General features: G+C 71.1%; 59 protein-coding genes and 2 pseudogenes (2 of these 61 running past the window's edge). 36 read left to right on the forward strand and 25 right to left on the reverse strand.

The window, feature by feature from the left end; translation table 11 throughout:
* Positions 1–106, reverse strand: partial view of a hypothetical protein gene (locus ACWG52_RS35365; protein ID WP_389806831.1) — the 5' portion only. Its footprint begins 251 nt before the window's first position; the window shows 106 of its 357 coding nt (coding positions 1–106); it begins with the start codon at positions 104–106; its stop codon lies beyond the left edge, outside the window.
* 367 nt (positions 107–473) lie between these two features.
* Here ACWG52_RS35365 and ACWG52_RS35370 point away from each other — a divergent pair, with 367 nt between their 5' ends.
* The 4 genes from ACWG52_RS35370 (at position 474) to ACWG52_RS35385 (ending at position 2,670) form a co-directional block, all read left to right on the forward strand.
* Positions 474–788 carry a hypothetical protein gene (locus ACWG52_RS35370; protein ID WP_453127007.1) on the forward strand — a complete coding sequence of 105 codons (315 nt, stop codon included), beginning with the start codon at positions 474–476 and terminating at the stop codon, positions 786–788.
* A 161-nt stretch (positions 789–949) separates the two neighbouring features.
* Entirely contained in the window at positions 950–1,411 is a 462-nt protein-coding gene (locus tag ACWG52_RS35375; protein WP_389806830.1) for a DUF5709 domain-containing protein, read from the forward strand.
* A gap of 262 nt (positions 1,412–1,673) precedes the next feature.
* Complete coding sequence (locus ACWG52_RS35380) at positions 1,674–1,871, forward strand: CsbD family protein (protein ID WP_389806829.1); 198 nt, start codon at positions 1,674–1,676, stop codon at positions 1,869–1,871.
* Positions 1,872–2,178: 307 nt separating this feature from the next.
* Positions 2,179–2,670 carry a hypothetical protein gene (locus ACWG52_RS35385; RefSeq protein ID WP_390168122.1) on the forward strand — a complete coding sequence of 164 codons (492 nt, stop codon included), beginning with the start codon at positions 2,179–2,181 and terminating at the stop codon, positions 2,668–2,670.
* 73 nt (positions 2,671–2,743) lie between these two features.
* Here the strand turns inward: ACWG52_RS35385 and ACWG52_RS35390 are convergent, their stop codons facing one another.
* Positions 2,744–3,214: a VOC family protein gene (locus tag ACWG52_RS35390; protein WP_389806827.1), complete on the reverse strand. Its 471-nt coding sequence runs from the start codon at positions 3,212–3,214 to the stop codon at positions 2,744–2,746.
* A gap of 283 nt (positions 3,215–3,497) precedes the next feature.
* Complete coding sequence (locus ACWG52_RS35395; protein ID WP_390137261.1) at positions 3,498–4,178, reverse strand: hypothetical protein; 681 nt, start codon at positions 4,176–4,178, stop codon at positions 3,498–3,500.
* A gap of 188 nt (positions 4,179–4,366) precedes the next feature.
* Between ACWG52_RS35395 and ACWG52_RS35400 the strand changes: the two genes are divergently transcribed.
* Positions 4,367–4,909, forward strand: coding sequence for an SMI1/KNR4 family protein (locus tag ACWG52_RS35400; RefSeq protein WP_453127010.1), 543 nt, complete (start codon positions 4,367–4,369; stop codon positions 4,907–4,909).
* Between the two features lie 82 nt (positions 4,910–4,991).
* Here ACWG52_RS35400 and ACWG52_RS35405 read toward each other — a convergent pair.
* Together ACWG52_RS35405 and ACWG52_RS35410 are read right to left on the reverse strand one after the other, a co-directional pair.
* Positions 4,992–5,288: pseudogene (locus tag ACWG52_RS35405) on the reverse strand (transposase family protein); the annotation flags it as partial.
* Positions 5,289–5,695: 407 nt separating this feature from the next.
* Entirely contained in the window at positions 5,696–6,067 is a 372-nt protein-coding gene (locus tag ACWG52_RS35410) for a VOC family protein (protein ID WP_389806824.1), read from the reverse strand.
* A gap of 98 nt (positions 6,068–6,165) precedes the next feature.
* On the opposite strand from ACWG52_RS35410, the gene ACWG52_RS35415 reads away from it, so the two are divergent.
* The 4 genes from ACWG52_RS35415 to ACWG52_RS35430 all read left to right on the forward strand — a co-directional run bounded on the left by ACWG52_RS35415 (position 6,166) and on the right by ACWG52_RS35430 (position 9,503).
* The gene (locus ACWG52_RS35415) at positions 6,166–6,408 is read left to right on the forward strand and encodes a hypothetical protein (protein ID WP_389806823.1); all 243 of its coding nucleotides are present in this window, start codon (positions 6,166–6,168) and stop codon (positions 6,406–6,408) included.
* Between the two features lie 343 nt (positions 6,409–6,751).
* Complete coding sequence (locus tag ACWG52_RS35420; RefSeq protein ID WP_033221208.1) at positions 6,752–6,991, forward strand: chaplin; 240 nt, start codon at positions 6,752–6,754, stop codon at positions 6,989–6,991.
* A 145-nt stretch (positions 6,992–7,136) separates the two neighbouring features.
* Positions 7,137–8,738, forward strand: coding sequence for a molybdopterin-dependent oxidoreductase (locus ACWG52_RS35425; RefSeq protein WP_389806822.1), 1,602 nt, complete (start codon positions 7,137–7,139; stop codon positions 8,736–8,738).
* Positions 8,739–8,852: 114 nt separating this feature from the next.
* On the forward strand, positions 8,853–9,503 hold the full coding sequence (locus ACWG52_RS35430; protein WP_389806821.1) for a fasciclin domain-containing protein: 651 nt from the start codon (positions 8,853–8,855) through the stop codon (positions 9,501–9,503).
* 383 nt (positions 9,504–9,886) lie between these two features.
* Here the strand turns inward: ACWG52_RS35430 and ACWG52_RS35435 are convergent, their stop codons facing one another.
* The gene (locus tag ACWG52_RS35435) at positions 9,887–12,292 is read right to left on the reverse strand and encodes a bifunctional serine/threonine-protein kinase/ABC transporter substrate-binding protein (RefSeq protein ID WP_389806820.1); all 2,406 of its coding nucleotides are present in this window, start codon (positions 12,290–12,292) and stop codon (positions 9,887–9,889) included.
* A gap of 121 nt (positions 12,293–12,413) precedes the next feature.
* The gene (locus ACWG52_RS35440) at positions 12,414–12,914 is read right to left on the reverse strand and encodes a MarR family winged helix-turn-helix transcriptional regulator (RefSeq protein WP_389806819.1); all 501 of its coding nucleotides are present in this window, start codon (positions 12,912–12,914) and stop codon (positions 12,414–12,416) included.
* Positions 12,915–13,015: 101 nt separating this feature from the next.
* Here ACWG52_RS35440 and ACWG52_RS35445 point away from each other — a divergent pair, with 101 nt between their 5' ends.
* From ACWG52_RS35445 to ACWG52_RS35475, 7 genes are all read left to right on the forward strand, one after another.
* On the forward strand, positions 13,016–14,185 hold the full coding sequence (locus ACWG52_RS35445; RefSeq protein ID WP_389806818.1) for a PP2C family protein-serine/threonine phosphatase: 1,170 nt from the start codon (positions 13,016–13,018) through the stop codon (positions 14,183–14,185).
* Positions 14,186–14,230: 45 nt separating this feature from the next.
* A complete protein-coding gene (locus tag ACWG52_RS35450) occupies positions 14,231–14,788 on the forward strand; it encodes a MarR family winged helix-turn-helix transcriptional regulator (RefSeq protein ID WP_389806817.1) in 558 nt (185 codons plus the stop codon).
* A 193-nt stretch (positions 14,789–14,981) separates the two neighbouring features.
* Positions 14,982–16,274 carry a PP2C family protein-serine/threonine phosphatase gene (locus tag ACWG52_RS35455; protein ID WP_389806816.1) on the forward strand — a complete coding sequence of 431 codons (1,293 nt, stop codon included), beginning with the start codon at positions 14,982–14,984 and terminating at the stop codon, positions 16,272–16,274.
* Entirely contained in the window at positions 16,256–17,953 is a 1,698-nt protein-coding gene (locus tag ACWG52_RS35460; protein ID WP_390168127.1) for a sensor histidine kinase, read from the forward strand. Before ACWG52_RS35455 ends, ACWG52_RS35460 begins: the two co-directional genes overlap by 19 nt.
* Positions 17,954–17,955: 2 nt before the next feature.
* Positions 17,956–18,408, forward strand: a complete 453-nt coding sequence (locus ACWG52_RS35465) for a response regulator (RefSeq protein ID WP_389806909.1) — start codon at positions 17,956–17,958, stop codon at positions 18,406–18,408.
* 58 nt (positions 18,409–18,466) lie between these two features.
* Positions 18,467–18,835 carry an STAS domain-containing protein gene (locus tag ACWG52_RS35470; RefSeq protein ID WP_453127014.1) on the forward strand — a complete coding sequence of 123 codons (369 nt, stop codon included), beginning with the start codon at positions 18,467–18,469 and terminating at the stop codon, positions 18,833–18,835.
* Between the two features lie 153 nt (positions 18,836–18,988).
* Positions 18,989–20,257, forward strand: coding sequence for a phospholipase D-like domain-containing protein (locus tag ACWG52_RS35475; protein WP_389806813.1), 1,269 nt, complete (start codon positions 18,989–18,991; stop codon positions 20,255–20,257).
* A gap of 15 nt (positions 20,258–20,272) precedes the next feature.
* On the opposite strand, the gene ACWG52_RS35480 is transcribed toward ACWG52_RS35475, so the two are convergent.
* A complete protein-coding gene (locus tag ACWG52_RS35480; RefSeq protein WP_389806812.1) occupies positions 20,273–20,683 on the reverse strand; it encodes an ATP-binding protein in 411 nt (136 codons plus the stop codon).
* Positions 20,680–21,027 (reverse strand): STAS domain-containing protein, encoded by a 348-nt coding sequence (locus ACWG52_RS35485; RefSeq protein WP_389806811.1) that lies wholly within the window; start codon positions 21,025–21,027, stop codon positions 20,680–20,682. The genes ACWG52_RS35480 and ACWG52_RS35485 overlap by 4 nt, the downstream gene beginning before the upstream one ends.
* A gap of 246 nt (positions 21,028–21,273) precedes the next feature.
* Here ACWG52_RS35485 and ACWG52_RS35490 point away from each other — a divergent pair, with 246 nt between their 5' ends.
* The 3 genes from ACWG52_RS35490 to ACWG52_RS35500 are packed head-to-tail and all read left to right on the forward strand — an operon-like array spanning position 21,274 to position 24,427.
* Complete coding sequence (locus tag ACWG52_RS35490; RefSeq protein WP_390137271.1) at positions 21,274–22,932, forward strand: PP2C family protein-serine/threonine phosphatase; 1,659 nt, start codon at positions 21,274–21,276, stop codon at positions 22,930–22,932.
* Positions 22,929–24,020, forward strand: coding sequence for a cobalamin B12-binding domain-containing protein (locus ACWG52_RS35495; protein ID WP_389806809.1), 1,092 nt, complete (start codon positions 22,929–22,931; stop codon positions 24,018–24,020). Before ACWG52_RS35490 ends, ACWG52_RS35495 begins: the two co-directional genes overlap by 4 nt.
* Complete coding sequence (locus ACWG52_RS35500; RefSeq protein ID WP_389806808.1) at positions 24,017–24,427, forward strand: STAS domain-containing protein; 411 nt, start codon at positions 24,017–24,019, stop codon at positions 24,425–24,427. Before ACWG52_RS35495 ends, ACWG52_RS35500 begins: the two co-directional genes overlap by 4 nt.
* Positions 24,428–24,488: 61 nt before the next feature.
* On the opposite strand, the gene ACWG52_RS35505 is transcribed toward ACWG52_RS35500, so the two are convergent.
* Complete coding sequence (locus tag ACWG52_RS35505; RefSeq protein ID WP_390137273.1) at positions 24,489–26,843, reverse strand: phosphoketolase family protein; 2,355 nt, start codon at positions 26,841–26,843, stop codon at positions 24,489–24,491.
* Between the two features lie 240 nt (positions 26,844–27,083).
* Between ACWG52_RS35505 and ACWG52_RS35510 the strand changes: the two genes are divergently transcribed.
* On the forward strand, positions 27,084–27,959 hold the full coding sequence (locus ACWG52_RS35510) for a universal stress protein (RefSeq protein WP_390137276.1): 876 nt from the start codon (positions 27,084–27,086) through the stop codon (positions 27,957–27,959).
* A 35-nt stretch (positions 27,960–27,994) separates the two neighbouring features.
* On the opposite strand, the gene ACWG52_RS35515 is transcribed toward ACWG52_RS35510, so the two are convergent.
* Both ACWG52_RS35515 and ACWG52_RS35520 read right to left on the reverse strand, forming a co-directional pair.
* Entirely contained in the window at positions 27,995–28,510 is a 516-nt protein-coding gene (locus ACWG52_RS35515; protein ID WP_389806805.1) for a GNAT family N-acetyltransferase, read from the reverse strand.
* A 75-nt stretch (positions 28,511–28,585) separates the two neighbouring features.
* Positions 28,586–29,131 carry a response regulator transcription factor gene (locus ACWG52_RS35520; protein ID WP_453127019.1) on the reverse strand — a complete coding sequence of 182 codons (546 nt, stop codon included), beginning with the start codon at positions 29,129–29,131 and terminating at the stop codon, positions 28,586–28,588.
* 266 nt (positions 29,132–29,397) lie between these two features.
* On the opposite strand from ACWG52_RS35520, the gene ACWG52_RS35525 reads away from it, so the two are divergent.
* Entirely contained in the window at positions 29,398–29,724 is a 327-nt protein-coding gene (locus tag ACWG52_RS35525) for an STAS domain-containing protein (protein ID WP_390137282.1), read from the forward strand.
* Positions 29,725–29,848: 124 nt separating this feature from the next.
* Positions 29,849–30,373: a pyridoxamine 5'-phosphate oxidase family protein gene (locus ACWG52_RS35530; protein ID WP_389806802.1), complete on the forward strand. Its 525-nt coding sequence runs from the start codon at positions 29,849–29,851 to the stop codon at positions 30,371–30,373.
* A 4-nt stretch (positions 30,374–30,377) separates the two neighbouring features.
* On the opposite strand, the gene ACWG52_RS35535 is transcribed toward ACWG52_RS35530, so the two are convergent.
* Positions 30,378–30,674, reverse strand: coding sequence for a sensor histidine kinase (locus ACWG52_RS35535; RefSeq protein WP_390137284.1), 297 nt, complete (start codon positions 30,672–30,674; stop codon positions 30,378–30,380).
* A gap of 514 nt (positions 30,675–31,188) precedes the next feature.
* On the opposite strand from ACWG52_RS35535, the gene ACWG52_RS35540 reads away from it, so the two are divergent.
* Positions 31,189–31,578 carry a peptidase inhibitor family I36 protein gene (locus tag ACWG52_RS35540; protein WP_389806800.1) on the forward strand — a complete coding sequence of 130 codons (390 nt, stop codon included), beginning with the start codon at positions 31,189–31,191 and terminating at the stop codon, positions 31,576–31,578.
* 467 nt (positions 31,579–32,045) lie between these two features.
* Positions 32,046–32,309, forward strand: coding sequence for a hypothetical protein (locus tag ACWG52_RS35545; protein WP_389806799.1), 264 nt, complete (start codon positions 32,046–32,048; stop codon positions 32,307–32,309).
* Between the two features lie 373 nt (positions 32,310–32,682).
* Here the strand turns inward: ACWG52_RS35545 and ACWG52_RS35550 are convergent, their stop codons facing one another.
* On the reverse strand, positions 32,683–33,192 hold the full coding sequence (locus tag ACWG52_RS35550; RefSeq protein ID WP_389806798.1) for an allene oxide cyclase barrel-like domain-containing protein: 510 nt from the start codon (positions 33,190–33,192) through the stop codon (positions 32,683–32,685).
* Positions 33,193–34,287: 1,095 nt separating this feature from the next.
* Between ACWG52_RS35550 and ACWG52_RS35555 the strand changes: the two genes are divergently transcribed.
* Positions 34,288–34,740 carry a hypothetical protein gene (locus ACWG52_RS35555; RefSeq protein WP_390137286.1) on the forward strand — a complete coding sequence of 151 codons (453 nt, stop codon included), beginning with the start codon at positions 34,288–34,290 and terminating at the stop codon, positions 34,738–34,740.
* 160 nt (positions 34,741–34,900) lie between these two features.
* Here ACWG52_RS35555 and ACWG52_RS35560 read toward each other — a convergent pair whose 3' ends face one another.
* Positions 34,901–37,675, reverse strand: coding sequence for an ATP-binding protein (locus tag ACWG52_RS35560; RefSeq protein ID WP_453127023.1), 2,775 nt, complete (start codon positions 37,673–37,675; stop codon positions 34,901–34,903).
* 170 nt (positions 37,676–37,845) lie between these two features.
* Here ACWG52_RS35560 and ACWG52_RS35565 point away from each other — a divergent pair, with 170 nt between their 5' ends.
* Together ACWG52_RS35565 and ACWG52_RS35570 are read left to right on the forward strand one after the other, a co-directional pair.
* Positions 37,846–37,980, forward strand: coding sequence for a hypothetical protein (locus ACWG52_RS35565; RefSeq protein WP_389806795.1), 135 nt, complete (start codon positions 37,846–37,848; stop codon positions 37,978–37,980).
* A gap of 342 nt (positions 37,981–38,322) precedes the next feature.
* Complete coding sequence (locus ACWG52_RS35570; protein WP_453127025.1) at positions 38,323–39,399, forward strand: hypothetical protein; 1,077 nt, start codon at positions 38,323–38,325, stop codon at positions 39,397–39,399.
* 59 nt (positions 39,400–39,458) lie between these two features.
* Here the strand turns inward: ACWG52_RS35570 and ACWG52_RS35575 are convergent, their stop codons facing one another.
* Positions 39,459–39,800 carry a hypothetical protein gene (locus ACWG52_RS35575; RefSeq protein ID WP_389806793.1) on the reverse strand — a complete coding sequence of 114 codons (342 nt, stop codon included), beginning with the start codon at positions 39,798–39,800 and terminating at the stop codon, positions 39,459–39,461.
* A 205-nt stretch (positions 39,801–40,005) separates the two neighbouring features.
* On the reverse strand, positions 40,006–40,389 hold the full coding sequence (locus ACWG52_RS35580; RefSeq protein ID WP_389806792.1) for a hypothetical protein: 384 nt from the start codon (positions 40,387–40,389) through the stop codon (positions 40,006–40,008).
* Between the two features lie 421 nt (positions 40,390–40,810).
* Between ACWG52_RS35580 and ACWG52_RS35585 the strand changes: the two genes are divergently transcribed.
* Positions 40,811–42,454 (forward strand): HEAT repeat domain-containing protein, encoded by a 1,644-nt coding sequence (locus tag ACWG52_RS35585; RefSeq protein WP_389806791.1) that lies wholly within the window; start codon positions 40,811–40,813, stop codon positions 42,452–42,454.
* Between the two features lie 110 nt (positions 42,455–42,564).
* Entirely contained in the window at positions 42,565–42,792 is a 228-nt protein-coding gene (locus ACWG52_RS35590; RefSeq protein WP_453127028.1) for a hypothetical protein, read from the forward strand.
* A gap of 226 nt (positions 42,793–43,018) precedes the next feature.
* Here ACWG52_RS35590 and ACWG52_RS35595 read toward each other — a convergent pair whose 3' ends face one another.
* A complete protein-coding gene (locus ACWG52_RS35595) occupies positions 43,019–43,984 on the reverse strand; it encodes an alpha/beta hydrolase (RefSeq protein ID WP_389806789.1) in 966 nt (321 codons plus the stop codon).
* Between the two features lie 218 nt (positions 43,985–44,202).
* On the opposite strand from ACWG52_RS35595, the gene ACWG52_RS35600 reads away from it, so the two are divergent.
* Positions 44,203–44,673, forward strand: a complete 471-nt coding sequence (locus tag ACWG52_RS35600; protein ID WP_390168139.1) for a MarR family winged helix-turn-helix transcriptional regulator — start codon at positions 44,203–44,205, stop codon at positions 44,671–44,673.
* Between the two features lie 185 nt (positions 44,674–44,858).
* Here ACWG52_RS35600 and ACWG52_RS35605 read toward each other — a convergent pair whose 3' ends face one another.
* The 4 genes from ACWG52_RS35605 to ACWG52_RS35620 all read right to left on the reverse strand — a co-directional run bounded on the left by ACWG52_RS35605 (position 44,859) and on the right by ACWG52_RS35620 (position 48,019).
* On the reverse strand, positions 44,859–45,329 hold the full coding sequence (locus ACWG52_RS35605; RefSeq protein ID WP_389806908.1) for an aldo/keto reductase: 471 nt from the start codon (positions 45,327–45,329) through the stop codon (positions 44,859–44,861).
* A 102-nt stretch (positions 45,330–45,431) separates the two neighbouring features.
* Positions 45,432–46,124 (reverse strand): DsbA family oxidoreductase, encoded by a 693-nt coding sequence (locus ACWG52_RS35610; RefSeq protein WP_453127030.1) that lies wholly within the window; start codon positions 46,122–46,124, stop codon positions 45,432–45,434.
* A gap of 115 nt (positions 46,125–46,239) precedes the next feature.
* Positions 46,240–47,040 carry an oxygen-binding di-iron domain-containing protein gene (locus ACWG52_RS35615; RefSeq protein ID WP_389806786.1) on the reverse strand — a complete coding sequence of 267 codons (801 nt, stop codon included), beginning with the start codon at positions 47,038–47,040 and terminating at the stop codon, positions 46,240–46,242.
* A 40-nt stretch (positions 47,041–47,080) separates the two neighbouring features.
* On the reverse strand, positions 47,081–48,019 hold the full coding sequence (locus ACWG52_RS35620; protein WP_390168142.1) for a DMT family transporter: 939 nt from the start codon (positions 48,017–48,019) through the stop codon (positions 47,081–47,083).
* A gap of 107 nt (positions 48,020–48,126) precedes the next feature.
* Between ACWG52_RS35620 and ACWG52_RS35625 the strand changes: the two genes are divergently transcribed.
* A complete protein-coding gene (locus tag ACWG52_RS35625) occupies positions 48,127–48,774 on the forward strand; it encodes a TetR/AcrR family transcriptional regulator (RefSeq protein WP_453127032.1) in 648 nt (215 codons plus the stop codon).
* A gap of 215 nt (positions 48,775–48,989) precedes the next feature.
* Here the strand turns inward: ACWG52_RS35625 and ACWG52_RS35630 are convergent, their stop codons facing one another.
* Positions 48,990–49,868, reverse strand: coding sequence for an alpha/beta fold hydrolase (locus ACWG52_RS35630; protein WP_453127034.1), 879 nt, complete (start codon positions 49,866–49,868; stop codon positions 48,990–48,992).
* 202 nt (positions 49,869–50,070) lie between these two features.
* Here ACWG52_RS35630 and ACWG52_RS35635 point away from each other — a divergent pair.
* Positions 50,071–50,181: pseudogene (locus ACWG52_RS35635) on the forward strand (BTAD domain-containing putative transcriptional regulator); the annotation flags it as partial.
* Between the two features lie 5 nt (positions 50,182–50,186).
* Here the strand turns inward: ACWG52_RS35635 and ACWG52_RS35640 are convergent.
* Both ACWG52_RS35640 and ACWG52_RS35645 read right to left on the reverse strand, forming a co-directional pair.
* Complete coding sequence (locus ACWG52_RS35640) at positions 50,187–50,573, reverse strand: STAS domain-containing protein (RefSeq protein ID WP_453127035.1); 387 nt, start codon at positions 50,571–50,573, stop codon at positions 50,187–50,189.
* Between the two features lie 108 nt (positions 50,574–50,681).
* Complete coding sequence (locus ACWG52_RS35645; RefSeq protein ID WP_453127037.1) at positions 50,682–51,233, reverse strand: HSP18 transcriptional regulator; 552 nt, start codon at positions 51,231–51,233, stop codon at positions 50,682–50,684.
* Positions 51,234–51,474: 241 nt separating this feature from the next.
* Between ACWG52_RS35645 and ACWG52_RS35650 the strand changes: the two genes are divergently transcribed.
* From ACWG52_RS35650 to ACWG52_RS35665, 4 genes are all read left to right on the forward strand, one after another.
* The gene (locus ACWG52_RS35650) at positions 51,475–51,909 is read left to right on the forward strand and encodes an Hsp20/alpha crystallin family protein (RefSeq protein WP_453127039.1); all 435 of its coding nucleotides are present in this window, start codon (positions 51,475–51,477) and stop codon (positions 51,907–51,909) included.
* Positions 51,910–52,020: 111 nt separating this feature from the next.
* Positions 52,021–52,416 (forward strand): DUF2267 domain-containing protein, encoded by a 396-nt coding sequence (locus tag ACWG52_RS35655; protein WP_389806780.1) that lies wholly within the window; start codon positions 52,021–52,023, stop codon positions 52,414–52,416.
* A 65-nt stretch (positions 52,417–52,481) separates the two neighbouring features.
* Complete coding sequence (locus ACWG52_RS35660; protein WP_389806779.1) at positions 52,482–52,934, forward strand: DUF2267 domain-containing protein; 453 nt, start codon at positions 52,482–52,484, stop codon at positions 52,932–52,934.
* A 181-nt stretch (positions 52,935–53,115) separates the two neighbouring features.
* Positions 53,116–53,727, forward strand: the 5' portion of a protein-coding gene (locus ACWG52_RS35665) for a SigB/SigF/SigG family RNA polymerase sigma factor (RefSeq protein WP_389806778.1). 309 nt of this gene lie beyond the right edge of the window; the window shows 612 of its 921 coding nt (coding positions 1–612); it begins with the start codon at positions 53,116–53,118; its stop codon lies off the right edge, out of view.

A 53,727-nucleotide genomic window follows, 5' to 3' on the forward strand; every position in this document is an offset into this window, starting at 1 on the left:
GGAGGCCGTCGAGCGTCCACGTCGTCGCGGCCCGACGGCCGATGTCGAGGTCGGCCTGCAGCCGGACGATCAGTACTCCGTCGTCGGTCACCTTGATGGGCAGCACGGACACTCCTTCGCTACACGAACCGCAACTGTTTGTGTACCGGCCACGTGCCCTGACCGTGCGGTTGCATGCGCACGAACGGCCGAACGTGCGGAAGACGCCCGCCGGGGCGGTCGGCGGACCGCCTGCTGCCATCGGGTCCGGTCGTCCTCCTCGTCCGCGCACCTCCTGCGCGCCGGCCCAGGGTGGTGTCCTGCGCTTTCCCCGGACGCCTACCCGGCCACGCACGGTCGAGACACGCGCGGAGAGCGCCCTGGCCGGGCCCTGAGCCCTGCCCTGCCAGCCAGGCCAGGCCGGGCCGGGCCTGGTTTTCGGGCTCGCGGTACGCCGGCGGTTCCCGCGGGGAGCTCCGCCGTACGCTCGCGGGATGACCGACAACGAGATCAAGCTGAAGGCCATCGCGGCACTGACCGGTGTGCGGAGCGGGATCGGCGCGGACTACGTCTCCTCCCTGCTCGGCGAGGTGACACCGGCGGAGTTCCTGGTGCCGGCGGAAGCCGATGCGGCGGAGGTCGGGTCCGCCGTGCTGGATCAGCTGTCCGGCCCGCTCAGTGCCCTGATCAGCGGCTTCGTGCTCGCATTCGAGGCGGTCGCGGACGCCTTCGACCAAACGGGGTCGCCGGCGTCGGCACAGGAGATCCTGCAGGACCTCGCCCTGCGCCTCGCGAGCGAATCCGACTGATCCGGCGTGCTCGCCGGGCCGTCGCGGGCAGGAGGACAGCGGGTCCGAGAAGGCCAGGATGCCGCTGATCCGCGTGATCGTCGTACGTTGGGGAGGGGCAGCAGTGCAGGCGGTGCTTCCGACGGCTACCGCGACGAGAGGGACGAGCAGGAGGACGGATCATGAGCGAGACCAGTGCCCGCGGCGACGACGTCTACCAGCCTCAGCCGGAGGACGAGCCCTCCGAACTGCAGCCCGACATGGACGACAGCCTCGGCGAGCCCGGCACGGACGCCGTGCTCGACCAGGGATACTCGCCGCCCGAGCGGCCCTACACGAGGCATGGGGACGACACCACGGGTGAAGCGCAACGCCGGGGGGAGAGCCTCGACGAGCGCCTCGCCAGGGAAGAGCCCGACGGAGAACCCACCGCGGGGGACGGCATCGGGGACCTGGTGGACGGCGAGGGCGAGCCCATGGACGCGCAGGCGGGCGGCCCGCGCGCCGGACGGCTGGCCGCTGCCACCTCCTCGCCCCACGGGAACTCCGTCCTCGCGCGCGACGTGGGGATCGACGCGGGGGCGGCCTCGGCCGAGGAAGCCGCCATGCATCTCATCGAGGAACCCGAGGAAGAGACGGCCTAGAAGGAGGGCGGTGGCGAACTCCCGCGCATGGGACAACGACGACCGGGCAGACGGCCCGTCGGAACCGAGGTCGTTGCCGGCCGGGCCGAACGGCCCGATCCGCGACCCGGGCTCCGCGGTGACCGCGACGCGCCGATGTTCACGCGTGCGGCCCAGAGGCCGAGGCTCGAAGACCTGCGTGACCGCCGATCTCGCCGCGCACGTTTGTCTGTTTCGGCCTAGTTTGGGGCCCGTCAGGATTTCCTACACCAAGGAGTTCACCATGGCGGACAAGGGCAAGATGGATCAGGCCAAGGGCAAGGCCAAGGAGGCCGTCGGCAAGGTCACCGGCAATGACCGGATGAAGACCGAGGGCAAGATGGACCAGGCCAAGGGCAAGACGAAGGAAGCCCTGAGCGAGGCCGAGGAGCGCGCCCGCGGAATCCAGGACTCCCTGCGCGACAAGCGCGACAGGGCCTGACGTCGCCCCGCGAGCACCCACCTGGCTCGCGGGCGAAGCAGGATCGGCCCCCGGCGCCTCGGCGTCGTGGGGCCGCCCCTTGTCGCGGTCGGCGTCGAGCGTCGGCCGATGTTCCCGGGGCCCGCCCCCCTTGTTCCTGGGCGCCGCCGAAGTCGCTCGGCGAGTACGGCGGTTCGATCGATACCCGCCAGTAGCTTTCCAACAAGCTCTGGTTACAGTGGTGTTGACCGACCGTCGGCGATGTTCGAGGCCGGCGGGAGAGCGTGCGCGCGGCGGCGTGCCGTCGCGCGCGGGAACAAAGGAAATCATGGGTTCGATACACAAGCGCATCGGAGCGGTCCTCGGTTCGACCGCCCTTTTCGTCGGCGTGGCCTTCACGGCCGGCGCCGCGACCGCCGGCGCGGATGAGGTGGGCGACCTCTCGGCACACATCGACTTCACCCTGTCCAGGACCGGGGTCTCGGGCGTTGCCGCGAGGTCGGGGGACGGGTCGTTCACGATGAACCTCGTCAGCCCCACGGACGGCCACGACATGGGCTTCGCCCGCTGGAACGCCGATCCGCAGCCCGCGCCCAACATTCCGGGCGACTCCCTGATCGCCAAGGACATCAGCCCCGACGGGTGGGCCGTCGAGGCCGAACTGAGCACCGGGCGCATCGCTTCCACGCGTGGCCACAAGGCGATCTACATGAAGGTCGTCTCCGGCAACCTGCCCGAGGGCCACGCGTACAAGCTGCGCGGGTGCATCGCGAAGGGCAGCGAGCGCAAGTGCACCGAATGGGTTTCGGTCCACGCCTGATCCGTTGAAGGCCGGGTCGCTCGGCGGCCCGGCCGACGCCCGCGCCGATCCACCGAGCGCGCCGGGTGCTCGTTCAGCCCTCGCCGGCGGCAGCGTCGCGCGACGGGGCATCCTTCTTCAGCTCCTGGGCGAGCATCACGAGGATGCCGCTGGGGCCGCGGAGGTACGTCAGCTTGTAGACGTCCTCGTAGGTCGCCACACCGCGCAGTGGATGGCATCCGTGCCGTGCGGCCGTCTCCAAGGCCTGGTCGATGTCGTCGACCGAGAAGGCGACGCGATGCATGCCGATCTCGTGGGGAAGGGTGGGCGGTGTCTCGATCGCTTCGGGGTGGATGTACTCGAAGAGTTCGAGGCGACCGTGACCGTCCGGGGTCTGGAGCATCGCGATCTTGGCGTGATTGCCATCAAGACCGACGGCCGTGTCGGTCCACTCACCACTGACCGTGTCACGGCCCACGACCGTGAGGCCGAGGTCGGTGAAGAAGGAGACCGTTGCTTCGAGGTCGCGAACGGCGATGCCGACGTTCTCAAGTTTGATGGCCATGCGTCGCATGCTAAGGGTCGTCCCGTAAATGATCTCCGCATCGCCCTGGGCAGGGCCGGCCGATCCTTTGCCTGTTCGACGATCTGAGGGAGAACGAGATGGGGCTGACTCTGTTCCCAGGAGACGGAGACACCAGCAGCCCCGACGTCGGCCGGTCCTACGGCGGCTTCGCAGCGTTCCGGCGGCAGCCGGCGCGAGCCGCGCGAACGACGTCGAACTTCTCTTCCTCTGACGTCCACGAAGCCGGGGCGGGCCTGACGCCCCCGCAGTAACGGGACAGCCCTCAGGCCGCCTCCCACTTGAAGCGGCCTTCGAGTCGATCCGGGCTGAGGTAGGCATAGCCGCCACCGTCTGCGAAGTTGAGGAAGTACGGGTCGCCGTCCCCGTGGTCGAGTTTGAAGAAGAAGCGCCAGGGTGCCTCGTACCCCGACCAGTCGGGGTAAGCCGCCCGCCCACCGATGTAGTGGTCGACGGGGAGGACACCGTCCTCTTCCAGCTCTGCTTCCAGTTCGTCTCCCACCGGTCGGAACTCGATGCGGAACTCGACGGGCACCCTCTCCTCCTCCGAATCGAAGGCCCACAGGCAGCGCCCCGTCGTTCCGGGAGGTCCGATGAGGGCGAAGCCGGGGATCCGGCCGCCCGGCTGCACGAGGAGTACAGCTTCTGCGTCGTCCACGTCCATGCCGCCTGTCTCGTAATCTTCGTACGAGAGGAAGAGGTAGGCCATCCGCGGCTGCTCGCCGGGCTCGCCCGGAACGGGGAACTGGCCGATGAAGTCCAGTGGGATTCCTGTCCTGGGGGACACCGGCCAGCTGGGCTCATCCAGCCAGACGGGTTCGCCGCCCAGTTTCGCGACGGGCGCCGATATGGGGGTACTGGCCGGCACGAGCCGCATGTCGAGCCGGGGGAGGTAGGCGGCGTCGTCCGGGCCCTCGGCGCCGGGGACGGGATGCTGGAGATTCATGCCCGGACCCTATGTCCGAGCCCTGACAGTGAGCCTTTTCAGAGTGGCCACTGATCGGGTGACTCGGGTCGAGCCAGGTTGAGGACCGCAACGCACAGGGCTCCCGCGCCGTGAGGGAGGTGTTCGAACTACAGTAGGTGAGCCCGTCGAGTGGCATAGCGAATCCGTGCAGAGAGGGGCAGCGGGGAATGAGTGTGCTGGAGAGCTGGTCCCGCGTAATGAATCTCCTCCGGGAGCATGCTCCTGCCGATCACGCGGAACTGCCCGGCCCGGCCCCGGAGCGGATGCTCGCGGCCGCCGAGGAGCGCATGGGTGTCTCATGGCCTCAGGAACTGCGGGCGTGGCTGCTGCGGAACAACCTGGATCTTCCCGAGGCCGATGTGGACGACGACGTGGCCTGCTGCGGTTACGCCGGGTTCCCGGACGAGGGGAGCTTCTTTCTGGGCATCCGGGCGATGGAGAGGCTCTACACGAATCACCCCTTGTCCGGTGGGGACGAATGGCGCGAGGAGTGGATCCCGTTCCAGTCGGACCGGGACGGCTGGATGGGACAGTTCATCGACGCGAGGGACGGCCGTATCGGCAGATGGTTCGTGGGTACGCCCACGGTCACCGGCGAGTACGCGTCATTGGCTGACTACTTCGACTCCGTGGCGGAGATGCTGACGAGGATCGGTGCGGGGGACTATCCGGTCTGTTCCGTTGCCGAAGGGCGACTTGTCTGGTCGTGAGGCCCCGAGGCCGTGAACGGAAGTGCCCCCGGAACCGAAGAACGACCGGGGGCACTGCTCATTGTCCGGTTACGGAGCGGGGCGGTGAGGCCACGACCTGCACGTTCACTCCGTGACGGCGCTGCTTCCGGGAGAGGCCGGCCCGGCTGTCGCCGACACCGTCGCACTCGGCGAGCGTCCCGTCGAGCAGGACGCAGTCCGGATCGGCCTCGCGCAGGACCCGCAGGAGGTTGGGGGCCCGGCCGGACAGGTGCTGGACGACAGCCGTGACGTGGGCGTGGGCGGTGCCGACGGACATGCCGAAGCCGGCGGAGATCTGCGCGAGCGTGTCGTGCCGGCGGCGGTGGACCAGGCCCACGAGGGCACGCCGATGGGGCGGCCGCGCGGCGCCGACCACGGCACCTCGCCGTGTTGTCGGGATCCCCCGAGTACGCCCACGACGAATGCCAACCGCTGTGCGACGCATCGCATCTGACACCGCGCCGGCCCGCTGCGGACGAACGGCTGTGGGTGATCACCGCGGAGTGGGACGCACGCCCCGAGCCGGGCGCGGACCGATGCCCGCATCGCGGTCACCCTCGCCCCGCCCGACCGGCGCCGGGTCTTCCGGCCCTCTCCCGGAGGCGTGGACGTATGGGCCCCCAGCACCGCCGAGCGTCACTCCTTGAAGGTGGCTCACCCCGACCGGCTCTCGGCCCATCCCGGTGGCCCAGAGGTAGTGGATCACGAACCGGCCGTCAGCGACCCGGTTCGAGTCGATGTCGACGCCGGACCTCGAAGGGCGGGTCAGGCTCCCTCGGGGGTGATCAGGCAGAAGGGGTGGCCGACGGGGTCCTCGTAGACGCGGTATCCGATCGGCTTGTCCGAACCGTCCAGCAGCTTCGCGCCGAGGGCGAGCACCTGGGCCTCGGCCGTATCGAGGTTCGCGACCATCACGTCGAGGTGGATCTGCTGAGGACGCTCGGGATCCGTCCACCGCGGCGCGCGATAGTCCTCCACCCGCTGGAAGAGGACCACCGGGGTGCCCGCCGCGTTCTGGAGCACGACGAAGTCGCCGGTGTCGTCCTGCCGTGTGAGCGACAGCAGCTTCTCGTAGAAACCGGCGAGTTCATCAGGGTCGGGGCAGTCGATGACAACGGTGTACAGGTGTCCGATCATCCGGCTCACTCTGCCACTGGCCCGCGAGCGGGCCGAACAGCAGGGGCCCGGACCACGGTTGACGTACGAGCCGAGCGGCCGTGTGGGACCATTCCCACATGCGTCTGATCGCCGATGGGACCACCGCCGCCTCGCGCGCGGTGCTCATGAACGAACTCCAAACCGACGACGGATACGCCTTCGAACTGGAACGCCCCCGCTTCTTGGCGGTCGGCGACCGGATCGGCTTCGAGGACGGCAACCTGGTCGTCGCGCGCGCGAGCGGTGAACGCCTTCGGCCCGCCGGCTCCTGGGCGACGCGCTGCCGACGCGGATACCGACCCCCCACCGCCACAGCGTGAGTTCGCCGGCCTCCAGGGGGCGGGAAGCTGTGGCAGCCCCTCGAACTCCTCCGGGGGCGAGGGCCGGTGCCTCGCCGGTGGCGGCGACCGCCGGGCGGCGAGGGGCGGGGCGTACAGCCTGGACGACCACGGGCGGAAGCGCCCTTCCTGACCGCTCACCCGGACCGGGGAGGCTCGGGTGTTCGATCCGAGTGGCCCATGGATCATCCCTTCGGGGGAACACCGCTCGCGAGACCGAGCCGGAACCCGCGTGACGACGAATGGGGCGTGCGGGCCGGTCACCGGGCCGCGCGGCAACTCCGTACCGGGGATGCCGTCGAGTACCGATCGAGGAGATCTCTTCATGTCGCGTGTTCTGAAGAACGCCGCTCTCGTCCTGGCCGCCGGGGCCGTCGTGGTCGGGGGTGCGTCGATGGCCTCGGCGGACGCCGGGGCCCAGGGGGCTGCCATCGGGTCGCCGGGGGTGCTGTCGGGCAACCTGATCCAGGTCCCGATCCACATCCCGGTCAACGCGTGCGGGAACTCCGTCAGCGTCATCGGGCTGCTCAACCCGGCCTTCGGCAACACCTGCGTCAACGCCTGACCTGCGCCACCCCGAAGGCCGGTCCTCGCTTGTCGGCGGAGGACCGGCCTTCGGGCCGCCCGGGCCCGGCCACCCACGCGTCAGCAAGAAACCGATCTTCACTTGATCGGGTGAGGTGACCCATCCGGGGTGCGGAGGGTGCCGAATGCCCAGCGTGAGGATCGATCGAAGGACCATCGAACGCGGCGCACTCGCCGCGACGAGCGGACTGCTCGCCGGATTCACGGCCCTGGCCGTGGGCGAGCTGGTCGCCTCCCTCGTGCGGCCTCAGGCCGGGCCGGTCACCGTGGTCGGTGGAGCCGCCATCGACCGGACACCGGCCTGGCTGAAGGACTACGCGATCCGGACCTTCGGCGAGAGCGACAAGTTGGTCCTCCGGTGGGGGATCCTGGCCACCATCGGGGTGTTGGCGGCGCTGCTGGGCCTGTTCGCCCTGCGGCACCGGCGTACGGGAGCGGCCGGCGTGCTCGCGGTCGGCGCGGTCGGCGCGGTCGCGGCGCTCACCCGGCCCGACTCGGGGGGTGTGGGCGACGTACTGCCCTCGCTGCTCGGAGCCGTGGCGGGCGCCTCCGCTCTCTACCTGCTCGTCGGATTCCTGACCGCTGCACCCGTGGCGCCGGGGGACGGCGCCGCAGAGCCCGCCGGGGAGACCTCCGGATGGAATCGGCGGGGCTTCCTGATCGGCGCCGGTGTCACGGCGGTCGCCGCCACCGGAGCCGGGGTGCTCGGCCGGACCCTGACCGGACGCTCCGGCCAGGGCGCCGCCGCCTCACGAGCGGCCGTCACCCTCCCCGCTCCCGCGTCCCCGGCCGCTGACATCCCGTCCCGCGCCGCGCTCCGCATTCCCGGTCTCAGCGCCTTCACCACCCCGAACAAGGACTTCTACCGGGTGGACACCGCACTCGTGGTGCCCAAGGTGGACACGGGCACCTGGCGGTTGCGGATCCACGGCAAGGGTGTCACCCGCCCGCGCACCTACACCTACCAGGAGTTGCTCGGACGGCCGTTGATCGAACGCGACATCACCCTGACCTGCGTGTCCAACGAAGTGGGAGGCCCGTACGTCGGCAGCGCCCGATGGCTGGGGGTCCGCCTCGCGGACCTTCTCGCAGAGGCGGGCGTCACACCCCCGTCCCGGGGTGGCCGGGCGGACCAGTTGGTGGCCCGTTCCGTCGACGGCATGACGCTGGGCTCACCCGTGGAGGACGTCATGGACGGCCGGGACGCGCTGCTCGCCCTGGGCATGAACGGCGAACCGCTGCCGTTCGACCACGGCTTTCCCGTACGGATGGTCGTACCGGGACTGTACGGGTACGTCTCGGCCTGCAAGTGGATCCAGGACATCGAGTTGACCACCTTCGACTCCTACGACCCTTACTGGGTCAAGCGCGGGTGGGCCCGCAGGGCCCCCATCAAGACCCAGGCCCGCATCGACACCCCCAAACCGTTCGCCCGGACCACCGCCGGCACGGTGACGGTCGCCGGTGTCGCCTGGGCCCAACACCGTGGCATCCAGCGGGTCGAGGTCCGAGTGGACGACGGCCCCTGGCAGGAGGCCGAGCTCGCCGAGCAGGCCACCACCGACACGTGGCGCCAGTGGTCCTTCCCCTGGAAGACGACACCCGGAGGCCACAACCTCACCGTGCGCGCGACCGACGGCACCGGCCAGGTGCAGACCGAGCAGCGCGCCCGGACCATCCCCGACGGGGCCAGCGGACGGCACAGCGTCTTCGTCACCGCCACCTGACCCAGCCGGACCACCTCACCCACCCGGACCATCCGACCCATCTGCACGGCCCGAAAAGTCCCTTTCCTCCATTTTTCTTCCCTCGACACACCTCGATTCGCCATGGAGAAAACCATGAACGCCCTTCGTTTCCGTCGTACCGCCCTCGCCGTCGCCACCGCAGCCGTGCTGCCCTTCGCACTGACCGCCTGCTCCGAGGACGGCAAGTCCTCGGACGCCGCGCCCGCCGCCTCGGCGAGCGCGGACGGATCCGACCCGGCCGCGGGCTCGTCCGAGCCCGCGACCGCGATGGACAAGCCCTTCGGCACCGCCTGCGCGGGTGTGCCCAAGGAGGGGGCAGGTTCCTTCGACGGCATGGCCAAGGACCCGGTGGCCACGGCCGCCTCGAACAACCCGGCCCTGTCGACCCTCGTCGCGGCCGTCAAGCAGGCCGGCCTCGTCGACACCCTCAACAACGCCAAGGACATCACCGTCTTCGCCCCCACCAACGACGCCTTCGCGAAGATCCCGAAGGCCGACCTCGACAAGGTCCTCGCCGACAAGGAGCAGCTGACCAAGATCCTGACCTACCACGTCGTCGGCCAGAAGCTCACCCCGAAGCAGCTGGAGAACGGCTCCTTCGAGACCCTGGAGAAGGGCAGGATCACCACGGCCGGCTCCGGAGAGTCCTACAAGGTCAACGACGCCTCCACCGTGGTCTGCGGCAATGTCCCCACGGCCAACGCCACGGTCTACATCGTCGACACCGTGCTGATGCCCAAGTAGCCCTGATGCCCGAGTAGCCGCACGGCCGCGGCACTCCCACCACCGAACACCGGATGCCCCGGCCACCGCACGCGGTGACCGGGGCGAGGCCCGTAGCGCGGCGCTCCCGGCCCGCTACGTCCCAGGCGCCGGGGCCGACGACGACACCGCCGTCCTGGCCGTGAGGTCACCACGGCAGGTTGTCGACAGGACGCGGACGGTCGGACACAGCCGGCTACGACCGAGACCGTGCACGGTATCCGGTGGTGCGATCAAGGCGGAACGGGGGTGCGATGGAACGGTCCCCGCAGGCCGTCGCGCGGCCTGCCGCCTGCCGGGAGCGGCGGTGGTCCCCGTGTCCCTCCACGCCTTGGCCGCCGTCGTGGTCGCCGGTGCGGCTTGCGTCAGCGGGCGGCGGTCCCGCTCGTCACCATGGCCCACCTGCCGTCCTTCACCGAGTACACGGTGAGCCGGCGGTCGAGCGTGTCGCCGTTCCCGTCGAAGGCGACGCGGCCCGTGACACCGTCGAAGGCGACCCCTGTCACGGCCTGCGGAACCTTCGCCCGGGTGTCGGGGGCGGGGGGAAGGGTGCCGCCGTTGGCCGTCACGACCGCCTTCACGGCCTCGATCAGGGTCCAGGTCGCGTCGTAGGCGTAGGGACCGTACCAACCGGCGGCCTCCGGATAGTCCGCCTTCCGGTACCGGGTGAGGAAGTCCTGGCCGGCCGCCGATTCCTCCGCGGCGACACCGATGTTGGTCGCGAGGTCGCCCTCGGCCTTCGGGTTCGTCGTGAGGTACTGCACGTCGTAGATGCCGTCGCCGCCCATCAGCGGGACGCCGACCCCGGCCTGCTTCAACTGCTGGGAGAGGACGGCCGCGGTGTCGTAGTAACCGCCGAAGTAGACGGCGTCGGCTCCCGAGGACCGCACCCTCGTGGCGAGGCCCGCGAAGGCGCGTTCCGCTGGATCGACCTGCTCGGTACCGACGACCGCCCCGCCGAGCTTCGCGAACTCGGGCGTGAAGCCGGAGGTGAGGGCGGTGCCGTGGGCGCTCGCGTCGTCCACCACGTAGACCTTGGTCTTCTTCGCGGTGCCGTGCAGGTACCGGGCGGCGAACGGCCCCTGGACGACATCCGTGCCGATGGTGCGGAAGTAGGTGGAGTAGGGGCGGGAGGCGGTACCCGCGGCCCAGTCCGGGCCCAGCGTCAGCACGGGGTCGGTGTTGCTCGGGGACACCACGGCCATGTTCGCCCGGGCGAGCGGTGCCACCAGCGTCTTGGCGACACCGGAGTTGACGGGGCCGACGACGCCCAGCACCTTCTCGTCGGACACGAATCGGGCGGCGTTGGCCTCACCCTTGGCGGGATCGGCGCCGTCGTCCAGGGCCTTGATCTCGAAGCGCACGCCGGGGACGTGCCCGGTTTCGTTGGCGGTCCTCGCCGCCAGGTCGGCGGAGTTCTTGACACCGAGGCCCATCGCGGACAACCCGCCGCTGAGCGGCGCGTCCACGCCGATCACCACGGTGACGGCGGACCCCGACGCGCCGTTGCCGGCCGTCCCGCCGCCGCGGGGCGCGTCATCGTCACGGCTCAGGCTCCAGGTCAGGACGGAGCCCGTGGCCAGTACGGCCAGTGCCGCGCCCAGGACCACGGCTCGCCTGGGCAGGGCGCGCGGACGGGTCGACGTTCCCTCGTCGTGCTCGGCCGTGGCCGGCGTTGCGAGCGTGCCGGGGTCCCCGGCCGGGGGTACGGCTACGGGTGCGGGGACGGGCGGGACCGTCGGCCGGTCCGGTACGGGGCGCCGCGGGCTGTCGGCGGCGGATCCGGAGTCGGTGTCGGAGGCGGTGTCGGAGTCCAGGACCGTGGGGGTGTGGGGCGTCGGCTCCGCCGCCGCTTCCGGAGCCGGGGTCACCCGCGGATCCGGTGGGGGAGTCGGCGCGGTCTCGTGTCCCGCTCCCGGCCCGGTGGACGCGTCGGCCGGGGGCGTCGAGGGGCGCAGCACCGAAGCCAGCATCCGCGCCGCCTCCGCGGCGTCCACGCGCTGCGCCGGATCCTTCGTGAGGAGGGCGTCCAGCACGGGCGCCAGCGGTCCCGCGTGGACCGGCGGCAGATGCGGGCGGGTGAAGACGGCCACGGCGAGGGCGTGGAGGCCCTCCACGTCGAACGGCGGGTGTCCCTCGACGGCGTGGTAGAGGGTGGCGCCGAGCGCCCACAGATCGTTGGCGGGAGTCGGGCGCTTGCCTTCGAGCTGCTCCGGCGGCATGTACTGAGGCGTGCCGATGACGATCCCGCTGTGGCTCAGCTTGGTCGTGGCGTCCGCGAGGTGCGCGATGCCGAAGTCGGTGAGGACGACGCGGTCCTTGGTCAGGAGCACGTTGTCCGGCTTGATGTCCCGATGGATGATCCGCGCCGCGTGAGCCTCGGCCAGCGCGTCGAGCATCGCCGCGCCGATCTCGGCCACCCGCTGCACGGGCAGCCGGCCCCGGCTGCGGATCGCGGCCGCCAGGGACTCCCCGCGGACCAACTCCATGACGATGACGGGGGCCCCGTGATGCTCCACGACATCGTGGATGGTGATGATTCCCGGGTGGCTGAGAGTGACCGCCGCGCGGGCCTCGCCGGTGAACCGCCGCAACAGCGCGGCGCGGTCGCCGTCCTCTATGCCCGGCGGGAAGAGAATCTCCTTGACGGCGACCTCGCGCCCGAAGAGTTGCTGGTCAAGGCCGCGCCAGACCCGGCCCATGCCGCCCTGTCCGATGCGTTCGACCAGTTGGTATCGGCCGGCGATGAGTTCGGGATTCTGCTCGGTCACGCGCACACTCTAGATCCTGATGAGCCGGTCGGGTGACGGAAACCATGGCTTGATCACGCTTGTGGGGACGAGGTCCCGGCCCTCGCGGCGCGGCTCCCCGCCCGCCCGCCCCCGCCCGGCGTCAGGCGCTCCGGTGAGTGAGGGCTTCCTGGGCCGGCAGTCTCAGGGGGGTGCCGACCGCCGTGCAGAAGTCGGCCAGCCCGACCGCCAGCGCGGCACGGGAGGCCGGCTGCATCGCGGCCATCGCCGTGGCCAGTGCCTCCTGCCTCCGCGCGCGCAGGCGTTCGAGGTACGTCCGGCCGGCGGCCGTCAACTGGAGGAGCACCTCGCGCCGGTCGTCGGATCCGGGGTGCCGTTCGAGGAATCCGACGGCCTGCAGGCGGTCGCAGAGCCGGGTGACCGACGGCGGGGCCGCCTCCAAGAGCCTGCCGAGTTCCCTCAGGTTCATTCCCCCGTTCCCGTCGACCAGGAACAGCACCCTGGCCTGGGCGGAGGAGACCGGAGGGGCACTGACCGTGTCGCGGCCCCGCTCCCAGACCACTTCCAACAGCTCGATCAGCTCACTCATTTCCGCCACCGCCGACCGTACGGGTCGCCTGGAGCCGCTCTCCCGCTTGCTCATGTGACACTCCCTACCGGGCCCACGAACTGCCCTTCGCCGGCGAACCGGCGGCTTCTGGGCCCCCATTTTGACAGTCGACGAAAGAGGCAGGTACCGGACCGGTGACTGAAGGCAACGCAGTGGAGCGCGCGCTGCGGGACGCGGCCCCGCACAGGCTGTTCGAGACGGTCCGCGACGTCCTGTCCCGCGAGCACGGGGCACGGAGCGCCGAGCTGCTGATGGCGGACTACGCCTCGGCCCGGCTCCAACCCGTCACCGCGCACCCCTTCACCGCGGAGTCCGTGTCGGCGTACAACGGTCCCGAGGGCCGGGCCTTCGGTGCGCAGGAGCCGCACGTGGTGACCGAGGAGGACGGAGTCACCGTCCACCTCCCGGTCAGCGTGCGCGGCGACCGCCTGGGAGTTCTGAGCGTGCGCTACGCGGCGGGCGCGTACGGTCCCGGACTCCTCGGCCCGTTGCGGGACGTGGCGGACGCCCTGGCCCACGAGATCCTCGTAGCCGACCGTGACACCGACCTCTTCCTCATGGCCCGACGGGCCAGACGGCTCACTCTGGCCGCCGAGATGCAGTGGCAGCTCCTGCCCGGACGCTCCTGCTCCCGGCCCGAGTACGACCTCGGCGGTCAGCTGGAGCCCGCGTACGGAATCTTCGGTGACTGCTTCGACTGGTCGGCCTCCGCCGACCACCTGACGTTGACCGTCAACAACGGCATGGGCGAGGGCATCGACGCGGCCCTGCTGACCAGCCTCGCCGTCAGCGCCCTGCGCAACGCCCGACGGTCCGGCCTCGACCTCGCCGATCAGGCCTCCCTGGCGGACCAGGCCCTGTACGGCCAGTACCAGGGACGGCTGCACCTGGCGGTGCTGCTGCTCCGCTTCAGCCTGGACACCGGCGAGGTCGAGGTCATCGACGCCGGATCGCCCCGGCTGTGGCGCCTGCGCGGGGGAGTGGTGGAGCAGGTCGTACTCGAAGCCCAGCTGCCGCTCGGCATGTTCGAGGACACCGTCTACACCGTCCAGCGCTTCCGCGTCCTGCCGGGGGACCGGTTGTTCTTCCTGAGCGACGGCGTCTACGACGTCCTGTCCCCGGCCGGTGATCCCTACAGCCTGCACGCGCTGGCCCGGGCCGTGATGAACACCAGACTGCTGCCGTCCTCGCAGGTGCCCCGGGCCTTGCTGGAGGAGCTGGCCGCGCACCGGGGCGGCATCGAAGCCGCGGACGACGCCATGGTCGTCTGTCTCGACTGGCACGGTCGACCCGGCACGGAGTAGGGGTGTCTCGGCGCCGGCCGAACGGGACGGTGGCACAGTGGTGGTATGCCCCGTCCCGGTCGACCCGGTGCGCACGAGGACCCGGCCGCGGCCCTCGGCGCCGCGGCGGAGCTCCTCGCGGTACTGCACGCCCACGGCCAGGACGGCGCGGATCCGGCCGTTTCCCCGTCGCAGCTGCGGGCGCTGATCGCGGTCGAGGGAGCCGAGGGCGTCAATCTGCGGGCCCTGGGTGACGTGCTCGGCTCCCGCCCGCCGTCCGTCACCCGGCTCTGCGACCGGCTGGAGGCCCTGGGGCTGCTGACCCGCTCGCCGCACCCGAGCAGCCGGCGCGAGGTGGAGCTGCGCCTCACGCCCCGGGGGCGGGCCCTGCTGGAGGAGCGGCGGGCGATCCGGGCCCGGGCGTTCTCGGCGGTCCTCGCCCGGATGGCACCGGAAGCGGTGGACGCGCTGGTGTCAGGTCTGGCGGCATTCCGAGAGGCCGCCGACGGCCTGCTGCCGTCCGGTCGCCCCGTGGACGCCTCCGACGATCAGGTCGAGGGCGCCGGCTCACCCGGAGACACCGGTCCGGCACGGACGATCGAGCGGATCGCGGACACGGCCTGAAACAGCGCCTGAAACAGCGCTTGAAACGAGCCGTTCCCGGGGCGGGGTCAGATCCCCGTCCGCCCGTACGGCACAATCATTGAGTTCGTAAAACATTGCCTTACGGCAAATGATCATTCTACGCTTGCCTCACGCAACCAGGCGTCCGTCGGGCGTCCGCCTCCAGCGGTGAAGAAGGGACAGACGCGACGCCATGGCGAGCACTCTCGGGCTGGGGGCCCGACCCCCAGCGCCCCGCACGCCATCTCAGCAGGCGGCGCACCCCCGACAGGCCTCCGCCGCGGAACCGGACGATTCCCTGGCCCTGTGGAACGGCGTACCGCCGTACGTCCTGCTCATCGAGGACGACGAGGGCGACGCCGTGCTCGTCGAGGAGCTCGTGGAGGACAGCGGGATCGATGTCCGCCTCGGCCGCGCCGCCTCCCTCGCCGAGGCCCTGGACATGCTGGCGGCCGAAGCCCCCGAGTGCGTCCTGCTCGACCTGAACCTGCCCGACGCCCAGGGTCTGGACGGCCTGAAGAAGGTCCTCGCCGTGTCCGCCGAGGCCGCCGTGGTCGTTCTGACCGGGCTGTCGGAGGAACGGGCGGGGTTGGGCGCCGTCGCCGCCGGGGCACAGGACTACCTGGTCAAGGGGCGTCTGGAGCCCGACGTCTTCATGCGGGCCATCCGGTACGCGATCCAGCGCAAGCGAACCGAACTCGCGGCGGTCGCCCTGGAAGCCGGCCGGCTCCGGGCCGAGGAGAACGCGCGCCTCGAACGCGGTCTGCTGCCGACGCCGCTGCTGCGGGACGACCCGGCCGACGCCGTCACCGTCTGCGCCCGCTACCACCCCGGACGCGCCCAGACCCTGCTGGGCGGGGACTTCTACGACGTCGTCCAGACCTCCGACGGGTCCACGCACGCCGTCGTGGGAGACGTGTCCGGCCACGGTCCGAGCGAGGCGGCGCTCGGCGTGTGTCTGCGCGTGGCCTGGCGATCCTTCGTGATGGCCGGGGCCCGCGACGCCGAACTGCTCGGGCTGCTGGAGCAGATCCTGCTGGCGGAGCGGTCCGGCCCGGAGATCTTCGCCACCCTGGTCTCCCTCACCCGCGCTCCCGGCAGCCGCGCCGTCTCCGTGCAGCGTGCGGGGCACCCCGGCTTCCTGGTCCGCTCCGCGGCCGGCGTGGAACTGCGGACGGTGCCCGGCGGGCCCGCGCTGGGGATCCTGCCCGGATGGGGCGCGGGCTGGCCCGTCACCGAGGTCCCGGTGGAAGCCGGCGGCGCCGTGATGCTGTTCACCGACGGACTGATCGAAGGGCGCATCGGACCCGGCTCCGACCGCCTCGACGAAGCCGGTCTCCTGGAGATCGCCCGCAAGCACACCGACCTGCCCGCCGAACCCTTCGTCGACTCCCTCATCCACGCGGCGCAGGGCCTCGCCGCGGACTGGGGCGGCCTGGCCGACGACGTCGCCGTACTCCACCTCGAATGGAACACCCCCACGTGACCTCCCCCGCACCACAGGCAGCGAACTCCCGAGTGCGGGCCCCGGACCGCCGCGCCCTCAGTCTGCAGGGCTGGCTGACCACCGTGCTGGCCGTGCTGGCCCTCATGGTCGTCGGCACGGGCGCCGTCGGGGCCGCCCTCCTGTCGCACACGACCACGGCCGGAAACCGCCTCGTCGACGGGATCCTCCCCGCCCAGCGGGACGCGCTCCGCCTGGAGACGGCCCTCCTCGACCAGGAGACGGGCGTCCGCGGCTATCTGCTGGCCGACGAACGCGCCCTGCTGGAGCCGTACGAACGCGGCCTGGTCAACGAGCGCAAGGCCACCGAGCGCCTGGCGACCGTCCTCGACGGCGAGGCCGGGGTACGCGGGGACCTGGCGGCCGTGGAGGAGGCCGCGCGGGTCTGGCGCGACGAGTTCGCGATCCCCGCCATCTCCTCCGTGGACAGCGGCAGCCCCCCACCCTCGCTCCAGGCCGGCAAGGACCGCTTCGACGAGGTCCGTCGGCGGATCGCGGCGCAACAAGCACGCCTGGACCGCGTCCAGTCCGAAGCACGCACCACCTTCGGCGAGGCGCGCACCCAGCGCGACCACATCCTCCTGGCCATCGTCGTGGCCTTCCTGCTGGCCGGCGGCGCTCTCGCGGTGCTGCTCCACGTGGGCGTGCTGAGGCCGTTGGGCCTGGTGCGGACCGCCTCGCAGCGCGTCGCGGACGGAGCCTTCGAGGAGGAGATCCCCTTGCGGGGCCCCGCCGACCTACGGGCCCTGGCGAGCGCTGTGGAAGCCATGCGGCACCGGACCGTCGCCGAGCTGAACGCGTCCCGGCGCACCGCCGAGCGCCTCGACCGGACGGCCGCCGTACTGGACGCGCAGGCGGCGGAGCTGCGCCGCTCCAACGCCGAGCTGGAGCAGTTCGCGTACGTGGCCTCGCACGACCTCCAGGAACCGCTGCGCAAGGTGGCCTCCTTCTGCCAGCTGCTGGAGAAGCGCTACGGGGACCAGCTCGACGCCCGCGGTGCCCAGTACATCAACTTCGCCGTGGACGGCGCCAAGCGCATGCAGGTCCTCATCAACGACCTGCTGGCCTTCTCCCGGGTGGGGCGGGTCCAGGACGCGCGCGAGACGGTCGCGCTCGACGGCGCCCTGGACCGGGCGTTGCGCAACCTGGCCACCGCTGTGGAGGAGAGCGGCGCCGAGGTCACCCGGCCCGAGCGGCTCCCGGACGTGGTGGGCGACCCCACGCTCCTGACGATGCTCTGGCAGAACCTGATCGGCAACGCCGTCAAGTTCCGCTCGCCCGACCGCGTTCCGCGCGTCGAGGTCACGGAGGTCGACGATCCCGCCGCGGAACCGGGCTTCCGGACCTTCGCCGTCACGGACAACGGCATCGGTGTTCCGGCCGAGTTCGCCGAGAAGGTCTTCGTCATCTTCCAACGGCTGCACGCCCGGGAGACGTACGGCGGAACGGGAATCGGCCTCTCGCTCTGCAAGAAGATCGTCGAGCACGCGGGTGGTCACATCCGGATCGACACCGCCCACACCGAGGGCACCCGGATCGTCTTCACCCTGCCCGTCGCCGCGGACACCGTGGACAATGCGGACAACGCGCACGATGTGGAAGCCGCATCCGGCGCGGACGGCGCGCCACTCCCCGTACCCACCGAAGGAAACCACCGATGAGCATGCCCACCGACCGCTCTCAGGTCGCCCCCGCCGAGGTCCTGCTCGTCGAGGACGACGCGGGCGACGAGCTGATGACCCGCGAGGCCTTCGAGGACAACAAGATCGGGAACGTGCTGCACGTGGTGCGCGACGGCCTGGAGGCGCTGGACTTCCTCTACCGCCGGGGCGAGCACGCGAACGCGCCCCGCCCCGACCTGATCCTGCTCGACCTGAACCTGCCCAAGTACGACGGTCGGCAGGTGCTCGAACAGATCAAGAAGGACCCGGAGTTGAGCACCATCCCGGTGGTCGTGCTCACCACTTCGGCCGCCGAGGAGGACATCCTGCGCAGCTACAAGCTGCACGCGAACGCCTACGTGACGAAGCCGGTGGACCTCGACCAGTTCGTCAGGGCGATCCAGCAGATCGACGACTTCTTCATCACCGTCGTCAAGCTGCCCCGTACACGGTGAAACCCGGACACACAGGCGACGAGCCGCGAGCGCACGAAGGAATGTGGGGAAGACTGCCATGAGCTGGGACACGAACGAAGCCGAGGCACGCAGTCACGTCGAGACGCGATCGGAAGGGGATGTGCGCATCGTCGTGATGGCGGGTGAGTTCGACATGGACAACCTGGTCGATCTGCGGCTCGCCATGGACCCCCGGGCATCGGGTGTCGCCCGGTTCGTCCTGGACGTCGCCGAGGTGACCTTCATCGACTCGACCGCGCTCAGCGTCCTGCTGCAACCCGCCTTGGAGCGACCGGTGGTCCTGGCGGGGACCGTACCGCCCCGCATGGCGCGGATCCTGGAGATCACCGGGGCCGACGTGGCGTTCGCCACCGCGCCCGATGTGGCCGAGGCGACGACCATGGTCGTCCCACCCCGCAGCGGCTGACCGACCCCACGGAGCGGAGGCGAAGGGCGACCGCCGGCGTTTGAGAGCGGCGATCCCGGCCAGAAGGGCATCCGACAACCATCGGTTCCGCCACGGGTCCCACCCGAGCGGGCCGCAGCCACGGCGCGCAGCGCCCGGCCCGAGGAGCCCTCCATGACATCAGACGTCACCGACACCGAAGTCGCCGGGATACGACCCGTCGCCGCCGGATCCGACCGCACCGCACGGTCCCCCAGGCCCGGGCCCACCCCCACCGCCACCTCGGCCGACGAGCGCATCCACCGCATCCGCCGTCGACTGGAACGGCTGATCGGCATCGCCGCGACCGAGGGGAACTCCGTACGCCCCCTGCGCAACGGCGACGAGATCTTCACGGCGATGCTCGACGCCATCGGCTCGGCCCGCCACACGATCGACATGATGACCTTCGTCTACTGGAAGGGCGCCATCGCCCGCCGGTTCGCCGAGGCCCTCGCCGAGCGGGCACGAGAAGGCGTCCGGGTGCGGCTGCTCCTCGACGGCTTCGGCAGCCGCCTCATCGAACAGGACCTGCTGGACCTGATGGACGAGGCCGGCGTCGACATCGCGTGGTTCCGCAGACCCGCCTTCCTCTCCCCGCTCAAGCAGAACCACCGCTGCCACCGCAAGGTCCTCGTCGTCGACGAGCGCATCGCCTTCACCGGCGGCGTGGGCATCGCGGAGGAATGGTGCGGCGACGCCCGCGGCCCGCGCGAATGGCGCGACACGCACGCCGAGGTTCGCGGGCCCGCCGTCGACGGGATCGCGGCGGCCTTCGCCCAGAACTGGGCCGAGTGCCACCCCGAACTCTTCGACGCGCGCGACCGCTTCGTGCCCCATGAGCCCGCCGGCTCCGCCGTCGTCCAGGTGGTGCGCGGCTCGGCCGCCTTCGGCTGGCAGGACATGCAGACCCTGATGCGGGTGATCCTCGAATCGGCCGAGGAGCGCGTGCGCCTGGCGACCGCCTACTTCGCTCCCGACGACTTCTTCGTCGACCTGCTCGGCGCCGCCGCCCGCAGGGGTGTCACCGTCGAGATCCTGCTGCCCGGGCCGCACACCGACAAGCGGGTGTGCCAACTCGCGGGCCGGCACCACTACGAGGCGCTCATCGCCGCCGGCGTGCACATCCACGAGTACCAGCCGACGATGATGCACGCCAAGATCATGACGATGGACGGGGTGGTCTCCCTCATCGGCTCGTCGAACTTCAACCGCCGCTCCCTCGACCACGACGAGGAGGTCATGCTCGCCGTGATGGACCCTGACGTCACCCGGACCCTGGACGAGCACTACGACCAGGACCTGGGGGACTGCACGCGGATCGCCGCGGGGCGCTGGAAGCGGCGCTCCCCCCTGCACCGCGCCCAGGAGCTGGCGGTGCGCCCGCTGCGCCGCTTCCTGTGACGGGCCGCCGGCCCGTCAGGCCAGGCGCAGAACGGTGCTGATCGTCTTGCCGTTCGGGTGCGTACGGCAGTCCACCCGCTCGGCGAGGCGCTGGACCAGCGGCCAGCCGTACCCGCCCGGGCGCTCGACCGTACCGGTACGAGGGGCGGGCAGCCTGGGGTCCGCGTCGCCGATGGACAGGAGCAGGACGTCATCGGCGATGTCGGCCCGGAAAGCGGTGACGCCGCCGCCGTGGCGGATCGCGTTGGTGACGAGTTCCGAGGTGACCAGCAAGGCGTCCGCCGCGGTGACGCTGTCGAGACCGACGCCGGCCAGCCGCAGCACCTCGCAGACCCGTGCGCGGGCGGCGGCCGCGGATTCCGGCGGGCGACCCGGCCGCCGCTCGTCCGGGCTCGGGAAGTCTTCGGGGGCGGGTGAGGTGTTCATGGCTTCATCGCTGCCTCCGGACAGTCCGCCATGCGGAAGGCGGAGGCGGCCCCGGTGACCTCGAACAGCCGCCGCACCGCCGCCTGCAGGGGACCGGCGAGGACCAGGCCCACTCCCGCGGCCCGGTGGGCCCGCCGGGCGTCGAACAGAGCGTGCAGGACGGAGGAGTCCGCGAACCGCGTACGGGAGAGGTCCACGACCGTGAGCGCGAGGCCGCCCGCCGCCGCTGCCGCGAGGGCTCGGGCCAGGGCGGGCGCGTGGTCCTCGTCGATCTCACCGCGCAGGCTGACGAGTGCTACGCCTCGGTCGATGGTCGTCGTGACGACCGCTTCTTCTCCGCTCACCCCGACATCCTCCTACACGCGGGGCCGGGGAAGCCACGGAGTCCCTCCCGGGCGCCCGCGACCCGCCCCCGCCACCCGCGCGGATGACGTCTCGTCACTCTGTCGTACGAGGGCCCGGTTGCGGCGGGCGCGGTGGATGGAGGATGGTTGCCGCAGGGCAATGATGTTCCCGTCTCGATTTCCGTCTCGACGAAGAGGTGAGGGGTTCGCACAGCGGGCCTTCGATGTGTGGTTCCTTCCCCGCAGATGACATCCGGTTCACCGGCAGCGGACCTCCGGTGGAGCGAGGCCCCGTACCCCGTGCTCTCCGTCGATCCCCAGGCGCGCCTGGTGATCGTCAACGAGGCGGCCCGACTGGTCTTCCCACGGGCCCGACCGGGTGCGCCCCTGGCCGAGGCGGTGCCCGCGTGGCTGGCATCGGCCCACGCGCGGCACGTGTTCGAGGACGCGGCGGGCGTGCCCGCGGCACGGCGGTCGACCGACGGGGCGGACCGGGCCGTACGGGGACCGGTGGGCGAGGGATCGTTCGAGGCGCATCCCACCGTCCGTGACGACGGCACGGTGGTGTGGTGGCTGGTGGACGACACCGGCCACCAACGCGCCCGGGACGCACTGCGGACGGAGCGGGAGCGCACGGCGTTCCTGGTCCGCTCGTCCAACCTGCTGCTGTCCTCGCTGAACCTCGACCGCTGCATGGACGTCACCGCGCAGCTGGCGGCGGAACACCTCGCGGACGCGGCCCTGGTCATCGCCCCCGCGCACGGCTCCGAGCTGCCGGTGGTGACCTGCGTCCGCGGCGGCACCCCGTCGGTGGAACTCCTGGCCGTCGACCCCGGCGCGGTACCGGGCCTGGCGGAGGCCCTGCAAGGGTTCCCGCCCGTCCCGTCCCGGTGGATCGACCCCGGCGCCGCGCCGGCCTGGCTGGTTCCGGACGACCTGGACGGTGTGGGGTCGATCGTCATCACGCCGCTGCCCGGCCACGGTGTGCCCGCCGGCGCCCTGGTCCTCCTGCGCGGCACCGACGCCCCCGCCTTCACCGAGAGCGAGGAGGTCTTCGCGCGCCTCTTCGCCGCCCGCGCCGGCGCGGCGATGTCGGCGGCCCGCCTCTACGCGGAGCAGGCGTCGATCACCGACACCCTGATGCGCGAGCTGCTCCCGCCCGTCCTGCACCAGGTCGCCGGCGTGGAGTACGCGGGCGGCTACCGCCCCGCGAAGGACCACGAAAGGGTCGGCGGCGACTTCTACGACGTCCACCCCGCCACCGCCGAGGGCGACGCGTCCCTGGTGGTGTTCGGCGACGTCTGCGGCAAGGGGCTCGAGGCCGCCGTCATGACCGGGAAGATCCGCAACACCCTGCACGCGCTGCTGCCCATGGCGGACGACCACCAGCGGATGCTCAGTCTGCTGAACTCCGCACTGCTGAACTCCGAGAGCACCCGGTTCGCGACGATGGTGCTGGCCTCCGCGGCCCGCGACGGGAACAACGTACGCCTTCGGCTGACCAGTGCCGGCCACCCCGCCCCCCTCGTCCTGCGCTCCGACGGACGCATCGAGCCGGCCCCCACGAAAGGCACCCTGGTGGGCGTGCTGCCGGACATCTCCACCGAGACGGTCTCGGTGACCCTGGCACCCGGTGACGCCTGCGTCCTGTACACCGACGGGATCAGCGAGGCGCGCGGCGGACCGATGGGCGACGTGATGTTCGGCGAGGAGCGGCTGCGACGAGCCCTGTCGGAGTGCGCCGCCATACCCGCCGAGGCGGTGGTGGAACACGTGCAGATGATCGCCTCGCAGTGGGTGGGCGGCGGTCGGCACGACGACATGGCGATCGTGGTGATCTCCGCACCGCGAACCAATCACCTCAGCGCGGTGGACGGCCACACCCGGGGAAGGTTCACCGCATGACTCCACAGCACGGCACGGCCCCCACCACCCGCACCACCCGCACGGAGGCCCTGGCCGAGCGGGTGTGGGAAGCCGTCATGGCCCTCGACGAACCCGCCGCGGTCCGGGCCGTCCTCCAGGCCCTCGACGACCGCCTCGACCCCGAGGCGGTCCTGCTGGACGTGATCGGCCCCGTGCAGGGGCGAGTGGGCGAGGAATGGGCCGCGAACCGCATCACCGTCGCCCAGGAACACGCCGCGACCGCCATCAGCGACCGGGCCGTCGCGGCGCTGGCCCTGCACCCCGCGGCACGGACGGAGCCCCACCGGGGCCGCATCACGGTGGCCTGTGTGGACGGCGAATGGCACGCCCTGCCCGCGCGGCTGCTCGCCGAGGTGCTGCGGATGCGCGGCTGGCGCGTCGATTACCTGGGCGCCCAGGTACCCACCCCGCACCTGCTCGCCCACCTGCACCGCACCGGGCCCGACGCGGTGGCCCTCTCCAGCTCCATCCCCACCCGCCTGCCCACCGCACACGCCACGATCACCGCCTGCCAGGCCGTCGGGACCCCCGTCATCGTCGGCGGAGCCGCGTTCGGCCCCGGCGGCCGCCACGCCCGTCTCCTGGGGGCGGACGCGTGGGCGCCCGATGCCCGCACCGCCGCCGACGACCTGGCCCGCGGCCCGCTGCCCCAGCCCCGCCCCGGCCACCAGATGATCGACGACCTCCCGCACCTGAAGGACCAGGAGTACACCCTCGTCGCCCGCAGCCGGCCCCGCCTGGTCCGCGAGGTCCTCGCCGAACTGGCTGACGCGTACCCGGCCCTGCGCGACTACACGGACGTACAGCGTGAACGCACCGCCGAAGACCTCTCCCACATCGTCGAGTTCCTCGCCGCCGCCCTGTACACCGGCGACGAGGAAGTGTTCTGCGGATTCCTGCTCTGGACCGCGGACGTCCTGAACGCCCGCCACGTCCCGGCCGCCTCCCTGCTGCCCGCCTTGACGCTGCTGCGCCGCCGGCTCGGCGACTTCCCCAGAGCCTGCGCCGTGCTCCGCGCCGGTGCCGCCCGCCTCACTCACCGGAGCGCCGCCCGGGGCGCCGAATGACGCACTCACCCGCCACCCCGCTCCAGCTGTCGTGCCGCCATGGCGACGACACCCTCCGCGTAGAACTCCGGGGCGATCTCGACCACCGGTACGCCGACCTCCTCGTCGAGGCCGTCAGCGGCGCGCTGGCCGACCACCCTCGGCCGCGTACGGTGCGGCTGGACTGCACCGGCCTGACCACGGTCGACCCGAGCGGGCTGTCGGCCCTGCTGATGGTCCGCCGCCGTACCGACGAGGCCGGCGCGGTCCTGCACCTGGACGGGCGGCCCCCGCAGCTGGAAAAGCTGTTGGAGCTGACCGGCACGCTCACCCACTTCACGGCCCGCCCCGGAACCCGCGCCCCGCAGGCCGGCCCCGCCGAGGAGCCCGCCCGCGGCCACTCCGCCGCCCCGGACCCCGGCGCCTGACGCCGGCGCGGCACGCTCGATCCGGTCCGACGCGGCGTCGGGGGCGGGGTCGGGGTTGCCGTCAGTACGGCCAGGACCAGTCCACGATCTCCGGCAGGTCACTGCCGTGGGCGCGGATCCAGTCGTGGTGGCGGATCCGCTGGTCGGCCATGTTCTGCCGTAGGGCCGCGGCGCGTCCGGCCAGGCCGGGGACACGGTCGATCACGTCCATGACCAGGCGGTACCGGTCGAGGTCGTTGCGCACCACCATGTCGAAGGGCGTGGTGGTGGTGCCCGACTCCTTGTAGCCGCGGACGTGCAGGTGCGGGTGGCCGGTCCGGCGGTAGGCGAGCCGGTGGATCAGCCACGGGTAGCCGTGGTACGCGAAGATCACGGGCGTGTCCGCGGTGAACAACGAGTCGTACTCGATGTCCGTCATCCCGTGCGGGTGCTCCTCCCGGGGCATCAGCCGTGCGATGTCGACGACGTTGACGACCCGGACCGCCAACGACGGCAGGTGCTCGCGCAGCAGAGCCGCGGCGGCGAGCACCTCCTGCGTCGGAACGTCCCCCGCGCAGGCCAGCACCACGTCCGGCTCGCCCGTGCCGTCGTCCGTCCCCGCCCACTCCCAGATACCGGCGCCGCGGGCGCAGTGGGTCCGGGCCTCGTCCATCGTCAGCCAGTCGAAGCAGGGCTGTTTGCCCGCGACGATCACATTCACCTGGTCCCGGCTGCGCAGGACGTGGTCGGCCACCGCGAGGAGGGTGTTCGCGTCGGGCGGGAAGTAGGCCCGTACGACTTCCGGACTCTTGTTCAGCACGTGGTCGACGAAACCGGGGTCCTGGTGGGAGAAGCCGTTGTGGTCCTGGCGCCAGACGTGCGAGGTCAGCAGGTAGTTGAGGGACGCGATCGGTGCCCGCCACGGAAGCTCGCGCGCCGTCCGCAGCCACTTCACGTGCTGGGCGACCATCGAGTCGACGATGTGCGCGAAGGCCTCGTAGGTGGAGAAGAGCCCGTGCCGGCCGGTCAGCAGGTATCCCTCCAACCAGCCCTGGCAGGTGTGCTCGGAGAGGATCTCCATCACCCGCCCGCCGCGCGCCAGATGCACGTCGGTGGGCTCGATCTCCTCCTGCCACGCCTTGCCCGTCACCTCGAAGAGGTCGTCGAGCCGGTTGGAGGCGGTCTCGTCCGGGCCGACGACGCGGAAGTCCCGCCGCTCCTCGGTCTGCCTCATCACGTCCGTCAGCAGGGCACCCAGTACCCGGGTGGGCTCGTGGAGCGAGCCGCCGTGCTTGTCCACCGAGACCGCGTGGGCATCGAGGTCCGGCAGCGGGAGCGGACGCAGCAGCCGCCCGCCGTCGGCGTGCGCCGACGCGCCGAGGCGCAGGTCACCGCGCGGAACGCAGGCCAGAACCTGCTCAGTGGGGCGCCCCTCGGAGTCGAAGAGCTCCTGCGGCCGGTACGAACGCAGCCACCGCTCCAGCATCCTCAGGTGCTCCGGGTTCTCCCGAACGCCGGCCAGCGGGACCTGATGGGCCCGCCAGGTTCCCTCGACGGGGTCGCCGTCCACGGTGGCGGGGCCGGTCCAGCCCTTGGGGGTCCGCAGGACGATCATGGGCCACGGGCGGCGGGCGAAATCGCCCTTGCCGATCCGAGCCTCGCGCCGGATCTCGGAGACGAGGTCCAAGGCCCGGTCCATCGCCCTGGCCATGGCCTGGTGCACGCTGAGGGGATCGCTGCCCGTGACGTGGAACGGCTCGTGGCCGTAGCCGCGCAGCAAGGAGTCCAACTCCGCCTCGGGAATGCGGGACAGGACGGTCGGGTTGGCGATCTTGTATCCGTTGAGGTGCAGGATCGGCAGGACGGAGCCGTCGCGGACCGGGTCGAGGAACTTGTTCGAGTGCCAGGAGGCCGCGAGGGGGCCCGTCTCGGCCTCGCCGTCGCCGATGACGCACGCGACGAGCAGATCGGGGTTGTCGAAGGCGGCGCCGTAGGCGTGCGCGAGGGAGTAGCCGAGTTCGCCGCCCTCGTGGATCGAGCCCGGGGTCTCGGGTGCCACATGGCTGGGGACCCCGCCGGGGAAGGAGAACTGCCGGAACAGCTTCCGCATGCCCTCGCCGTCCCGCCCGATGTCCGGGTACGTCTCGGTGTACGTGCCCTCCAGCCACGAGTTGGCCAGTACCGCGGGTCCGCCGTGCCCCGGTCCCCAGACGCACAGGGCCTCTTGGCCGCGCTCCCTGATCACCCGGTTGAGATGGGTGTACACGAGGTCGAGGCCGGGGGAGGTTCCCCAGTGGCCGAGCAGCCGGGGCTTGATGTGCTCGGCTCGCAGCGGTTCGGTCAGCAGCGGATTGTCCATCAGGTAGATCTGTCCGGCGGCCAGGTAGTTGGCGGCGCGCCAGTGGGCGTCGAGCTCGGCGATCGGGTACTGCGTCATCCCCGCTCCTTCGTGCGGCAGACCGAGAGGTTCGTCGACTGAGCAGCCGACACCGTCACGGTGCTCCTGACGGCAGTCGGCCGGCAGGGGAGGTGGGCCCTCGCGGAGGGACCATCGGCCCCTGCCGGCAACGCCGGGACGACGACGAGGCTGAAGTTCGACGGCGCCAGTGTCCCGTCCCGCCGCCGAATCCACGCTCTGACCACGCCCCCGAGCCGGGGCAGTACGGAGGACAGACCAGTGACCGAGACCCTTGTGGGGGCGATCGACGGATCCCCGGAGAGCCTCGCGGCAGCCGACTGGGCCGCACAGGAGGCCGTACGCCGACACGCGCACCTGCACCTGGTGCACGCCTGGCCGTGGCAGCACCCCACCGACTCCCGCACCCCCGACCGGCAGCCCGAGGCCGACCGCGCCGAGCGGGTCGTCCGCGAGGCGGAGGCGGAGGTGACCGGGAGGTATCCGGACCTTCCCGTGTCCGCGTCCCTGGTCCCGGAAGCCGCGGTCCCCGCGCTGCTGCGGCTCGCGGAGGAGGCGGAGATGCTGGTCATCGGCACCCGCGGGCACGGCGCCCTGCGCGACTTCCTGCTGGGCTCCTCCGGGCAGCGGATCATCGCCGCCGCTCCCTGCCCCGTGGTGTCGGTGCGCGGCAGCTTCGCCGTCGCCGGGTCGCTCCGGAGCGGCGAGATCGTCGTGGGCCATCAGGGCGACGTGGACGAGAGCCGCGCCGTCCTCGGTTTCGCCTTCGAGGCGGCGGCCGCCCGGGGTGCGACCCTGCGCGTCGTACGGGCCTGGAGCCTGCCGCCGGTGTACGGATACGGCCCCGGGTCGATGTGGCTCGCCGAACAGCTCGGCGGAGCGGAGCCGTACGAGAAGGTCGCCATGGAGCAGGCGCTGGAGCCGTGGCGGGAGAAGTTCCCGGAGGTTCCGGTCATCGAACAGGTCCGGACGGGCAACGCGGGCCAGGTACTGCTCTCGGCGGCCGCCGGCGCCGAACTCCTCGTCGTGGGCCGCCGGATACGCCACTGCCCTGTCGGCACCCACATCGGCTCGGTGGCCCAGGCCGCCCTCCACCACGCGCCGTGCCCCGTCGCGGTCGTCCCGCACGCCCACTGAGGTGGGCCGGATTCCACTGCGCCGCCGCGCCGATGTCAGATGCGGCCGAAGGGTTCGGGGTAGACGAATTCGCCTTGCACGGCCGGGTCGTGGGCGGCCAGGGCGCGGATCTGGAACAGGTGCTCCCAGGCCGGTTCCTCACCGACGATGCCGAAGTCGGTGCTCGGGCGGAAGCCGAACCGCCCGTAGAAGTCGGGGTCGCCGAGGACGACGACCATCGGGGCGTCGAGGGCGTTCGCGGCGTCGAGAGCGGCGTGGACCAGGGCCGTTCCGAAGCCGCGGCGGCGATGGTCGCCGTGGACACCGAGCAGGCTGAGGTTGGGGACCCGGACGGTACCGATTCGGCCCCAGGAGCAGAGCGCGTGGCCGACGATCGCGCCGTCCGCGTCCTCGGCCACCAGGGAGAGTTCCGGGATCCGGTCCTCGCCCTCGCGCAGTGCGTCGCGCAGCATCACCTCCACGGGCTCCTCCTCGTGCGGTTCGTAGGAGGAGGCGATGGTCACCGCACGGACCGCGGCCAGGTCGGCGGGGGTTTCTCGTCTGATCAGCACCTACGCAGTGTGTCCCGCCGGCCGACCGGGTGCGAGGCCGGGGCCGTGGTGTCCGGCACGCACACGGTTCGGACGTCAGCGGCGAGCGGCGTCGTTCGGCGGGCCCGTCGGCGTCGGCGGGCGTCGGTCCGGCGGGAGCAAGGCGCGGCTGGCGATGACCGCCGCCTGTACGCGCCGTTCCACACCGAGTTTGGTGAACAGGCGCGAGACGATGTTCTTGATGGTCTTCTCGGCCAGGAAGAGCTGCTTGCCGATCTCCCGGTTGGTGAGGCCCTCGCTCACCAGGATCAGGATCTCGCGCTCCCGGTCGGTCAACCCCGGCAGTCCGGGCGGCTGTTCCTGCTTCGGGGCGTCACCCCTGATCCGGGCCATGAGACGGGTGGTGGCGCCCGGGTCGAGCATGGACCGGCCCGAGGCGACGGTGCGTACGGCGGAGACGAGGTCGGTGCCGGTGATCTGCTTGAGGACGTAGCCCGACGCGCCCGCCTCACCGACCACGGTCAGGTCGGGCTCGGCGTCCAAGAGGTCGTGGACGCCTCGGCGTACGACCTCGTGGTCGTTCAGGAGGAACACACTGATCGGAGCGGACGACCTCGCGGACGACGGGCCGCTCGCCGGCATGAGGCAACTCCTTCACAGGCGCCCACCATCCGCGGGCGTGCGCATGCTTGCATCCTGCCGTTCGCGGGGCCGATCGGACAGGGCCGATCGGCCCTTGTTCCGGCGCGCCTGCCCGCGCCCACCGGGCAACGGGGAAAGAGGGACCTTCGGCCCTTGGCAGGGGCCGACCGGTCCTTCCGCGCGTGGCGACGGTCCGATGAGCTATGAGGAGCACGGGGAAGGGCGCGGCCGCCGCTACGGAGCCGCACGGAACGTGAAGGTGTGTCATGGCCACGCAGCTGATCGCACTGACGTGCGCGGTAGGAGAGGGGTCCGAAGTGACGGCGTCCCTCGGAGGCGAACTCGATTTCTACACGAGTACGCAGGTCGGACCCAAGCTGATGGAGATCGCGCGGTCATGGGGGCCCGAACTCACCCTGGACCTTTCGGGCCTCACCTTCTGCGACAGCTCCGGCATCGACCTGCTGCTGAGGATCCACCGGTCGTGCGCCGTCCGCGGTACCCGGCTCACGCTCGCCGGAGTCCCCCGCCTGGTGGCCGGTCCGATGCGGGTCCTCGGCGCCGACCGGGTGCTCCTGTCGTCGGGGAGATGACCGTTCGGGGCCGCCCGGGCGGCCGAAGGGGGACCGTTCGGCCCTGGTGTCGACCGGTCCGGCGAACGAGCTCGGTGGTCAGGCCGCGTACCGCGGCCGCCGGACGCGAAGGGAGGCGTGGAGCATGGACCGCGACGCGGCACACCCGGGGGCCGCTGCCGTGGCCCCGGCACGGCGGATGGAACAGCTCGGCCGTGACGAGGCGCTGCGGTTGCTGGCGACGGTGTCGCTGGGCCGCATCGTCTTCACCCAGTACGCCCTGCCGGCCGTCCGGCCCGTGAACCACCTCGTCGAGGGCGAGAGCATCATCGTGAGGGTGCACGAGGGGGGAGGCGCCCTCGCCGCCCTCCTCGCACCGTCGGAGGCTCCAGGGGTCGTGGTCGCCTACGAGGCCGACGTCATCGACCCCGACACGCATCTCGGTTGGAGCGTCGTGGTGACCGGCTACGCCACCCCGGTGGAGGACCCGGAGGGTTACGCCTCGCGGCTGCGCCCCTGGGTGGCGCAGACCATGGTGCGCGCGCTGCGCATCACACCGGATCTGGTCACGGGTTTCCGGCTGGCGGCGGACCCGCCCGAGCCCGTGGAGCCGCCCGAGCCGGTGGAGCCCGTGGAGCCGGTGGAGTCCGTGGAGATGTGCGGCTCCTGACGGGTCACTCGGCGGCCGCCCCGGCGAGCGGGGCCCGCCAGATCAGCACGCTGCCGCCCTCGACCGGCCGTTCCACGGCGAACGTGCCGCCCAGGCTCCGCGCGCGCTCGTCGAGGTTGCGCAGGCCGCTGCGCCGGCCCTGGGCCGGGATTCCCCGCCCGTTGTCGGTCACCGTGAGGACGATCTCGTCGTGCGTGGCCTTGAGCGAGACCCCCACGCGGGTGGCGTGCGCGTGGCGGGCGGCATTGCTGAGCAGCTCGGTCAGCACGGCCACGGCATGGTCGGCGACATGGGTGGACACGTCCGTGTCCAGCAGCCCCTCGCGGATGTAGGCATCGGGCTCGGCCCGCTCCCCGCAAGCTGAAGGGCGCCGGCGGGCTCCAGAGGCCGGCCTCTGGGATTCCCGGTCCGCAGTCGACGACGGGCAACCTTCGGGTTCAGCCATGATCGTGCTCTCGTCCGGCAACGAGTCGGCCTAGCCTGCGACGGGCCATCCTCCGAGCTCACGAGCATCTCACACCTCTCCCCGCGTTTGTGGCACCACCGATTGACACCGGTGCGAAGTGGAGCACTACGGATCCGGCTCGTACGAACGGCCCCTCAGGAATCGGTGGACGACAAACCGCTCACATGGGGAGTTCCGGCTCCGATGGCACGAAGCGCCTCGAACATGGCTTATGGCGAACGAAGTTCAACGAACTGGCTGATTCATCCGTAGCCGCTCGATCGGTGTACCCACCAGACTTCTCGGTGGCAGCCCGAGCCTCGACGGTGCAGGCCGCCACGGCAATCTCGCCTCAGTCGAAGGAGGGGTAATGAACCGTCGGACAAAGTTCACCCTGGCCGTAACGACCGGACTCGTCGGTGCAGCGCTTGCACTCGCGCCCGCGGCCCAGGCCGACGACGTCTCGATCAGCGGCTACGACAACTGCGCTTCCGGCTGGATCTGCTTCTACTCGGAGAAGGACGGGGGCGGACAGAAATGCCAGTGGTCCCAGAACTCCACCGACACCCGTTCCCAGTGTTCATGGATGCGAGCCGGCACGAACACCCGGTCCGTCTACAACCGAACCAACAGCAGGTTCCACTACTACCACAACGTCAACTACACGAATCGGATCGGCAGTACCACCGCCGGCAACAGGGGAAATCTCGCGGGGACCTACACCATCGGCTCCCTCTGTGCCGGCTCCTGCCCGGGCTGACATCGACCTCCGGTGCGTGCGCCGGGACGAGATCCCGACCGGCGCCGCGCTGATGACCGAGATCGCGAAGTTCGGCACCCGGCGGCCGAGCCCGGCACGACCTGCGTCGCTGCCGGTTGCCTGTGCAGTGCCACATGGTCAGGCCTCTGACCTGGGGTGCTGCAGCTCTGACGGCAGGAACGACTCGCACGTGCCTGCGGAGCTTCTGTCGAACAGGCTCGCAGACTGTGGTGCGAGGCCCGGACCCGTGCGCGTCGGGGGCCGACCGTCGTTCCTCCGCCGCGGCTGGTCAACACGTCGGCCGAACTTCGTCTCGCCCCGCAGGCAACCTACGCACGGGCCGGCTACACGCCGTTGCGGGAGATGGAGCGACGGGCCCGGCTCGGTCGGCTGCCGACGACCACCGTCAGACGGGTGCTCAAAGGCGGCACCAGCTCAGCCGCCACCGACCACGGGCATTCCTGGAGGTGTGCGGAGTCCCCTACAAGGCGCACGGTGACCGGCTCGACGCATGGCAGCGAGCCTGGAACGCCCAGTTCCACTACCTGACGCACCGCTTGGCGGAGGCCGCGTGGCCTGGGCGGCGCGTCGTGGAGTACGCCCGGGCCGGGGGCTACCGCGGTATCGGTCTCCTCCACAGGGCCTACGCCTCGCGCTACGACGGCCCTTCTCACGGGGCATGGGAGGAGGACGCGCCGCTGTGGGACGCGGCCAGGGCGGCCTCGGCCTGACCCGCGCGCGCAGACCGGCCGGGACGGTCTTCGGCCCAGGACCGTGCCCGCCTGTCCCGAGAGCCTGCGGACAAGGCAGAAGAGTTCGGTCGCGCTGCGCCGCGGCCAGACCTGCGACTCGCGCTGTCAGAGGGCGGGATGACGTCCCGGTCAAAGCGCCGCGAGCGCCTCAGACGGCTCAGCGTCACTTCCACCACCCACTTGCGTGGAAGCACCACGAGCCCGCTCGTGTCGTCGGTGCGATTGACGATCTGAAGGGTGAGCCGCCCTGGGCGTCCCCGCGCCCCGTACTTTCCCTTCGTACGACCGTCTCCGATGGTGCGACGCGAAGGGAGCAGGCCGGATTCCGGGGTTATGTGGACGTCCGGGTCCGTCAGACGAGGTGGATCGTGAAGCGCCTCTTGACCGTCGGGGTTGTCCGAATCGTGTCGGAGTGGACCCAGCCGCGAGCCTTCTTGTACTCCTCGGTGCCGCCAGTGATCGCGTTGTCGAAGGGGCCCTGGTCAAGGTAGTTGAAGTACATTCCCTGCACGGTGAGCTGGCCGCCCGGGAGGGTGTAGGTCACGAGGCACTGCTCCGCTTCCTCGTCGCCTGGTTGGACGATGCCCCGGGTGGTGGTGCAGGTGCCGTGGGTCTCGCCGACCTTGTTGCCCGCCTCGTCGGTGAGGACCGAGCGGACGACGACTTGATCGCCCTGCGAGACCCTGCCGGTGGTGACGGGGAAGCGGGTCAGCTGCTGCACCTCGCCCAGGACTGTGATGATCCGGGCCTTGTCCCTGGCCTGGGCGGAACCGGTGTCCGTCGCTGCGGCCGCGACGGGGGTGCAGGCGAGGAGGGTGACCAGCGTGGCCGTGCCGAGGCAGGCCGCTCCGATGGGGCGCATCTGCGACTCCTGAGATTGATGTTCGGGAATGATCGGATGGCGAACTTTCATCCGATTCCGTTCGATATCCTTCATAACCTCGACTCCGTAGCGCGGCGGAGCACCCCAGCACGAACCACCGGCACATCCAGCCGGTCGGACCAAAGTCAGGCGGCGGAGCTCGACACGAAGGCGAACGGCAGCTCCAGGCGATGCTGGGCCATGAGCTTCTCATCGGCAACGATCTGCCCGTCTGCGGGTGCCGGCCGGGCACCCTGATGTCGCCGGTGGAAGGCACGGCGATTCACGTACCTGCTCGTCGCGCGGCTCGGGGACGAGTCCGCGGCCGTCGCCGCCCAGGTTGCCGCGGCGGTGCTCCCGGCGACGTTGCCGCGGTTCGCGACGCACCTGGAGATGCGATGCGGCCTCATGCCGGCCAGCTCCGGAGACACCGCTGGCGGCACCGCACACGCCCGCACGGCGCTCGATGCCCTCCCGCCGGAGAAGCGCTCCCTGACCCTGCGTCTGCTCATGGCGGAAGTCGAGCGGTCCTCACCGCCCGACGGTGTGCGCGGATCCGCTCGAAGGTGCGGGCCTGGGCCCGTGTTCGGCGCCCTGGCGGCGTGGGGTGGGGCGTGGAGATGGTGGAGTGGTGGTCCTTCGGCATGTGGGTCCCGGTGGCTTGTTCTCGATGGCGGGCGGCTGGACCGGGCATTGGCCCGGGGTCGGGGATCACGTCCGTGAGACGCACCCCGGCGCGGGTAGGCCGCGGCGGCCGTGGTGGCGTGCGGCGTTTGCCGAGGCGCTCCGGCTGGTGCCGGACGTCGCCTTCCCGCCGGTGGACCGCGCAGACGTCGCCGAGCCGGTCGCGCGGTACAACGCCCGGACGTCTGGGGCGTAGCCGGCGGGCCGGCCGCAGTAGGGTCAGGAAGTTTTCCGGACGGTTTCGGTCCGGGCGGGGTGTGCCGCCTCTGCGCGGATGCCGAGTGTGGGGGAGGGGTCACCGCCCCGGCGGCAGCTCGCCCCATCGCCAATATCGTCACGGAAAGTGTTCACCTGTTACGGAGAGTTCGTGAAGGGGTAAAGGTGAGGTTCCCAACCCCCTGGAGGAACACGATGTCTGATTCTGCCCGGCAGCCTGTGCGGCCCGAGGTGACCCTGTTCAGCGGTAGCGGTCACACGGGTGACAGCTGTGTCCTGCCGATGGACGGGTCCACCTACTCCCTGAAGGCGACCGGTCTGAACAGGATCGCCTCAATCAGGGTCTACTGGCCTGACCGCAGCATGGCGAAGCCGGTCGTCCGCCTGTACTCCGAGGTGCCCACCCAGCATCAGGACTTCGCGGCCGGCCAGGGGTCCGCCTTCAAGGACTTCACCGCCGACACCGTTGACACCGGCAAGTGGGCCGGCGCGAAGTGCGTCAAGGGCTACGCCGACGACGGGAGGGAGGCGGCGCGCACCAGCTTCTCCGGTCACGGGGGCGAGCGGACCGTCCTGGACACCCTCGCCGAATCCAACGCCATGCCCGACTTCAGCCGGCCGAGTGCGGGCCGCGGCCTGGTCGGCTGACCCCTGCGAGTTCGGTGAGGCCGCCGGTGATTCTCCGGACCAAGAATGATCAAGAAGGGGTTCCTTCAGGCCGGCGCTCCACGCGGGTGATCCCGCCCCGCCCGGGCGCGGATGCTTCGCCCTTCTGACAGTGCTCCCGCATGCGCCTCGCGGCACGGGATCAGTCAGGCTGTCCTCGCCCGGCGCGGGCCCGCGCCGCGACCGCGAGCAGCAGCGCCTCAGCTGCGCGGTCTCGGTCGCCGAGCTCGCGGAAGACCGCGGCGGCGTCGGTGAGGCGGTCGGCGGCCTCATCGAAGTGGCCGAGCTCGGACAGCGCGCGCCCGAGGTTCTTCAGCACGATGCCCTCCCCCTCGCGGTCGCCGAGCTCGCGGCACATCCGCAATTCGCGGGTTCCGACGTCGATGGCGTCGGTCAGCCTGCCCGTTGCGACGAGGGCGCCGCCGAGGTTGTTCAGTGTCGAGGCCTCGTGGCTGTGGTCGCCCGTCTCCCCGAAGAGGGTGGCGGCGGTGGTGAAGTGGCCGACGGCGTCGGCGAATCTCCGCTCCTGGTACCGGAGCAGGCCGAGGTCGCTCAGCGCCATGGCCTCGCCGTGGCGGTCGTCGATCTCCCGGCAGACGGCGATCGCGTCGGTGAGTGTCCTGGCGGCCTGCCCCGCTCGACCTGACTCGACCAGGATGGAGCCGAGGCTACGCAACGTCGTGCCCTCGCCCTGGCGGTCGCCGGCGTCGCGCAATGCGGCGAGGGCATCGGTGTATGCCGTGACGGCCTCGTCCGGTCGGCCCAACCTGGCCAGGGCGAGCCCGAGGTTGCCCAGAGCCATGCCCAGGCCGCCGCGGTCACCGATCTCGCGTAAGAGGACCACGATCTCGGTGAGGGTCTGCACGGCTTGCTCCGGCCGGCCCGCATCCACTGCGAGGGCCGCCATGCTACCCATCGCCTGGGCCTGGCCGACGAGATCGTCGGTCTCGCTGAAGAAGGTGAGAGCGCGGTGGAAGCTCTCGGCAGCTTCGGGGAATCTCTCCAGGCGCATCAGAGCGCTGCCCAGGTTGTGCAACGCCATGGCCTCGTGGCGGCGGTCGCCGGCATCCCGGCAGATGCCGACGACCTCCCTGAAGATGTCGGCGGCCCGTTCGAGGTCGCGTACCGAGACGAGGGCCGCGCCAAGGGTGTTCAGGGCGTCGCCCTCGCCCAGGCGGTCGCCGGCCCGGCGGAAGACGGCGGCGGCCGTGGTACTCAGGCGGATGGAGTCGGCGAAGTGGCCGAAATGGGTGAAGTACGTGGCGAGGGCCTGGGTGAGGCCGGTGGCGGCCGGGTGGTGTGCGGGGGCGGCGAGGGCGGCCGCGACGAGGTTGCTCCGCTCGGCGTCCAGCCACGCCCGCGCCTGGTCTCGGTCGGTGAAGGTCCCCGAGGCGGGCCTGGTCTGCTCGGGCCACAGGTGGGAGTCGGCCTCCTGAGCGGTGGCGAGGTAGTGATGGAGCAGGCGCGACACCGCCGCCTCCCGGCCGTCGCCTGCTGCCTCCCTCTGGCCGAGGTCGTCGGCGAAGAGGAGGACGAGGTCGTGCATCGCCCAGCGCTCCGGCCCTGTGGTGGCGGGCTCCAGGAGGTGGATCCTGGCCAGGTCGACCAGGAGACGCCGGGCATGGGTGGCGGTCTTGTCGAGGAGGACGACGGCCGCGGTGGTCGACACGTCCGGCCCGGGCGCTGCGGCCAGCAGGCGCAGTGCGCGCTGCTGCGGCTCGGTCAGGTGCTGGTAGGACAGTTCCAGCGATGCCCGCACGGCCAAGGGGCGGCCTTCGTCGTCGTCCCCGTCGTAGGTGAGCAGGTCCAGGCGGTCCCGGGCGTCCTGCAGTTCGTCGGCCTGGTCGGCCAGGCACCGGACGGGCTCGTCCCTCAGCAGGGCACCGATGATCTTCAGCGCCAGTGGCAAGTGCCCACACAGCCGCGCCAGCCGCAGCGCGTCATCGCGCTGTCCGGTGACGCGCGCGTCGCGCAGTGTCCGGTCCAGAAGGCCGACGGCGTCGGCCGAGCTCAGCGGGGCGAGGTCGACGCGGCGGGCGGGCAGCGAGGACAGGGTGTGCCGCGAGGTGACCAGGGCCCGATGCGGCGCTGCGGGCAGGAGGGCGCCGATCTGCCCAGGTTCGCGAACGTTGTCCAGAACGACGAGGAGCGGACGGCCCTGTGCGGCCTGGGTGTTCAGGTGAAGGCGCCAGGCATCCAGCTTCGCATCGGTGTCCGGCAGATCCTTCACCTTTACGCCGAGTGCTCGCAGGAACCGGTCGGCGACCGCGCCCACCTCCACGCGCGGCCCGTTGCTGTAGCCGCGCAAGTCGGCGAAGAGAATCCCGCCGGGGAACCACCCTCGCTCCCAGGCTTGATTCGCGGCGTGCACAGCCAGGGCCGTCTTACCGACACCTCCCATCCCCGCTACCGCCGATACCACCACCGCGGCCGCTGCGGCGTCGCCCGAACGGCCACCGGGGTCACCGTCCGGGTCCAGCAGGTCCAGGATCAGGTCCAGTTCGGCCGCGCGGCCGGTGAATCCCGCCGGGTCCGGGGGCAGCGTCGCAGAACCGGGTGGCGGGGCCGGTGACGTGGCCCGTGTGGCGGGCCGGCCGCCGCGTGCGGCCTCGCGTTCCTGGCGGGCCGCCGCCAGTAGGTGTTGCCAGCGCCCCTCGGGCCGCCTTGCGTATCCGCTCTCCTTGCGCTCCGCCTCCTGCTGGAGAAAGGCGATGAGTGCCATCACGTACCGGTCGTAGTTCCTGCTGGGCACGGTGCGGCCGTTGAGCCAGTCATTGATGGTCGACGCGGAGATCCTTACCGGCGGAGTCTGCTGAGTTCCCAGGCGCACCAGGCTCTTGAGCGTCGGGTCTCCCGCGCTCTTGTATACCGCCGCGAGCTCCGCCCAGACCTGCTGCGCCCGCTTCTCCACCGCCACTCTCCCAACTCCCCGTAAAAACGGTGAGATGTCAGCCCATCAGGCTCTTCATGGCCGCACAGGGCTCCACAGCCTTCGGACACCTCGCCGGAAACTCCCCGGAAGAGCCGTACTGGGTGCCGCAGACGGGCCGCACCGGGCGACCCGCTACGTCGCGAAGGAGCACTGTCATGGCCGACACCGACACCGACACCCCGAACCCGTCCCCCCGTACCCGCCGATGGCTCGCCCTAGGCCTACGACTCCTCGCGCCGGCCGCCGTGAGCGGCGCCGCCGGGGCCGTCGTCACCTGGCTCCTCAGGTGAGCCGGTTTCGGAGCCGCGGCGGATGGGCGGACACCACGGTACCGCTCGTTCAACTCCGTTGCCCCCTTTATCGTCTCCCTGTGCAACGCCTACCGACCGGGCCGAGCGGGGAAGGTGCTCAGGTCCGGCGTGTCCTGCGGTGGTCCGGTCAACGACCTGGTGCCGCCCGCCCGTTCTCTCGCCTACTCCGAGCTGTTGCTTTCGACGCCAACCGATCACGGCTCAGCGGCTGTGCCGGCGGACGTTTCTGGACACCGCGTTGTCGGAGGTCACGTCTAGGTTGATCCGCAAGATCCCTGGCGAGTGGCGTCAGGGGTATTCGGAGCGATCGTGGGGGTTGCCGTGCACTGGTGGAACAGGAAGCCCGGAGAGCGGGCGGAGTGGCTGCTTGAGCCACTGGTGAAAGTAGGGCCGCTGCGGTTCGGGATGAACCCAGACGAGGTGGCATCGGCCTTGGACGGAGCGGTTGCCCACGTCTCACAGGGGTTGGGCAGCGGCATCGGCTGGGGCTACTACACAGACTGGGGTGTGAGTGCGGTCTACGGCGAGGACAACCGCCTGGTCGCCGTAGCGATCGATGCGATGGATGGACCGTTGGTGCGCCTGCGGGACATCGACCTCATTGCCCGGGTGCCGTCCGAGGTGCGCGCAGACATTCAGGACCTCGCACTCCGGGAGGGGACTTCCGTACGAGTGAACTGGAGCGGTGATCCGGAAGTCGAGGCATGGGGGGTCTCCATGGGCGCCGCACAGGAGCAGGGGCTGACGCCCGAGGGGTACACACGGCGCCTGGACACGATGATCACCAACGCGCTGCTGGTTGGTCCCGAGCTGGCGAAGAATCCGTTCGGGTCCGAGCCGGTCATCCGTTGGCGCGACGTCCGTGACGAGCCTCCGAACGTTGGGGCGTGGCCAGTAAGAGCTCAGCAGGAGCGACAGCACTGGGACTGGACACCACTGGAGAGCGTCGGTCCGCTCAGGTTCGGTATGAAGCCGCAGGAGGTGGCTGCTGCGCTGAGCGAGGAGCCGACCACCCGCCATGGCCGCTATCCCTTCGGAACGCCTTGGGAAGGCCTGGGACAGTGGATCTTGAGTGAGGACCGCTTCGACCGCGTAGGCGTGACCGCTCACTACTCCAGTGGCTATAACTGGCCCCCAACCCTCGGCGCTGTCACCATTCACGGACGAACTGGGCCTCAGGTCGAGTTCGCGGGCATCCGACTGATCGGCATGACGGTTTCGGCCGTCGACACAGCCCTGATCCAGCACATCGAAGAACGAGATCTGGGGCTGGTGATCGGCTGTGGCGGCGATCTCGGCGTGGACGGCCTCAACATGTACGTCCGGGCCAGAAGGGACGGGGACACCGCGGTGAGTGAGGCCCGATTCTGCCAGGCGCAATGGGAGGACCACGGCTGATCCGCAAGGCGCCTTGATCGCTCCACGGTGTACCGCATCGTGCTCCTGGTCCCACGCTTCTACCCGCGGCCTGGGTGCCGGCTCACCTGGGCGTAGATGGCGACGCGCTCGCGAAGCCGGTCGTTGTCTTCCCGAAGGGCCTGGGCGGCGGCTTCGGCGTCGATGGCGCGGGCGTGACGATGCTGGTACGCGGGTGGGATGCCGTTCGCTTCGGACTTTCGGCGGACGAATTCTTCTTTGAGGTCAACGTACTTGTGCGTGAGGACCCATCGCTCGACGCCTGCCTCGGCGGCGAGTTGCAGCGTGGTGAGCGCCCCGGTGGACCGGGTTGGACGGCCGTCGAGGAGCCGTTGGATCGCTGCGGTGATGGCGTCGCGTTCGGCGTCGTGGCCAGTGGCCATCGTGGGGTTCTCCGGTCGAGCCGAGTTCTGCCTGGCCGTCCTGACCGGCGTCGTGGATCCGTTCAACGAGCGGATCGCAGGTTCAGAGCCGCACGTTTTCGTGGGCCGGCGCGACTTGTGACCAGCGGGCCGACTCGCGCGATCACCCGACCGTGCCGCTCCTCAGGTGCCGGTGGGGCGACTCACCTCATTGTGTCGGTCGTTGTCAGTCGCCGAACGGCATCCGGTCCTCGAACTCTTCCTCGTGGAAGGTTGGAGGCTCCCAGTTCCGAGATGCCGCCAGCTCTGCGAGGAGAGGTGGAATCTCCGCGTCATAGTGCTCGACGTAGTGCGGATAGCTACTGGGCCAGATCCAGACGCCATCCGTCATCAGCTTGAACGCGTCAGCGAACTCCCGATCGGGTGACAGTTCGTCACGCATGCCCATGCCCCCTACGAGGATCATGTACGAGGCTCTCAGATATCCGAGAATGCGACCCTTGTCCGGATGCGGCTTGAGGATCGAATCGTAGAGCGCCGGCTGCCCGGAGCGACCGAACTCGATGTCCGAATAGAAACCGACCGGAATCAGCCGGGCTTCGCCACTCATTTCTTGTTGCCTCCACGGGTGAACAGCCGCAATTCCTGCCTCGATCCGTCGTCCGGCAATCGAGGAGCGACACGGCCGCGCCCTCGCAGATGGTGTTGTTGGTGATGGACATCTTGCCGGAGCGGGAAGCGGACCACCGGCACGGCTCTGGTGGCCACCTCGTGGACGCGACCCTCCACTCCCTGGCCACGCCGCTGCCGCACGGCCCGGGCCCGCGTCCCGGCTGGGGGTCTCCCCGATGGCGGCCCGCTCCCGCTCCACCACCCCCACCGCGGCCCCCGGCGGGGGCCGGAGCCGCGGTACCTGCCCGCCGGCAGCAGCCCGCGCCCAGCAGGGGGAGCGGGGCATGTCGAGCCCGCCCCCCAAGACGCCGCTTCGCCTGCCTCGACGGCTGCCCCCGTTCGTGGCCGATACTTCTCGCATGGGGGATCACGACACCGTCCTGGTACGACTCCGCGCCGCTCTGTGCGCCGACGACCCGTGGACCGCGCTGTACTTGCTGAACACCGACCGGCCCGGCCCTCTCGCCGAGGCGGTCGAGGAGCTGTACCGATCGGACACGGACCGCACGGCCTTCCGCCCCTACCTCACCTGGCTCCTGCGAAGCCTCGGCGAGCCGGGCGAAGCGGTGCTGCTGCGGTTGTTGGCCACGCCCGAACTCTCCGGCGACGACCGCCAAGACCTCCTGAGGGCCGCTGTGGCGCGCGGGCTGCGACTGCCCGCCGAGCTCCTGCGTACCTACGCGCAGGACGCCCCCGCATCCAGTGGGGGCAGTGCCGGCACCGGCGGCTCGCCCGCCCCCGAGCTCGTCGACGCCATGGGGCTCTCCGGCGACCCGTCCTTCGCGCCGCTCCTCGGCACCCTCCTGGAGGACCCCGCCGCCCCGCGCTGCCGCGCCGCGCTCGCGCTGGGCCGCCTCGGTGCCCGCGCGTGGACGGCGCCGATCGCCAGGAACCTGTCCGAGGTGACCGGACTCGACCACACCGCGTTCACCGTCGCCCTGGAGCTGATGGGCGATCCCGCCGCAGTACCGCACCTGCTTCGATGGCTGGCCGAGAGCGGCGAGGAACGCGTGTACGACGTCCACCACGCACTCGTACGGCTCACCGGCCGCGACCCGCTTCTGCCCGAGCGGGCAAGCGGCGCGGCGTACGCGGCGGCCGTGCGCGCCGCCTGGGCCGACGGCCGCACCGAGCGCGCGCCCGCAGTGGTGCGGGACCTCGTGGTCGAGTCCGGCGCGCGGGCCCGGTTCTCCATCGACGAGGGCGCGGGCCGGATCCGGGTCGCCTTCGATCCGCCGTCGCCCGGCTCCTCCTGGCCGCGCTGGGACCGGTCCCTGACGTTCGACGGGAAACCGCTGTACCGGGTCGGCTCGTTGTGCGACACCTGCGAGCTGGGCCTGACCCTGCTGGGCTGGCCGGACGGCGAGCCGGCCCGGATCGCGGCCCGCATGCGCGGGCGACTGGCTGACCTGGATCGGCTCGACACCGCGCTGCTCGCCGAGTGGAGCCCCGTACTCGGCGAGTTGGAGACCGGTCATTACCGCGCGCTTCTCCTCGATCTTCCCCTGGAGCGGGTGGCCGACCCGGCCCGGTCGTGGTGGTACCGCCGTGCGGCCGCCAGGGCGGAGGCGGACGGCGAGGACGGCGACGGCCCCGACTGCGACCGTCCCGGGGACTACTGGCCCGGCGTCGCGCACTTCCAGCTCACCGCGCCCGTTCCGGGAGGCCGGGTGCCGTTCACCTACGGCGCCCTCCTGCCCTCGCAGCCGCCGGAAGCGTTCGACCCGGCGGCCGTCGCCCGGCACGCGGCCGCCGTAGCGGCGGGGGAGCGGCCCGCCGCGGTGGTCCTCGGCTGGATCGACGACCGGTACGTGGAGGCCCAGCACGAGGAGCGGTGGCTGGTCGGCACGATCCTGGACGGTCATCACCGGCTCGCCGCGTACGCGGCCGCAGGCGTGCCGGCCCGGGTGCTCCTGCTCGCCCGCGTGGGCGAGGGAAGTGGCGCGGACGGCGGCCTGGAGGGGCTGGCGGAGGTGGCCGCGGTGTACGGCTGCCGGGAGTGACGGCTGCGCAGCAGGTGGGCCGGAAGCGGGTGAGGTCCCGTAGCCGTCCGGCCACCGACCAGCCGTTGGCTGCCTCACCCGCCGGTCGGCGTTGAAGGACGTCTACACCGGTGGCGCTCTCGTGTGTCGTCGCGTACGTGGTCTACCGCCGCACACAGAGCCACCAGCACACCTCCTTGACGGGCGGGCCCGGCCGCGGAGACATGGTGGCCGCCCTGACGGCCGGCGCGGCCTTTGCGGCGAACGTCCCCATCCGGCATTTCCTGCACACCGGACCCGAGTTCACCGAGTCGGCGCTGCTGCTCGGAGTTGAGGCGGTCCCCGTTCCGGCGCTGTGAACCGAGCCACCGGCCGATGTCCTCCCCGTGCCGGCTTCGCACTGGTCCTTCTCGGCGCTGAACGGGTACCTGCCGCAGAGAGGCGCTCGTGTATGGCGTCGGTGTCTCGGACGAGGAGGACGCCTCCCTCGCCACCGGGCCTCGGCCGCGCCGGTCTGTCCGGGCGCGGTGCTGCGATGCGGCGGGCGCGGCGGTGACGCCGCGGGCCCGCCGCGGTCCGGGCTGCTCAGGCGGTGTCGAGTGCGGTGCGCAGGGTGGCGGTGGCGAGGTCGATGGCGGCTTGGGCGGCGTGGGTTTCGCGCAGGGTGTTGAGCATGACGAAGTCGTGGATGATGCCCTGGAAGCGGACGGCCGTGACGGGGACCGCGGCGGTGCGGAGCTTGTCGGCGTACGCCTCGCCCTCGTCGCGCAGGACGTCGGCCTCGGCGGTGATGACGAGGGCCGGGGGCAGGCCGGTGAGCTGGTCGGGGGTGGCGCGCAGCGGGGAGGCGGTGATCTCCGCCCGCTGGGCTTCGTCCGTCGTGTACTGGTCCCAGAACCACTGCATGCCGTCGCGGCGCAGGAAGTAGCCCTCGGCGAACTGGTGGTAGGAGCCGGTGTCGAAGGCGGCGTCGGTGACGGGGTAGAAGAGGACCTGCTGGCGCAGGTCCAAGCCGCCGCGCTGCTTGGCCATGAGGGTGAGGGCGATGCTCATGTTGCCGCCGACGGAGTCCCCGGCGACCGCGATCCGGGTGGCGTCCAGGCCGTGGCCGGCGCCGTCGGTGACGATCCAGCGGGCCACCGTCCAGTTCTGCTCGATGGCGACGGGGTAGCGGTGTTCCGGGGAGAGGCCGTATTCGGGGAAGACCACGGCCGCGCCGGTTCCCACGGCAAGTTCGCGCACGAGGCGGTCGTGGGTGCGGGCGTTGCCGAACACCCAGCCGGCTCCGTGGATGTAGACGATCACCGGGAGCGGCCCGGATGACCCGGTCGGGCGGACGATTCGCGCGCGGACCGAGCCGGTGGGGCCGCCGGGGACGGTCACCCACTCCTCGTCGACGGCGGGTTCGGCGATGTCACCGGACTGGACGTCGTCGACGGCCTCGCGGCCCTCGGCCGGCGGGATCTGGAACAGGAACGGCGGCTTTGCGGTGGCCTCCGCGAATGCGGCCGCGGCAGGTTCCAGGACCGGACGAGCACTCTTCTCAGTCATGTCGGACTCTCCAAGGCGTAGGGCGTCGAGGGATGGTGATCCTCGGTGGTCGTCGTGCCCGCCGCCCGGCAGGCACAACAGGAAGATAGTGCACGATTAAGTTGTGCACAACTTAATCGTGCACGCCGTGATCGCGCGTCTTCGAACACTAGGATGAGAAGCCGGGGATCCGAGCCGATGGAGCAGCGGACCAGGCGGAAGCAGAAGGAACCGGCGACATGGAGAAGGCGGCGACCGGGCGGGCGGAAGGCGACTCGCTCAGGCTGGAGGACCAGCTCTGTTTCGCCCTCTACGCCGCCTCGCGTGCGGTCACGGCGAGCTATCGGCCCCTGCTGGATCAACTGGGACTGACCTACCCGCAGTATCTGGTGATGCTCGCCCTCTGGGAGCGGGACTCCCTCTCCGTACGGGACCTGGGTGCCGCGCTTCAGCTGGAGTCCAGCACGCTCTCCCCGCTGCTCAAGCGCCTCGAAGCCAACGGCCTGGTCCTGCGCGAGCGGCGCGTGGACGACGAGCGTTCGGTCGCCGTGCGTCTCACCGAGGCCGGTGCGGCCCTTCAGGTCAAGGCCCGGACCGTTCCGCTCGCCATCGGCGATGCGATGAACCTGACTCCGGAACAGGACGCCACCGCCAGACACCTGCTCCGCCTGATCACGGCGAATGTCACCGCAGGTGAGCGCCGCTCTTGACCCCGGCCGCCGGGCCTTCGCCGAGCACGCGCTCCGCGACGGGGCCATCGGTCGGACGGGGCCTCAGCGGTCCGGTGCCTCCGGTGCCCGGCGCCCCCGGATCATGCGAACTGCAGGGGGGAGCAGTCATGCCGGCCCGGAGGCCGGGTGCCCCCTTGCGGGGCCACGGAAAGGTGACGTGGGCGTCAGGCCACCGGTGCGACAGGGGCGATGACGCGGCTGGTGTCGCCTCCCTGGATGCTGCCCAGGGATCCGGCGATCGCCTCATGGGGAACTCCGAGGGGCGCCGCGCTGACTTCCGACAGGCGGGCGAACTGCTCGGGGGTCAGCTGGATGTCCAGAGCGCCCAGATGGTGATCGAGCTGGGTGAGATCGCGCGGCCCGATGATCGGGATGAGCGAGGTCGCGGCCCGGGCGGCACGCTCCCGCACCCAGGCCACCGACACCTGGGCCGGCGTCACGCCGATCTCCTCGGCGATGGCCAGGACGGCATCGACGACGGCGGTCTTCTGGTCGGTGCTCTCCGTGTGGATGACCGCCCCCAGGTCGGTGAGGCGCCCCTTGGTGCTGCGGCGGGGTGTGCCTCGCGCCGCATTCGGAGAAGCGGCCGGCTTCTGCCTGACGCGCTCACGGTCTGCGGCCCAGGGCCCCGGCAGAGGTGAAGGTCTCCTTCACCAAGTTCCGTATCCGACGCCTCGCTCCACTCCGGCGAAATGGGCTCCGGTCCGCAGGGAGAGTTCTGAACTCCGGCCGCGGCGTCAGCCCGTGGCAGCCGCCAGGAGAAGGCCCTCGTAGATCGTCGGGTCGTCGGATTCGATCACCGGGAAGCCGACGCCGTAGGAGCCTTCCCAGCGCACGTCGATCCCGGGGTTGGCCCAGTCGCTGCCGTCGGGCAGGAACAGGTGCGGGCTGCAACTGACCGCCTCGGTACGGGCGACCGAGGTCTGGCCGGAGAGGTTGCTGCGGGCGCGGCCGTCGTCCAGGGCCTCCGCCAGCGCCGTCACGTCGACGACGCCGGTCTCCGCGGCCACGTCCAGGATGACCTTGCGGTGACTGACGGACCGCGATTCGGCCCAGAACGCCTTCCGCAGGCCGAGGTCGAGCTGTTCGGACGCGGCGAGGGACTGCTCCTTGGCGGCCTGGACCGCCTCCAGCGCGGGCAGCATGGTGGAGGGGTAGAGCCAGTCCTTGGCCTGCCAGAGCTGCCAGCCGGCCGCCGGCTCCAGACTGGCCATCCGGCCCACCTCGCTGTCGGTTCCGGGGCGGGGGCTGGGCGCGTCGTTGAGGAGCTCAAGGGGGAAGGCCCGCAGGTCGAAGCGGACTTGGGTTTCGAGTCCGAGCCGCTTGCGCGTGGCGTGCAGACGGTGCAGGGCGATGTGTGCGAACGAGCACCAGATGTCCGAGAAGACGGTGATGATGCCCGGCGGCGGTGTCAGGGATGCGGTGGTCAACGGTGGCTCCGAGGGGTTTCGAGGAAGTGGGGGAGTGATGGAGTGGTGGTTCAGGGCTCAGCAGTTGCCGAGGTTCGAGAGTTCAACGGCGGCTGAGGGTCGAGTGCCCGGACGGTCAGGGGGCGGCCCGGGCGCCGTGCGCGTCCAAGGCGGCTTCGAGGTCGACGTCCGAGCCCGGGAGCCAGGCCGGCAGGAACGGGATGCGGGCCATGGCCTCCATCAGGGCGGTGACCATCCGGCCCTCCACCGTCGGCCCGTGGGCGGACAGCAGTCGGGCCGGGGAGAGGGAGGACACCGACCGGACCGTGCGGAGGAACTTCTCCGCGTCGACGAGGGCCGTCCACGGGGCGATCGCCCGGTTCAGGACGTCGAAGCCCTCGAAGAATTCCTTGGCGTCGGCGTCACCGACGTGCTGCACGGTTTCAGGTAGGACGGTGCCGAAACTGTCCGAGCTGAAAAGCGTGCCGGCCTCGTGGTCGAACACCGCGAGCGTGCCCGGTGAGTCGAACGTGGGCGGCCGGTGGAAGCTGACGGTCCGGTCGCCGATCGATATCCGGCTCCCGGAGTTCACCGTCACGACCCGCCCACGCGGGATCTCGAATTCCTCGGACAGTCGGGTGAGTGATATCCCGTTCGTGACGATCTTGGCGCCGGGAGCGCGGTCGAGGATCCGCGTCAGGCTCCCGGTGTGGTCCCGGTCGTCATGGGTGATGGCGATCCACCGCAGATCGGCGGGGTCCACCAGGGACCACAGGGCCTCTTCGAACGCGTCCCGGTCCACGGGCATGCCCGCGTCCACCAGCATCGGCTGTTCACCACGCAGCAGGTAGGCGTTGACCGGTTGCATGCCTGAGTCGGGTATCGGCAGCGCAGAGGGCAGGGCGTGCAGTTCGGGCCCTACGGCGTAGGTCTCCAAGAGGAACAGCCTTCTCTGTCAGGGTCGTACGAGCGCGAGCTCAGACGAGTTGGATGGCCAGCGATCCGGCGAGCAGTAGGCCGAGTCCCGTCAGACGCGGCACGCTCAGCACCCGGGTCGGCAGCCGGAACATGCCCCGGTGGTCGATCAGGGCGGAGGTCAGCTGCTGGCCGGTCACGGTCAGCCCGACGGTCACCGCGGCGCCGATCTCGGGGATCAGCAGGAACGTGCCGGTGACGTAGCCCGCGGCGCAGGCTCCGCCGAGCCAGCCCCACCAGGGCATCGCCTTCAGCGGGGCCAGCTGCGGCCTGGGGGTCCTGCCCGTCAGGCGCAGCACCAGCAGGACGACGGTGATGGTGAGCGTGGCCACCGTGAAGCTGAAGGCGGCCACCGTGATCGGGGTGCCCAGACCATGCCGGAGCTCGGCGTTGACCGCGCCCTGAACCGGGAGCACACCGCCGGCGACGATGCCGAGGGCGATCCATCCGATCCGGCCCGGGCCCGACATCGTCGGGGCTCCGGGCGGGGCGGTCGCCTGCTGTCCCCGGATGATCACGATGATGCCCGCGAGGACCGCGAGGGCGCCGAGAGCGACGCCCGGGCTCAGGCCCTTCTTCTCCAGCCCGAGGAGGCCGCCCAGGTCGAGGGCCAAGGAGGAGAACATCTGCCCCGTGACGAACAGCCCGACCGAGGCCAGGGCCCCCAGCCGGGGGAAGAGCAGTATGCCGCTGGTGATGTAGAGGGGGCTCGCCAGGCCGCCCAGCAGCTGCCACCACTCGACGCCGGGGAGCTTCCCGAGTGCGCCGAGTGACCCGGTCGCTGCCGCCAGGACCACCAGGAGTCCGGCGGCCACGCCCAGTTGGACCGTGGAGGCGCCGTAAGGGGTTCCCACGGCCTTGTTCAGTTGCAGGTTGACCGATGCCTGGACGGCCAGGAGGCACCCCACCAGGAGGGCTGCCGCGAGCAGCGCAGCGTTCATCTCGTTCTCCCCCACATTAAACGGACGCTCGTCTCATTTAATGTAGCCCAGAGCCTCCTAAACGGACAAGCTGTCCACTTAAGTTTCTGGGAAGTAAGGTGACCTGCATGAGTAACGGCGACGAGCATCCCGCCCCGCAGGTGGTCCTCCGCAGTGACCTCCAGGCGGCACCCCGAGGCGCCACCGCACCCCGGCAGCGCGCCGACGCGCTGCGCAATCGCGCACAGATCCTCTCCGCCGCCGAAGCGCTCTTCACCGCACACGATCCGAGCACCGTGACGATGGAGCAGATCGCGAAGGCCGCGGGTGTCGGCCGCGCGACCCTGTACCGCGCGTTCCCCGACCCGCCCTCCGTCGCCACCGCCCTCCTGGACGAGCACGAACGCCGGCTACAGGGGCAGATGATCTACGGCCCCCCGCCGCTGGGGCCGGGCGCACCCCCCGCCGAACGACTGGCCGCGTTCTACATCGCCTACCTGGACCTGATCCGGCGGCACCTGCCCCTCGCGTTGGGCGCGGAAACCGGGCCCGCCCGCTACACCACCGGCGCCTACGGCTTCTGGCGCCTCCATGTGCGCACCCTGCTCATCGCCGGCGGATCCCCGGACCCCGACGCGCTCGCCGACATCGCCCTCGGCCCCTTGGCCCCGCAGCTCTACCACCATCAGCACAACACCCTGGGCATCCCCCACGAGCGCATCGCCCAGGCCCTCTCCGTGTTCGCCCGGAACCTCTTGGACCCCGGCCGGCCCTGAACCCGGACCGCCGGCACTGCGGGAGCTGCCGAGGGTGCGGGCGCGGCGCAAGCCAGGCCCGCCCCGAGCACATCAGCGCCGGAACGTAGGTGTCCGGGGTGCGGACGACCGGGGTGATCCTCGGGCGAGGCTGCTGTCCGGGCCCGACCGGCAGGTCGACAAGCCCAGGCTCGCCGACCCGCCGTGGCACAGCCGGCCGGTCGGGAACAGGAGGCTCAGCGCGCCAGCAGGTCCTGGATCGCCTCGGCGATCTCGTCGGGCGCCTCCTCGGCCATGAAGTGACCCGCTCGGGTCAGCCGGTGGTCCAGGTCCGGCGCCCACGCCTTCCATACCGCAGCGGCGTCGTAGCCCAGCTTCGCGCCCCAGTCCTGCTGGACGACCGTCACGGGCATGGCCAGCTGCGACCCGGCGTCCAGGTCCGCTTGGTCGTGCGTGACGTCGATGCCCGCCGAGGCCCGGTAGTCCGCGACGATCGATGTCACCGCTGCGGCGCTCGCCCGCAGGTACGCGGCACGCACATCCTCCGGTATGGCGGTCGGGTCGTTCGCCCAGGCATCGAGGAACGAGCCGAAGAACGCGTCCGCGCTGCCTTCGATCATCGCCTCCGGCAGGCCCGGCGGCTGCGCCATGAGGAAGAGGTGGTAGCCGACCGCTGCCGAGGCTCCGCGCAGGACGTTCCACATGTCGAGCGTCGGCACGATGTCAAGGATGCCCAGGTGCGTGATGGTCTCCGGGTGGTCCAGCCCCGCCCGGAAAGCGACCAAGGCGCCTCGGTCGTGACCGACGAGGGCGAAGCGCTCGTGGCCGAGGGCCGCCGCCAGGGTCACGGCGTCGGCGGCCATGGTGCGCTTGGCGTACACAGCGGGGTCGGTGGCCGCCGGCTTGTCGCTGGCGCCGTAGCCCCGCAGGTCAGGACAGATCACCGTGTGCTCGTCGGCGAGCCGCTCGGCTACGTGTCGCCACATCAGGTGCGTCTGGGGAAAACCGTGCAACAGCACGACCGGGCTGCCGCTGCCGCCGACAGCCGCAGCCAGCTCCACACCGTCCGCACCGGGCAGGCGGATGTGATCGAAGCCGGGAATGGTGAGCGTCATGAGGGACCATCCTCGTGGGTCGGGGACTTGACCGGATCAGCGTGGGCGACGGCGATCAGCACCCGATCAGTACGGTTGGGCGCAGGAGGACCCCGACACGGAGGATGGGGTCATGCGAATCGAAGTGCTCGGTGTGGTTCGGGCCCTCCACGACGACGGCAGCCCGGTTGACCTGCGCGGCCCCCGCCACCGTGAGGTACTCGCCGACGCGCTTGCCACCCTCCGCCGCGCCCGCACGATGCTCGTCGACCGACTCGGACTCGACCCCGGTGCCGATCTCCAGCGCCTGGAGACGGACATCCTCTCCGTCGCTGCCGCCTATCCGTCGTTCGGGTGTTCCTCGGCGCGGCGGGGCGCCTGCTGGAGGGCCGTGGCTGCACCGGGCCAGGCAGGGTCTTCCCGGGGGAAGAGGGCGGCCGCCCCGGTGATCTGCAGCAGGCGTCGGAGCTGGGGAGCGGGGTTCGCCAGATGGATGGTGGCGCCGGCCTCGACCGCTCGCAGCCGTGCGGCGAGGAGGGCGTTGAGCCCGGAGGAGTCGCAGAAGGTGACACGGCTGCAGTCGGCCACGACGCGGTCGGCCCGGGACGCGGCGACGAAGGTGAGAGCGTGCGCCAGAGCGCGGCTGAGCGACGGCGCGGTGTCGATGTCGATCTCGCCGACGGGCCGCACGAAGGCCGCGCGCCCGAAGACGTCGACAGCGGGCACTGCTTCGGTCTCCCGGTCGGGTCGGTGGGATCGCTCGGGGCGCTCGGACGCGGGGTACCTCCTCGGACTACGGCCTGCACGCCGCCCCGCCGCGGCGTGCGGGCGGGTTCAGGAGTTGCGCTGGTCGTTGCTGTCCTGACGGAGCCGGTCGGCGTGGCGGGTCACGGCGTCGATGCGGTCGGCGAGTTCGGCGTCGCCGGCTCCCAGGTGGGGTCGGGTGCCGGCCAGGGGGCCGATCAGGCCGGCGGCGTCGTCGCCGCCCAGGGCCTGGTTGAGTGCGCCGACGGCTGCCTCGGCGCCCGGGGCGAGGTCGCTGAGGGAGGTGACCTGGCCGGCGAGACGGCGCAGGTCGGCTACGTTGTCGCGGGCCCAGGCGGTGACGGTACGGTCGGCGGCACGCGCGTCGCGGGTGGCCTGCACGCGCTGCTCCCCGGTGCTCCCGGCTGCGCCGGGGCGCAGCCGCAGGTAGCGGCGTTCGGCTGCCTGGCGGCTGGCGACCCCGAGCGGCCCGGCGAGCTCGGCCCAGCTGGCGCCCTGGGTGCGGGCCGTTTCGATCAGGACGCTTTCCCAGCCGGCGAGCCGCTCCCGGATCTCGCGGAGCAGCTGCACGGCGGCCAGGGCCTGCTCCGGAGCAAAGCCTTCCGCCGTCGCGGCCGCCATCTCCCCGGCGGATGACCGGTGCGCCTTCTCGATGGCCTGGTGGATGACCTCCAGTGCTGCGGCGGCGTCCGGGGTGAGGATCGGTGGGACGGGGGGAGCGATCTCGTTTCACGACGCTTCCGAAAGCCTTGTCATCCATAAGGCGACATCCTGCTTGTCATCGTTTCGATGACATGTTACAACGGGAGCACGTTGAAGCGCATTGGCAGTTTCTGCCTGAACCAACTGGAGGTGTTTCGCGATGTTGATGCGCACCGACCCGTTCCGTGAGATGGACCGGATCGTCCAGCAGCTGTCTGGTACGTCCGGGACCTGGTCCAAGCCGTCGGTCATGCTGATGGACGCCTACCGCGAAGGCGACGTGTACGTCATCGCCTTCGACCTCCCCGGAGTGAGCCCCGAAGCGATCGACATCGACGTCGAGCGGAACATGCTGACCGTGAAGGCGGAGCGCCGACCGGCCGCCAAGGGCGACACCGTGCAGATGGAACTCTCCGAGCGGCCCCTGGGTGTCTTCTCCCGCCAGATCATGCTCGCCGACACCCTCGACACCGAGCGTATCCAGGCCGACTACGACGCGGGTGTCCTGACCCTGCGGATCCCGATCGCCGAGCGCGCCAAGCCCCGCAAGATCAGCATCGGCGGCGAGAGCGGCCGCAAGCAGATCTCCGGCTGACCCCCCGTACCAGCCGGCGGCGGAGGGCGGGGGAGAGCCGATTCCCCCCTCCGGCACCCCGCCCTCCGCACCCCTCTTCGGACCCCTTCACCCCTTTCCGGAGGTGATGTGATGTCGATGCGCAGGGAGGCGTTCCTGGCCCACGTCCAGGAACGAGGTGAGTACGAGACCTTGCAGGACGCCGACCGTGTGGCCCGCGTCGTCCTGGCACTGCTCGGCGCACACCTGGTGGGCACCGTGCGGGCCGAGCTCGCCGCCCGGCTCCCCGAGACGTACGCCCTGATCCTCCTGAACCCGTTGCAGGCGGCGGAGCCGCTCTCGCCGGAGCGGTTCGTCCGTGCGACCGCGGCCTGGATCGAGGGCGCCACGGAGAGGACGGCCCTGTGGGACATCGGCGCGGTCCTGTCCACCGCGGCCGCCGCCGCGGGTGACGTGCTGACCCGCGAGATCCTGCTCCAGCTCCCGCACGGCTACGACCTCCTCTTCGGCCACCCCCAGCCCACCTGACCCTCCATCCCAGCTGTCCACCGGCCGCAAGGCCGGACCCTTCGCAGAGAAAGGCAACCGCAGCCATGTACGACCAGCCTCGACCGAACCGGGCCGCCCCTGCCATGACGTTCGACCAGATGCTGGAACGCGTCCGCTACGAAGGCGCCCACCCCACCCGCGAACGCGCCGAGACGGCCGTCCGCACCGTCCTCGCCGCCCTCGGCCGGCAGATCACCGGCGACGAACGCGTCGACCTCGCCCAGTGTTTGCCCGTCGAGGCCGCCCTCACCCTGACCGCCCAGATCCCTGCCACCGAACACCTCACCGGCTGGGGCTTCGTCAAAGACCTGGCCGAACGCGCCGGCGCCACCCCGGCCGTCGCCCGCTGGGACACCGGCGCCGTACTCGCCGTCGTCGCCCGGCTCGCCGGACCCGACCTCCTCGCCCGGATCCTTCGCCGGCTCCCCGACGGCTACGCCCTCCTCTTCGGCCAGGCCGAACTGTGCCGGCCGCAGATGCGCGCCGTAGCCGCCTGAGGGTTTGGCACAGCACCCGGATGTACCGCGTGGCCGGGCCGCACGGAAGCCGGGCCACGCGCTCGAAGCACTCGGGTGGTGATGCCGTGACAGGACCCGCGACCCAGGTCCGTCCGATTGGGATTCCGCTTGTGTGGGCACACGCCCGCGCAAGCCATTCGTGCAGGGGAGGAACGCTTTCATGTCTCACGTCGCCACAGCCACCATTCCCGCCCGGGAGACCGCCCCGGACGCCTTCACCGGCGCCGAACCCGCGGTCGTCACCAGGCAGCCCGCGGGGCCCCTGCCGCAGATCGACAACGCCCGCGAGATGGCGCCCGCGGACGCGCGGGAGCTGTCGCGTCTGTTCCTGGTGCGGCTCAGGGAGCTGGAAGAGGGGACTCGCGAGTACCGGTACGCGCGTAACACCTTGATCGAGATGAACATCTCCCTCGTCCACTTCGCCGCTCGTCGGTTCACCGCCCGCATCAACGCCGGCATCGAGCCCGACGACATCGTCCAGGTCGGCACGATCGGGCTGATCAAGGCCATCGACCGCTTCGACCCCGACCGCGAGGTCGAGTTCTCCACCCTCGCCCTCCCCTACATCACCGGTGAGATCAAGCGGTACTTCCGCGACACCACCTGGGCCGTGCACGTCCCCCGCCGCCTGCAGGAACTCCGCCTCGAACTCGCCAAGGCCCAGGAGGCACTCACCGAGGTTCTCGGACGTGCACCGAGCGTCAAGGAGATAGCCGAGCACCTCGAACTCCCTGAGGAAGAAGCCATCGAGGGACTGGTGGCCGCCAATGGC

The organism is Streptomyces sp. CLCI03, assembly GCF_053615355.1.

Excerpts from the sequence above, each read along its gene's own strand:
- ACWG52_RS35370 (WP_453127007.1), top strand. The coding sequence starts at position 474 with ATGACCGACAACGAGATCAAGCTGAAGGCCATCGCGGCACTGACCGGT.
- ACWG52_RS35375 (WP_389806830.1), top strand. The coding sequence starts at position 950 with ATGAGCGAGACCAGTGCCCGCGGCGACGACGTCTACCAGCCTCAGCCG.
- ACWG52_RS35380 (WP_389806829.1), top strand. The coding sequence starts at position 1,674 with ATGGCGGACAAGGGCAAGATGGATCAGGCCAAGGGCAAGGCCAAGGAG.
- ACWG52_RS35385 (WP_390168122.1), top strand. The coding sequence starts at position 2,179 with ATGGGTTCGATACACAAGCGCATCGGAGCGGTCCTCGGTTCGACCGCC.
- ACWG52_RS35390 (WP_389806827.1), bottom strand. The coding sequence starts at position 3,214 with ATGGCCATCAAACTTGAGAACGTCGGCATCGCCGTTCGCGACCTCGAA.
- ACWG52_RS35395 (WP_390137261.1), bottom strand. The coding sequence starts at position 4,178 with ATGAATCTCCAGCATCCCGTCCCCGGCGCCGAGGGCCCGGACGACGCC.
- ACWG52_RS35400 (WP_453127010.1), top strand. The coding sequence starts at position 4,367 with ATGAGTGTGCTGGAGAGCTGGTCCCGCGTAATGAATCTCCTCCGGGAG.
- ACWG52_RS35410 (WP_389806824.1), bottom strand. The coding sequence starts at position 6,067 with ATGATCGGACACCTGTACACCGTTGTCATCGACTGCCCCGACCCTGAT.
- ACWG52_RS35415 (WP_389806823.1), top strand. The coding sequence starts at position 6,166 with ATGCGTCTGATCGCCGATGGGACCACCGCCGCCTCGCGCGCGGTGCTC.
- ACWG52_RS35420 (WP_033221208.1), top strand. The coding sequence starts at position 6,752 with ATGTCGCGTGTTCTGAAGAACGCCGCTCTCGTCCTGGCCGCCGGGGCC.
- ACWG52_RS35425 (WP_389806822.1), top strand. The coding sequence starts at position 7,137 with ATGCCCAGCGTGAGGATCGATCGAAGGACCATCGAACGCGGCGCACTC.
- ACWG52_RS35430 (WP_389806821.1), top strand. The coding sequence starts at position 8,853 with ATGAACGCCCTTCGTTTCCGTCGTACCGCCCTCGCCGTCGCCACCGCA.
- ACWG52_RS35440 (WP_389806819.1), bottom strand. The coding sequence starts at position 12,914 with ATGAGCAAGCGGGAGAGCGGCTCCAGGCGACCCGTACGGTCGGCGGTG.
- ACWG52_RS35450 (WP_389806817.1), top strand. The coding sequence starts at position 14,231 with ATGCCCCGTCCCGGTCGACCCGGTGCGCACGAGGACCCGGCCGCGGCC.
- ACWG52_RS35455 (WP_389806816.1), top strand. The coding sequence starts at position 14,982 with ATGGCGAGCACTCTCGGGCTGGGGGCCCGACCCCCAGCGCCCCGCACG.
- ACWG52_RS35460 (WP_390168127.1), top strand. The coding sequence starts at position 16,256 with ATGGAACACCCCCACGTGACCTCCCCCGCACCACAGGCAGCGAACTCC.
- ACWG52_RS35465 (WP_389806909.1), top strand. The coding sequence starts at position 17,956 with ATGCCCACCGACCGCTCTCAGGTCGCCCCCGCCGAGGTCCTGCTCGTC.
- ACWG52_RS35470 (WP_453127014.1), top strand. The coding sequence starts at position 18,467 with ATGAGCTGGGACACGAACGAAGCCGAGGCACGCAGTCACGTCGAGACG.
- ACWG52_RS35475 (WP_389806813.1), top strand. The coding sequence starts at position 18,989 with ATGACATCAGACGTCACCGACACCGAAGTCGCCGGGATACGACCCGTC.
- ACWG52_RS35480 (WP_389806812.1), bottom strand. The coding sequence starts at position 20,683 with ATGAACACCTCACCCGCCCCCGAAGACTTCCCGAGCCCGGACGAGCGG.
- ACWG52_RS35490 (WP_390137271.1), top strand. The coding sequence starts at position 21,274 with ATGACATCCGGTTCACCGGCAGCGGACCTCCGGTGGAGCGAGGCCCCG.
- ACWG52_RS35495 (WP_389806809.1), top strand. The coding sequence starts at position 22,929 with ATGACTCCACAGCACGGCACGGCCCCCACCACCCGCACCACCCGCACG.
- ACWG52_RS35500 (WP_389806808.1), top strand. The coding sequence starts at position 24,017 with ATGACGCACTCACCCGCCACCCCGCTCCAGCTGTCGTGCCGCCATGGC.
- ACWG52_RS35505 (WP_390137273.1), bottom strand. The coding sequence starts at position 26,843 with ATGACGCAGTACCCGATCGCCGAGCTCGACGCCCACTGGCGCGCCGCC.
- ACWG52_RS35520 (WP_453127019.1), bottom strand. The coding sequence starts at position 29,131 with ATGCCGGCGAGCGGCCCGTCGTCCGCGAGGTCGTCCGCTCCGATCAGT.
- ACWG52_RS35525 (WP_390137282.1), top strand. The coding sequence starts at position 29,398 with ATGGCCACGCAGCTGATCGCACTGACGTGCGCGGTAGGAGAGGGGTCC.
- ACWG52_RS35530 (WP_389806802.1), top strand. The coding sequence starts at position 29,849 with ATGGACCGCGACGCGGCACACCCGGGGGCCGCTGCCGTGGCCCCGGCA.
- ACWG52_RS35540 (WP_389806800.1), top strand. The coding sequence starts at position 31,189 with ATGAACCGTCGGACAAAGTTCACCCTGGCCGTAACGACCGGACTCGTC.
- ACWG52_RS35550 (WP_389806798.1), bottom strand. The coding sequence starts at position 33,192 with ATGCGCCCCATCGGAGCGGCCTGCCTCGGCACGGCCACGCTGGTCACC.
- ACWG52_RS35555 (WP_390137286.1), top strand. The coding sequence starts at position 34,288 with ATGTCTGATTCTGCCCGGCAGCCTGTGCGGCCCGAGGTGACCCTGTTC.
- ACWG52_RS35565 (WP_389806795.1), top strand. The coding sequence starts at position 37,846 with ATGGCCGACACCGACACCGACACCCCGAACCCGTCCCCCCGTACCCGC.
- ACWG52_RS35575 (WP_389806793.1), bottom strand. The coding sequence starts at position 39,800 with ATGGCCACTGGCCACGACGCCGAACGCGACGCCATCACCGCAGCGATC.
- ACWG52_RS35580 (WP_389806792.1), bottom strand. The coding sequence starts at position 40,389 with ATGAGTGGCGAAGCCCGGCTGATTCCGGTCGGTTTCTATTCGGACATC.
- ACWG52_RS35585 (WP_389806791.1), top strand. The coding sequence starts at position 40,811 with ATGGGGGATCACGACACCGTCCTGGTACGACTCCGCGCCGCTCTGTGC.
- ACWG52_RS35595 (WP_389806789.1), bottom strand. The coding sequence starts at position 43,984 with ATGACTGAGAAGAGTGCTCGTCCGGTCCTGGAACCTGCCGCGGCCGCA.
- ACWG52_RS35600 (WP_390168139.1), top strand. The coding sequence starts at position 44,203 with ATGGAGAAGGCGGCGACCGGGCGGGCGGAAGGCGACTCGCTCAGGCTG.
- ACWG52_RS35620 (WP_390168142.1), bottom strand. The coding sequence starts at position 48,019 with ATGAACGCTGCGCTGCTCGCGGCAGCCCTCCTGGTGGGGTGCCTCCTG.
- ACWG52_RS35625 (WP_453127032.1), top strand. The coding sequence starts at position 48,127 with ATGAGTAACGGCGACGAGCATCCCGCCCCGCAGGTGGTCCTCCGCAGT.
- ACWG52_RS35630 (WP_453127034.1), bottom strand. The coding sequence starts at position 49,868 with ATGACGCTCACCATTCCCGGCTTCGATCACATCCGCCTGCCCGGTGCG.
- ACWG52_RS35645 (WP_453127037.1), bottom strand. The coding sequence starts at position 51,233 with ATGGCGGCCGCGACGGCGGAAGGCTTTGCTCCGGAGCAGGCCCTGGCC.
- ACWG52_RS35650 (WP_453127039.1), top strand. The coding sequence starts at position 51,475 with ATGTTGATGCGCACCGACCCGTTCCGTGAGATGGACCGGATCGTCCAG.
- ACWG52_RS35655 (WP_389806780.1), top strand. The coding sequence starts at position 52,021 with ATGTCGATGCGCAGGGAGGCGTTCCTGGCCCACGTCCAGGAACGAGGT.
- ACWG52_RS35660 (WP_389806779.1), top strand. The coding sequence starts at position 52,482 with ATGTACGACCAGCCTCGACCGAACCGGGCCGCCCCTGCCATGACGTTC.